A 55,851-nucleotide genomic window follows, 5' to 3' on the forward strand; every position below is an offset into this window, starting at 1 on the left:
ATGTGGCGCAGCACTTCCCACTCCCAGCAGAAGTTTTCCATGAACTGGCTGGGCAACTCGACGGCATCCCACTCTACGCCGCTGATGCCTGAGACATCGCGCTCGTTCACCTGGGTGAGCATGTGGTGCAGGCCATGGCCGGTTTCGTGGAAGAGGGTGATGACATCATCGTGTGTGAGCAGCGGCGGCTTGCCATCCACGCCGGCAGCAAAATTGCATACCAGGTGGGCAATGGGCGTCTGCAACTGCCCGTTGTCAGGCCGCAGCCAGCGGGTGCGTACATCATCCATCCATGCGCCGCCGCGTTTACCGTTGCGTGCGGGCGGGTCCAGGTAGAACTGGCCTACCAGTTCGCCATTGCGCTCGATGCGGTAGAACTGCACTGCATCGTTCCACACGGGGGCCAAGTCCTGCCTGATCTGCACGCCAAAGAGGGTCTCGACGATGCGAAACAGCCCTGCCAGCACCTTGGGGGCTGGGAAGTATTGCTTCAGCTCCTGCTCGCTGAAGGCGTAGCGTGCCTCCTTCAGATGCTCGCCGATATAGCCCCAGTCCCAGGCCTGCGGGTCAGTCAGGTCCAACTCAGTACGTGCGTAGTCGCGCAAATCCTGCACATCCTTTTCGCCAAAAGGCTTGGCCTTGCTGGCCAGTTCCTGCAAGAAGTCCAGCACCTGTTGCGATGACTTGGCCATCTTGGGCGCCACGGAGAGTTCGCCAAAATTGGCGTACCCCAGCAGGTGCGCTTCTTGCTCGCGCATTTTCAGGATGTCGACCATCAGCGGCGTGTTGTCGAGCTTGGCATCGCCAAATTCGCTGGCACGGGTGGTGTAGGCGCGGTAGAGCGTCTCGCGCAGTGCGCTGCTCTTGGCAAACTGCATCACGGGCAGGTAGCTGGGAATCTTCAGGGTCAGCTTGTAGCCGTCCTTGCCGTCGGCTTCGGCAGCCGCCCGGGCTGCAGCAATCACATCCTGGGGTACACCATCCAGTTCTTCCAGCGCCGCATAGTAGGCGAATTGGTCGGTCGCATCCATGGCGTTTTCGCTGTACTTCTGGCAGGCGAGGGCGCTCTTTTCTTGCAGTGCAGCATATTCGTCGCGCGCCTTGCCCTGCAGTTCGGCGCCACCGAGCACGAAGTTGCGCATGGCGTTGTCCCAGGCCTGCTTCTGTTCTGCATTCAAGGTGGCGGGGTTGATGGCCTTGTACTTGGCGTACAGTGCCTCGTCCGAGCCCAGCTGCGTCCAGAACGCGGTGACCTTGGGCATTTCCGCGTTGTAGGCGGCGCGCAGCTCGGGCGTGTCGGCCACCGAATTGAGGTGGCCGACCATGCCCCAGGCGCGGCCGAGCTTCTCGGTCGTCACATCCAGCACCTTGGCGATTTCACTCCATTGCGCGGGAAAATCCGGCGCCGTCACCGTCTTGAGGGCCGTTTCGCTCTCGGCCAGCAACTGGTCGATGGCGGGTGCAATGTGTTCGGGTTGTACCTGGTCAAAGCGGGGCAGACCGCTGAAGTCGAGCAAAGGATTGGTCATGGTGCTGGTTAGATGGGGCGTATTGCCCTGCAATCAATGCATTATTGGCGCAATATCTGAACTACTGCTGGCGAACGGGGCATTGCCAGCCATTTGAACATGAAAAAAGCTGCTGGCGCGCAATGGGAGCACGCCAGCAGCTATCGTTTTAATAGTTTTTGACAGGCCTGTGGCGGGCTCCCGCCCGGCCCGTACGCGGGCCTCAGGCGCGCTCGGCCGACTCCAGCGTGTTGACCATGAGCATGGTGATGGTCATCGGGCCCACACCGCCGGGTACGGGGGTGATGTAGCCCGCCACTTCCTTGACGCCGTCAAAATCCACGTCGCCACACAGCTTGCCATCGGCATCGCGGTTCATTCCCACGTCGATGACCACGGCACCGGGCTTGACCATGTCGGCCGTCAGCACGCCCACCTTGCCTACGGCGGCGACCACGATGTCCGCCTGGCGTGTCATGGCCGCGAGGTCGGCCGTGCCGCTGTGGGTGATGGTCACAGTGGCATTGGCAGCCAGCAGCATCATGGCCATGGGCTTGCCCACAATGTTGGAGCGGCCGATGACCACGGCGTGCTTGCCGCGCAAGTCCTTCATGCCGATGGATTCGAGCATCTTCATGCAGCCATAGGGCGTGCAGGCCTTGAAGCCGACTTCGCCCACCATCAGCGCGCCGGCGCTGGCCACGTGAAAGCCGTCCACATCCTTCTTGGGCGAGATGGCTTCGATCACCTTGTGGTCATCAATGTGCTTGGGCAGGGGCAACTGCACCAGGATGCCGTGGATGCTTGGGTCGTTGTTGAGCGCTTCGACGCGGGCGAGCAACTCGGCCTCGGTCATGCTGGCATCGTACTTTTCCAGTACGGAGTGAAAGCCGCATTCCTCGCAGGACTTGACCTTGTTGCGCACATAGACCTGGCTGGCCTGGTTGTCGCCCACCAGGATGACGGCAAGGCCGGGCACGATCCCCCGGGCTTTGAGCTTGTCGGCGCGTGCCTTCACATCGGCACGCAGTTGTTGGGAGAGGGCCTTGCCATCGATCAGTTGAGCGGTCATGTCTGAATCCAAAATGCCAAAAGAAAATGCGCCGTACCGCAGGCGGTACAAGCGCATATAGCTATAAAAACCGTAGTTCTTTGTCCGGGCGGGAAGGCCGCTAATTTATCACGATGCCTTGGCTGGCGCTTGCGATCCCAGTGCAATCTTGAGCAGGTCGGCCACGGTATTGGCGCCCAGCTTTTCCATGATGTTGGCGCGGTGCGCCTCAACGGTCTTGATGCTGATGCCCAGGTCGTCGGCGATCTGCTTGTTCAGGCGTCCGGCCACGATGCGCTCGAGCACCTGCGATTCGCGGCTCGTCAGCTTGGCCAGCAGGGCATCGCGGCTGGCGGCCTGCTGGTGGCCTGCGAACGAATCGCGGGCCTTGTCCAGCATGCGCTCGACCAGGGAGTCCAGGTGGGCTTCGTCAAAGGGCTTCTGGATGAAGTCCATCGCGCCCTTTTTCATCGTGTCCACGGCCATCGGCACATCGCCGTGGCCGGTGATGAAGACGACTGGCAGCGGGGATTTGTTTTCGATCAGGCGATCCTGCAGTTCCAGGCCGCTCATGCCGCCCATGCGGATATCCACGATCAGACAGGCCACTTCGCGTGGGTCGTAGCGCGCCAGAAACGACTCGGCAGAGTCAAAGCAACGTACGCGGTAGTCCTTGCCCTCCAGCAGCCATTGCAGCGAATCACGAACTGCCTCGTCGTCATCCACCACGTATACCGTGCCCTTCTTCGGGATCAAGCTCATGCACAATTCCTTCTATCAGTATTGCTGTCGCGCCGGCGATTCAGCAGATTCAGCAGCACGGGCCACCGGAATCCAGAAGCTGAACTTACAACCCGTCACCTCGTTGCCATTGTAGATGTTATCGGCCTGCATCCGGCCATGGTGCGATTCCACAATCGAACGGCAAAGATTCAGGCCAATGCCCATGCCTTCGCTCTTGGTAGAGAAGAACGCCTGGAACAATCTGTCCAGAACCTCGGGTGACAGGCCGCGCCCGGTGTCTTGAACAGAAAACTCTATCACATCCGCGTCGCCAATCTTGCGGGGCACCACCCGCAATTCCACCATGCGCTGGTGCGGCGGGCGGTCTGCATTGGCAATCGACTCGGCACCGTTCTTCATCAGATTGATCAGCACCTGTTCGATCAGGATGCTGTCCACGCGGATCTGGGGCAGCCGAGCAGCCACATGGTGCGACAGGCGCACATTGTGGCGCTTGAGTTCGATGGAGCCGAGCTCTACCGCCTCGCTGACGATTTCCGCCACATCGGCGAGTTCGTGGTTGGGCTCGCTGCGCTTGACGAACGCACGGATGCGGTGGATCACCTGTCCGGCGCGCTGCGCCTGGTGGGCCGTCTTCTCCAGCGCGCCCAGCAGCGCTTCTTCGCTCAGCGTGCCGTTCTTGATGCGCGAGACCATGCCGCTGCAGTAGTTGCTGATGGCCGACAGAGGCTGGTTCAGCTCATGCGCCACGCTGGAAGCCATCTCGCCCATGGTCACCAGGCGGCTGACGGTAGCAGCTTTCTCGGCCTGGCGAGAGGCCTGTTCCTCTGCCAGGCGGCGCTGCGTGATATCGGTGGCAATCACCATCTGGGCCAGGCGCCCATCCACCCAGTTGAGGTAGCGCGAACGCACCTCCAGCCACTTGCCCAGCTCTGGAATGTAGATTTCCGCGTTGCCCGCCACGGCGGTGGTGATCTCATCGCTGGGCAGGCCCATCAGGCCGTCTTCATCGTCCAGGCTGGTGGATGCATGGTTGTTGCTGGGCAGCACACCGGCCTGCGCCACCAGTTGCAGGTGGCCCACGGTCTGCGAGCCGAACCACTGGCGGTAGAGCTTGTTGGCAAACAGCAGCTCTGCACTGCCCAGCGGCGCAACGGAGACGGATGCATCCAGCGCTTCGAGCACGATGGTGAAGCGCTCATAGGATGCGGACAGCTGTTCGCGGATACGGTTGGGCTCGGTGATGTCGGTCATCGAGGTCATCCAGCCCGTCTGGCGGCCGTGGCCGTCGATCAGCGGAGATACATAGAGCCGCGCCTCGAACATGGAGCCGTTTTTGCGCCGCACCCGCATCTGAAAACCACCAGGAAAGACCTTGCCGCTCATCTCGTCGATCAGCATGTCGTGGTAGGTGCTCTGGTCGCCTTCGGGCCAATAGGGGTAGGGCGGCATCTTGCCCACCAGCTCGCCCTCGCTCCAGCCGGTCATCTGGCAGAACGCGGCGTTCACGTAGGTGATGCGGCCCTGCAGATCGAGGGCGCGCATGCCGGTCAGCACGCTGTTTTCCATGGCGCGGCGGAAATTGGTCTCGCCCTGCAGCGCTTCCTGCGTGCGGATGCGTTTGCGTGTGTGGCGCCAGGTGGCCAGCAGCAGCCAGGCCGTCATGAAGCTGAGCACACCCACCAGCCAGAACAGGCCGTTGCTGACCAGGCCCAGCGAGGTGTGGTAGGCCTGGGCACGCAGCTTGAGGCTGTTGCCCACCGGGGCGATGGGTATCTCGTATTCGTTGGGAACGGCGCGCCAGGGCAGCAGACGCTGGGCCGCCGCGCGCGGGGCAAGCGGGGTGCCCGCAATGGTGGTGCCGTTGCCATCCTTGAGCGTGACGGCATAGCGCGCCAGTACTTCCGTGGGCGTGGCGTAGCGCAGCAGGTTGTCGATGGAAAACTCCGCCAGCAGCACACCGCCAAAACGCCCCTTCTGGCTGACGGGCACTTCCAGCAGCAGCATGGGCGAGCTACCCTTGGTAGACAGCGGCTGCGAGTACACCGGCTGCTGCAGGTCGCGCGCCATGTCGAACAGGTCGACCAGCTCCTTCTTGCTGACGACTTCATCCACGGTCAGCAGGTCTTCCGAGGCCACGCTTGGGCCGAACTGCGTGGCGCGCACCTGGCGCTTGGCGTCCAGCCAGGTCAGGGCTTGCAGTTCGGCGTACTGGCTGATCATGGTGTCGGCGCGGTCGTTGAAGCCGTTTTTGTCAATGTCCTGGTTGCCCACGTCGCGCGCCAGGCGCATCAACTGCTCCTGCCGCTCGGACAGGCGCAGGCGGATGCGCTGCTGGGCGTATTCCACGTCTCGGCGCATGGATTCGCGCTCACGCTCGAACTCTTCGATACGCAGATACCAGAAGGCCGCAACGATGGCGATAAAAAACATCACCACCGCCACCAGCGGGGCAATCGATGCATAGCGATCCTGTCGCGCGGGCGACAAACCCTTCCACCAGGTGCGCCACATCTGGACCAGGCTGGGGCGGCTGTTTTCCGTTTCGGCGACGGAACTCTCATTCGGATTCATGGCCCAGAGTGTAGACGAGGGGGAGCCAAACCACCGTCTGAAACTGGCGTATCGTGGTACATGTGCCAGCGCAAACGCCCGTCAATTGTGCGTTTGCAGCATTTTTTCATAATATAAAAACGAAGACCGCTATTTGAAATACTCAAAAAATGTGAGAAACTCTGGCACAGTCATTCGTAGTAGTTCAGTCAATAAGGAGACGCCTAGCATGTCCGAGCCATCCGAACAAAAGCCTGTCAACGGCACCACCCGAACCGACAACCTAGAAACCCGCGAGTGGATGGATGCGCTGTCCGCAGTGATCGATCGCGAAGGCGCGGAATACGCCCACTCCCTGATTGAACAACTGCTGGAACATGCACGCCAGAACAGCGTGGATCTGCCGTTTTCTGCCAATACCGGCTACGTCAATACCATCGAGCCCGAGCAGGAAGCCCGCAGCCCCGGCAATCTCGAGATCGAACAGCGCCTGCGCGCCTACATGCGCTGGAACGCGATGGCCATGGTCGTCAAGGCCAACCGCATCCACCCGCCCGAAGGCGGCGACCTGGGCGGCCACATCGGCTCCTTCGCATCGCTGGCCAGCATGTTTGGTGCCGGCTTCAACCATTTCTGGCATGCCGAGAGCGAAAACCATGGCGGCGACTGCCTCTACATCCAGGGCCACGTCTCGCCCGGCATCTATGCCCGTGCCTATCTGGAAGGCCGCATCTCCGAAGAGCAACTGCTGAACTTCCGCCAGGAAGTGGACGGCAAGGGCCTCTCCAGTTATCCGCACCCCAAGCTGATGCCTGATTTCTGGCAGTTCCCCACTGTCTCGATGGGCCTGGGCCCGCTGATGGCGATCTACCAGGCGCGTTTCCTGAAGTACCTGCACGCCCGTGGAATTGCCAACACCGAAAACCGCAAGGTCTGGGTGTTCTGCGGCGACGGCGAGATGGACGAAGTCGAATCCCTGGGCGCAATCGGCCTGGCCGCGCGTGAAAACCTGGACAACCTCGTTTTCGTCATCAACTGCAACCTGCAGCGCCTTGACGGCCCTGTGCGCGGCAACGGCAAGATCATCCAGGAGTTGGAAGGCGAATTCCGTGGCGCCGGCTGGAACGTCGTCAAGCTGATCTGGGGCAAGGGCTGGGATACCTTGCTTGCCAAGGATCACGATGGCGCGCTGCGCAAGATCATGATGGAATGCAACGACGGCGACTACCAGGCCTTCAAGGCCAACGACGGCGCTTACGTCCGCAAGAACTTCTTTGGCCGCGATCCACGCACGCTGAAGATGGTTGAACACATGAGCGATGACGAGATCTGGAACCTGCAGCGCGGCGGCCATGACTCCCAAAAGGTCTACGCGGCCTTCCACGCGGCACAGAACCACCAGGGTCAGCCCACTGTACTGCTCGTCAAGACCGTCAAGGGCTTTGGCATGGGCAAGGTTGGCGAAGGCAAGAACAATGTCCACCAGACCAAGAAGCTGGCTGACGAGGACATCAAGGCCTTCCGCGACCGTTTCAACATCCCGATTCCGGACAGCCAGATCGCCGACCTGCCGTTCTACAAGCCGGCCGATGACACGCCGGAAATGAAGTACCTGCACGAGCGCCGCAAGGCCCTGGGCGGCTACCTGCCCCAGCGCCGCGCCAAGGCCGACGAGCAGTTCACCGTGCCTTCGCTCGACACCTTCAAGGCCGTGCTGGAGCCCACGCCGGAAGGCCGCGAAATCTCGACCACGCAGGCCTATGTGCGCTTCCTCACGCAACTGCTGCGCGACAAGGAAGTCGGCCCCCGCGTGGTGCCCATTCTGGTGGACGAGGCCCGTACCTTCGGTATGGAAGGTCTGTTCCGCCAGATCGGCATCTACAACCCGCATGGCCAGCAGTACACCCCGGTCGACAAGGACCAGGTGATGTACTACAAGGAAGACACCAAGGGCCAGATCCTGCAGGAAGGCATCAACGAAGCGGGCGGCATGTCCAGCTGGATTGCAGCAGCAACCAGCTACAGCCACAGCAACCGCATCATGATTCCGTTCTACATCTATTACTCGATGTTCGGATTCCAGCGCATTGGTGACCTGGCCTGGGCGGCAGGCGATCTGCAGGCGCGCGGCTTCCTGCTGGGCGGCACCTCGGGCCGCACCACGCTGAACGGCGAAGGCCTGCAGCACGAAGACGGCCACAGCCACATCCTGGCAGGCACCATTCCCAACTGCATCAGCTACGACCCGACCTTTGCCCACGAAGTGGCCGTGATCATGCAGGATGGCCTGCGCCGCATGGTGCAGAACCAGGAAAACGTCTTCTACTACCTGACGCTGCTGAACGAAAACTACGCCATGCCAGGCCTGACGCCCGGCACCGAGGAAAAGATCCTCAAGGGCATGTACCTGTGCAAGTCGGGTGGCAAGGGCGAGCAGCGCGTGCAGCTGCTGGGCTCGGGCACCATCCTGCGTGAATCCTTCTTCGCCCAGGAACTGCTGGCGCAGGACTGGGGCATTGCCGCCGACGTGTGGAGCTGCCCATCGTTCAACGAACTCACCCGCGACGGCCAGGATGCCGAGCGCTGGAACATGCTGCACCCGACCGAAGCGCCCAAGGTGGCTTTCGTGACGGCAGAGCTGGCCGGCAGCACCGGTCCAGTGATCGCTTCGACCGACTACATGAAGTCGTACGCCGAGCAGATCCGTCCGTTTATCCCTGCTGGCCGCAGCTTCAAGGTGCTGGGCACCGACGGCTTTGGCCGCTCGGACTTCCGTCGCAAGCTGCGCGAGCATTTCGAAATCGACCGCCACTACATCGTCGTGGCAGCCCTGAAGGCGCTGGCCGATGAAGGCAAGCTGCCTGCACAGAAGGTGGCCGATGCGATTGCCAAGTACGGCATCAACGCCGACAAGATCAACCCGCTCTACGCTTAAAGCCGCCAGGAGACAACACAATGGCATTGATTGACATTCAAGTTCCCGATATTGGTGACTTTGCAGAAGTGGGCGTGATCGAGCTGCTCGTCAAGCCCGGCGACACCGTCGCCAAGGACCAGTCGCTGATCACCGTCGAGTCCGACAAGGCGTCGATGGAGATTCCGTCCAGCCACGCAGGCGTGGTCAAGGAAATCCTCGTCAAGATCGGCGACAAGGTTGCCGAAGGCTCGGTCATCATCAAGATGGAAGCAGCGGATGGCGCTGCAGCTCCTGCGCCCGCCGCGGCCGCCCCTGCGGCAGCCGCCCAGGCTCCGGCAGCGGCACCTGCGCAGGCTGCACCGGCCCCCGCACCCGCAGCAGCACCTGCCGCTTCCGGCCCCCTCAACGTCAATGTCCCCGACATTGGCGACTTCAAGGACGTGGCCGTGATCGAGCTGCTGGTGAAGGTGGGCGACACCGTCACCAAGGAGCAATCGCTCTTCACCGTGGAATCCGACAAGGCTTCGATGGAAATCCCATCGCCCGCCGCTGGCGTGGTCAAGGAGCTCAAGGTCAAGATCGGCGACAAGGTCAATGTAGGCGATCTGGTGGCCGTTCTGGAAGGAAGCGTGGCTGCTGCGCCTGCAGCATCTGCCGCGCCTGTGCAGGCAGCTCCTCAGGCCGCCGCACCGGCGCCTGCATCTGCGGCGCCTGCCAGTGCGGCTCCCGTTGCCGCCGTGCCCGCACACAACCCCACCGTGGCGCCCACCGGCAGCCTGCCGTACGCGTCGCCATCGGTGCGCAAGTTTGCGCGCGAACTGGGGGTGCCGCTGGAGGAGGTCAAGGGTTCGGGCAACAAGGGCCGCATCACGGCGGACGACGTGCAGAACTTCACCAAGCAGGTGATGACCGGTGCCGTGCAGACCAAGGCCCAGGCCGCCAAGGCGCCTGCCGGTGGCGCTGGCGTAGGCATGGACCTGCTGCCATGGCCGAAGGTGGATTTCAGCAAGTTCGGCGCCGTGGAGCGCAAGGACTTGTCGCGCATCAAGAAAATCTCGGGCGCCAACCTGCACCGCAACTGGGTCATGATCCCGCACGTCACCAACAACGACGAAGCGGACATCACCGAACTCGAAGCCTTCCGCGTCTCCACCAACAAGGAGAACGAGAAGAGCGGCGTCAAGGTCACCATGCTGGCCTTCGTCATCAAGGCGCTGGTTGCTGCACTCAAGAAATTCCCTGAGTTCAACACCAGCCTGGACGGCGATACGCTCGTCTACAAGCAGTACTTCAACATTGGCTTTGCCGCTGACACGCCCAATGGCCTGGTCGTGCCGGTGCTCAAGGATGCCGACAAGAAGGGCATCATCCAGATCAGCGCAGAAATGGGCGAGCTGGCCAAGAAGGCGCGCGACGGCAAGCTGGGCGCGGCCGACATGCAAGGCGGCTGCATCTCCATCTCGTCGCTGGGCGGCATTGGCGGCACGCACTTCACACCTATCGTGAACGCGCCGGAAGTGGCCATCCTGGGCCTGTCCAAATCGGCCATCAAGCCGGTGTGGGACGGCAAGCAGTTCGTGCCGCGCCTGATGCTGCCACTGTCGCTGTCGTACGACCACCGCGTCATCGACGGCGCCTCTGCCGCACGCTTCAATGCCTATCTGGGCCAGGTGCTGGCGGATTACCGCCGCATCATCCTGTAATCGGAGACGCACACTATGGCAATCGTAGATATCAAAGTCCCCGACATTGGTGATTTCGCTGAAGTGGGCGTGATCGAGCTGCTGGTCAAGCCTGGCGATACCATTGCCAAGGACCAGTCGCTGATCACCGTCGAGTCCGACAAGGCTTCGATGGAAATTCCGTCGAGCCATGCTGGCGTGGTCAAGGAGCTGAAAGTCAAGATCGGCGACAAGGTCGCCGAAGGCTCGGTGATCCTGTCGCTGGAAGCAGCGGAGGGTGCCGCATCGACCCCCGCTCCCAGTGCCGCGCCAGCTACTGCACCCGCAGCATCTGCATCACAACAAGCTCCAGCGCCCGCAGCGCAAGCGCCTGCTGCTCCTGCTCCAATAGCAAGCAACTACAGCGGCCAGGTCGACGAAGACTGCGACGTGGTGGTGCTGGGCGGTGGCCCTGGCGGCTACTCTGCCGCTTTCCGAGCGGCAGACCTGGGTCTGAAGGTCGTTCTGATCGAGCGCTACAAGACGCTGGGCGGCGTATGCCTGAACGTGGGCTGCATTCCTTCCAAGGCGCTCTTGCACGTGGCAGCCGTGATGGACGAAGTCAGCCACCTCGCTGCGCTGGGCATCGACTATGGCGGCGCCCCCAAGGTCAATATCGACACCTTGCGTGGTCACAAGGAAAAAGTCATCGGCAAGCTGACCGGCGGCCTCGCAGGCATGGCCAAGATGCGCAAGGTCACCATCGTGCGCGGCTATGGCAATTTCGTGAGCGCCAACCACATCGAAGTGCAGGAAACTTCGGGCGATGCCCAGGAGAAGACCGGCGCCAAGAAGGTCGTGCAGTTCAAGAAGGCCATCATCGCAGCGGGCTCCGAGGCTGTGCATCTGCCTTTCCTGCCCAAGGACGAACGCATTGTCGACTCGACTGGCGCGCTGGCCTTGAAGAGCGTGCCCAAGCGCATGCTGATTCTGGGCGGTGGCATCATCGGCCTGGAAATGGGTACCGTCTACAGCACGCTGGGCGCACGCCTGGATGTGGTGGAAATGATGGACGGCCTGATGCAGGGCGCCGACCGCGATCTGGTCAAGGTCTGGCAGAAAATGAATGCGCCGCGCTTTGACAACATCATGGTCAACACCAAGACCGTGGGTGCCGAGGCCACGCCCGAAGGCATCAAGGTCAGCTTCGAGCCCGCCAAGGACGGCGTTACCGTGCCCGAGCCCCAGGTGTACGACCTAGTGCTGCAGGCCGTGGGCCGCACACCCAATGGCAAGAAGATCGGCGCCGAAGCCGCTGGCGTGTCCGTCACTGACCGTGGTTTCATCAATGTCGACATCCAGATGCGCACCAACGTGCCCAACATCTTCGCGATCGGCGACATCGTGGGTCAGCCCATGCTGGCACACAAGGCCGTGCATGAAGCGCACGTGGCTGCCGAAGTCATCGCCGGTGAACTGCAGGGCAACAAGGAGCTGGCCTCAGCCGCCTTCAATGCCCGCGTGATCCCGAGCGTGGCCTATACCGACCCCGAAGTGGCGTGGGTGGGTCTGACCGAGGACCAGGCCAAGGCACAGGGCATCAAGGTCAAGAAGGGCCTGTTTCCCTGGGCAGCCTCGGGCCGCGCCATTGCCAATGGCCGCGACGAAGGCTTCACCAAGCTGCTGTTTGATGATTCGCCAGAGGCCCATGGCCACGGCAGGATTCTGGGCGGTGGCATCGTCGGCACGCATGCTGGCGACATGATTGGTGAAATCGCCCTGGCCATCGAAATGGGTGCAGATACCGTGGACATCGGCAAGACCATCCATCCACACCCCACGCTGGGCGAAAGCATCGGCATGGCGGCAGAAGTGGCGCACGGCACCTGCACGGACGTTCCGCCAGCCCGCAAGTAAATCTGCGGATTTGCTTTGGTGCGAGGGCAGCCTTCGGGCTGCCTTTTTTATGGCTGTTGTGGCTGAAACTGAAGGCACGGTATAGGCAACGCTGCTAGGCAGAGAGAAATCCTGTTGCCGTAGGCCTGCAGCGCGCCTTTGTGCTGCAGGCTCGCCACTGGCAACAGTCAGGCTTTGCGTGCTTTTGATAAGAGGTTACTGAGATGCGATGAGCCGCTGCCGATCGAACGGGCCGCATGGGCGCGTTTGCTATTGTTCTCAATCAAAACCACCGGATTGTCGGACAATTACGTTCAGTTTCTTATTGAAGAGTTGCCGACGCAACCTTTGGTGCTATAGGCCCCGCATTGTTGTGCTTCTGCACTTTCCATGCATCTCAGGCTTCGTATTCGACCGCAGGTCCATTTATCTGAACGTGTTAGCACCTCTGAGGTCATGCTATTGGCTTTGATTGCTTGATAGAGGTTTTAACATGCTTCCCAAAATCCAGATCAGTTCACGCTCCCGGGTTTCTCCAGGCTCCCTCACGCTGGGAAAGGGAAGTACGTTGATCGGCCGAGGCCAAAGCTGCCGAATTGTCCTGGAAGATCCCAGCGTAAGCCGTGACCATGGTGCCTTCACCTACTACCTGGGTATTCTGACGGTGGAAGACCATGACAGCGCCAATGGCACGTTTGTGAACGGCGTGCGCGTCAAGCGGCAGGTTCTGTATGCCGGTGACCGCGTTGCAGTGGGCGAGTTCAAGATCGTTGTCACCAGCGGGTCTGAGCTTGCAGGCCGCCACGACGTCCGCTCCTCTTTGATCGCCTCCTGAGGTAACAAGTCCGCTTGGCCGGGGCAGGAAAATCACAGGCCGGAAAGTTGTTGCTGAGGCACCCATTCACGGCTCATCACTGCTGCCGTAACGCTGCGGGGGTGACCTGAGTGGTGCGCAAAGAACCCATCCGGGATACAACCAGCGTCCAACACCCAAACAACAGCATTTTGCACATGGCGGAAACACGCTGCTGGTCAATTTTCGATTGATCCATCCTCTGCGGCAGACAAAGACATGGTACAGATAGGGTGCCTGTCGTTATCTAGGAGACAGGACTCTTGGGTGCGAGTGCAGAGGATCGGCGAAGATCAGGGTCGTTTCGAGCATACCGCTGCATTTCCTCTCTCTGTTGCCCAGTCATTGGGATGCGGCCTTCCTTGCCTATTGGCCACTGGAGACACGCACCATGAAAAAGCCCACCGCCTTTACGCGCCTGCGCCCCTCTGCATCCCTGCTTGCCGTTGCCATGCTGGCGACGGGCGCCTCGCCCGCATTGGCGGCCTATCCGGACAAACCGATCAAGCTCATCGTGCCGTTTCCGCCTGGCCAGGCAACCGATATCTTCGCCCGAGCCCTCGCGGAGAAGTTGGGCCAGAAGCTCGGCCAGCCGCTGGTGGTGGAAAACAAGGCCGGTGCCGGCAGCAATATCGGTACCGAGCAGGTGGTGCGCAGTGCCCCCGATGGCTACACCCTGCTGGTGGCCGGCAGCGCCATGGCGGTGAACCAGACGCTGTACAAAAAGGTGAACTTTGACCCGCGCGTCGACCTGGTCGGCATCACGCTGGTTGCCAAGGTGCCCCTGGTCTTTCTGGCCAACCCGGCCACCGGCATCAAGACCATGAATGACCTGGTGGCCAGGGCCCGTGCCGAGCCGGGCAAGCTCAGCTACGCCAGTGCCGGCATCGGGGGTACCCAGCACCTGAGCGCAGAAATGGTGAAGGCGCGCGCCAAATTGCAGCTGGAGCACATTCCCTACAAGGGCAGTGGCCCGGCGCAGGCTGATTTTCTGGGCAACCAGGTGCCGCTGATGGTGGACTCGGTCACCGCCGCGCTTGCCAATATCCAGGCAGGCAAGGCCGTGCCACTGGGGGTGACGTCGGCAACGCGGTCAAGCCAGCTGCCGGATGTGCCTACGATCGCAGAATCCGGCCTGCCCGAGTTCAAGGGTTTTGAAGCCGTGGGCTGGCTGGGCCTGATGGCCCCCAAAAGCACGCCGCAGGCCGTTGTGGACAGGCTGAATGAGGAAACCGTGGCCATCCTGCGCAGCGCCGATATGCAGAAGTTCATCCGCGACCGAGGCTCGGAGCCTGCTCCCACCACGCCCGCAGAGATGGATCGCTTTGTGGCGAGCGAGATGGTGGAGTGGGGCCGGGCGGTCAAGCAGTCGGGGGCAACGGCAGAGTAAATTTCTGATAGTTCTCAAGGTGCCAAGCCCTGGTGCACCCAAGGCGACAGCCATGCCATGCAGCCGGGCCTAAGCTGGTCCTTTGCCATGTTCACTTCATGAGGTTTGCCATGACGCTTCCAACCCCGCCTGCCGCATCCAGCCTGGACGGCGGTTGTGCCTTTGCCGAGGGTGCCTATGTACCGCTGTCCGAAGCCAAGGTTTCGCTGTTCGATTGGGGCTTTACCCGCTCGGACGTGACCTATGACGTGGTGGGCGTGTGGCAGGGCGCTTTCTTTCGCCTGGATGCGCATATTGACCGGTTCTTTGCCAGCATGCAGGCGTTGCGCATGCAGATTCCATACGACAAGGCGCAGGTGCGCGCCATCCTGCACGGCTGCGTGCGCGCCGCCGGCCTGCAAAGCGCCTATGTGGGCATGGTGTGTACGCGCGGAGTGGCGCCCAAGGGCGTGCGCGATCCGCGTCTGGCGGAAAACCGTTTCTACGCCTACGCCTTGCCGTACGTATGGATTGCCAGCCCCGAAAAGCAGAAGCAGGGTCTGGATCTGCATATCAGCCAGCGCGTGCGCATCGCCCCCGAGTCGGTAGACCCCACGGTCAAGAACTACCACTGGCTCGATCTGGTGCAGTCGCTGTTTGATGCCTACGACGGCGGGCACGACACCAGCTGCGTGGTGGATGGTGCGGGCCACATTGCCGAAGGGCCGGGCTTCAACCTTTTCATGGTCAAGAATGGGGTCGTGAGCACTCCGGCGCGCGGCGTTCTGATGGGCATATCGCGCCAGACGGCGCTGGAGCTGTGCCAGCGCCTGGGCATTACCGCGCATGCCCAGCCGGTGACGCAGGAGGCGCTGCGCACGGCAGACGAGGTGTTCATCACCTCCACGGCTGGCGGCGTCATGCCCATCTCCAAGATCGACGGGGTGGCGCTCACCGGTTTGCCCGGCCCTGGCCCCGTCACCCAGCGGCTGCAGGATGCCTACTGGGCCATGCATGACGAGGCCGCCTACCGCGACCCCGTGGACTACAGCCGCTGAGAGCGGCCCAACTGGCCCAGGCAGCCAGCAAATGACCCGCCCGGCCAGCGCAGACATGGACGGGGCAGGGAGACTACCGGGCCAGCCTACTTGTCAAACAGGGCCTGCAGCTGGGCACGCTCCTTCTGGCCTGATTGCAGGGCCAGCATCAGCAGAATGCGCGCCTTGGGCGCCTTCAGGTCACCGGCCATGATGGCGCCTGCGTCGTACGAGGTCTTGCCGCCGCCTTCAAAGCCGTAGCTGGGCATCACGCGGCCGTTGTGCACGCGGGTGGTAACAACCACAGGCACGCCCTTGCCCATGGCGTACTTGGCGGCATTCAGCATGGGCACGTTCATGTTGCCCATGCCCAGCGCGTCGATGACGATGCCTTTGACACCCCGGTCCACGGCCTGCCGCAGCGCTTCGCCATTGGCGCCGCCATACATGGGGAAGATTTCCACCTCGGGCATGGTTTGCGCCGCAATGGCAATGTGCTGGCGGCGCACGGGGGCGTTGCCATAGACCACGCGGTCGGGGTAGACCTCGCCCAGAAAGCCGTATTCTCCGGAGCGGAAAGTCTCCACATTCGCGGTGTGCGTCTTGGTCACATACCGGGCAGCGTTGATCTGGTTGTTCATGGCCAGCATGGCGCCCTTGTTCTGCGACAGCGGATCGACCGCAATGCGCACGGCGTTGAGCAGGTTGCGCGGGCCATCAAAATCAGACACCGAAGCATTGCGCTGCGCGCCGATCAGCACGATGGGCTTGGGCGACTGCACGGTCACATCCAGCCAGAAGGCGGTCTCCTCCAGCGTGTCGGTACCGTGCGAGACGATGACGCCCGCCACCTCGGGCCTGGCAAGGGCTGTCTGCACGGCGGCCGTCAATTGCACCCAGCGTGCCGGATCCATGTAGTCGGATGGCACGTTCGAGAGGTTGTTCACCTGAATCTGTGCGTATTTGCCCACGTCGGGTACGGTGGCGAGCAGGTCGTCACCCGAAATCGCGGGAACGGGCGCGTTCTTCACCGGGTCGATCTTCATCGCAATCGTGCCGCCGGTGGCGATGAACTGCACGGTGGGCTTGTCCTGCGCAAAGGCGGGGGCGGTGAGCATCTGGCCCGCCAGCGCAGCGGCCAGCAGGGAAAAGCGGAATCGGGGCATGGGCAGTCTCCTCGTATGGTGAATCACCTGCATGCACCGCACACGGTGCGCACATTGCGTGCTTTGCGCATGGGGCCGCAGGCAGGAGCATTGTGGGTGCTGCGCGCGGTTTCGCACCGCGCATGCTGTCGCACAGGCTTAGAGCCGCTAGCAAAACCCAGCAAATCGCAGATTTGCGGTTAAGACTAGGCGCCGGGCCACGTCAGGCCGGGCCGCGTCAGGCCGCGCCGCGCTAGGCCGAGCTGCGCTAGGCGAAGCCGCAGGCAGTACAGACGTACCACAAGGCTGGGCGCCCCCGGCGAAGCAACAACGTATCAAGGGTTGTGTTGGCGGCGCTTAACCGGCCCCTACAATGCGCGGCAATGCATATACAACCATCGACACGCAGGCGCTGGCTGGCATGGAGCAGCTGCATGCTCCTGTTGCCGGCGCTGGCAGCCTGCCAGAAAGAGGGCGAGGGCGCAACGCCGCTCACTCCTGCGCAAGGCGAGGGCGCCCCGGCGCCAGACCCGGCCAGCGATCAATTTTTCACCCTGCCGCGCAAGACTGCCGACGGCAGCGAGTGGGCGCCGCCTCTGTGCCTGGGTTTGCCGGTGGTGCTGGCATTGACGGCGCAGCCTGCGCTGGCCGTGGTGCCGGACTGGGGCCTCGACATGCAGGCCAGCCAGCTGCGAGACCGCCTGTGGCTCGCGGCACTGGCTTCACTGGGTGTGGCCGATCCCCAGGCACCATCGCCAGCAGCTGCTTCTGCTGCCGCCAGACTGCAGGCGCGCGCCAAGGCAGGCGAGCCCGATTGGGCCAGGGCCGTGGCACTGGTGCTGGCCACGTGGCCTGCAAGCAAGGCAGCGACGGTAGAAAACGCCCAGGCGCTGGCAGAAGCCGCATGGGGCCTGTACGGCAATGTACTGGGCGTACCGTTTCACCGGCTCAACGTCGTGGCCGAGCAGATGCCCGCCGGCATCATCCGCCCCCTTCGCGCGGGTGAGGCACCGCTGTTTACCGAGCCGCAGCTGCGCGCACAAGGCGACAGGGCGGTGGACAGCATCACGGTGGAATACAAGGACGTCCCCATCGGTCCCTTGCTGGCCGATGTGCGGCAGCGCTTTGGCCCGCCTGTGCTGCAAGAGCCGCACACCGCGGCCCACATGCAGGACCTGCCTAATACCGTGTGGCAGCGCGGCAGCGAGGCCCTGGTACTGCTACCCCGCACCGAAACCGCGGCTGACCTGCACCTGATGGACGTGCGGCAGCTGGACGAGAGAAAGTGGTTTGACAGGCCATTTGGCGATGGCGTTGGCGATCCATCCAGGTGGGAGCAGCGCATTCGCCAACTGGCGGCCTGAGTGGTGGTGTGCGTGATTGTGTGATGAGCGGCCCGAGATTCGCTATGTATCTATCAATTTGATAGCGCTACGCATAATTCAGCAAAGCGCGGAAGACTGCTTCATCAATATTCGGCCGTTCATGCGCGTTTTGCTGCATGGATACCAGGTTTTGCTAAAATACTGTTGTTATTTACAGTATTCGTATGCAAACCATCGCCAAGCTCCGCATCCTGGCAGACGCTGCCAAGTACGACGCCAGCTGCGCATCCAGCGGCGTCAAGGGGCGCGATTCGCTCGGTGGCAAGGGCATGGGGTCGGCAGAAGGCATGGGCATCTGCCACAGCTATACGCCAGATGGCCGCTGCGTGTCGCTGCTCAAGATACTGCTCACCAACTTCTGCATCTACGACTGCCGCTACTGCATCAACCGCAAAAGCTCCAATGTGCAGCGGGCGCGGTTCACAGCGGCCGAAGTGGTGGCGCTCACCCTCGATTTCTACCGCCGCAACTGCATCGAGGGGCTGTTTCTTTCCAGCGGCATCATCCAGTCGTCCAATTACACGATGGAGCAACTGGTGGAGGTGGCACGCAGCCTGCGCGAAGACCATGATTTTCGCGGCTACATCCACCTCAAGACCATTCCCGACGCAGACCCCCAATTGCTGGCGCTCGCCGGGCGCCATGCAGACCGCCTGAGCATCAATATCGAGCTGCCTACCTCGCAAGGCCTTCAGCAACTCGCCCCCGAGAAAAGCGCATCCGGCATCGCATCGGCCATGGGCGATGTCGCCAGGCACATCGACGAGGCAAGGCAGGAGAGGCAGGCGCACGCCGCCCAAAAGCCCGTGTCGCTGCCCGGCGCGCAGCGTGCGCGCCGCGCCAGGCCTGCGCGGTATGCGCCGGGCGGGCAAAGCACGCAGATGATCGTGGGGGCAGATGGCGCAAGCGATGCCGTCATACTGCGCACCAGCAGCGCGCTCTACACCGGCCATCGGCTGCGCCGCGTGTACTACTCGGCGTTCAGCCCGATACCGGATGCGTCCGCCGACCTGCCGCTGCACGCGCCGCCCCTGATCCGCGAACACCGCCTGTACCAGGCCGACTGGCTGATGCGCTTTTATGGCTTTGCGCACGAAGAGATCATCACCCCCGGCGCCGCCGGCATGCTGGATCTGGAAATCGACCCCAAGCTGGCCTGGGCGCTGGCGCACCGCCAGCATTTCCCCGTCAACCTGAACCGCGCGCCCAAGGAGTGGCTGCTGCGCGTGCCCGGCCTGGGCGGGCGCAGCGTGGAGCGTCTGCTGGCCGCGCGGCGCGTGCGCAGCCTGCGCCTGGCCGATCTGCAGCAGCTGCATGTGGCCAGCGCCAAGGTGCTGGCCTTTGTGGAGTTGGCCGATTACCACCCGCGCCCCGGAGCGCTGGAGAGCGCCCAATTGCGCGAACAGCTGATCGCGCAGATGGCGCAGGGCACCGTGCAGCGCAGGCACAGCGGCATGCACCTGGCCGCTGCGGGCCAGATGGCGCTGTTCTGAGCATGCAAGCCGCGCCATATGGAGCAGAGAGTAGGCAGATGCTGACCGTGCTGCTGGATGCGCCCGATGATTTTGCGGGCTTTCGGCAAGCGGCGCGGGCGTTGCTGGCCCTGGGCGCTGCACCTGACGACATTCACTGGCGGTGGAACGACACGCTGGCCACCCGCGCAGCAGAAGGCGACCTGTTTGCCGACGGCGCTTCCTCTTCTGCGCAAGACCGGGTGCTGACACCCGATGCGCTGGACCGCCTGGTGCCAACCCCTGGCCGGCCCGTGCATATCCGCAAGCCGCAACTGGCCGTGCTGCGCGATGCCTGCTGCCATCGCAACCCGGGGCGGTTTGCACTGTGCTACCGCTGGCTGTGGCGCGTGCAGCGCACACCCAGGCTGGCTGGTGATGCGCTGGATGCCGACTGGCGCGGTCTGGAGCATCTGGCCCATGCCGTGGGGCGCGAAATCCACAAAATGCATGCGTTTGTACGCTTTCGGCCCACGCAGGATGCGAGCGGCGAGCCGCTGCATGTGGCCTGGTTCGAGCCGGAACACTACATCGTGCGCGCAGCCTCGGGCTTTTTCATGCGGCGCTTTACCAATATGCGCTGGGCCATTCTCACCCCCGATTGCAGCGTGCTGTGGGATCTGCACACCATGCAATGGGCGCCCGGCGCCACAGCGGCCCAGGCGCCCGGGGCCGATGCGGGCGAGGCGCTCTGGCTTGCCTACTACCAGTCCACCTTCAATCCCGCGCGCCTCAAGGAGCAGGCCATGCTGCGCGAAATGCCGCGCCGCTACTGGAAGAGCCTGCCCGAAACCCAGGCGATCAGCACCCTGGTTGCCACGGCCCGCAGCCGCACGGGGCACATGCTGGCTGCGAAGGGCGATGATGAGGGCGAAAGCGAGGCGGCAGGCGCTGGCAATTATTCCTGATTTGATAGCGGCTGGCGCTTGTCAGTTGTGCACCAGAGGCACTTTTTGTACAGAATATCGGGTCCAATCAGTGCAAGGCCACATCTTCGCGCCGCACATGGTCATTGGCCGTGCCGGTGGGGCGGCTCGACCAGTAGCCGGCCAGTAGCGAGCCCGAAATGTTGTGCCACACCGAGAAAATGGCGCCCGGCAGTGCAGCCATGGGACTGAAGAACTTGGCCCCCAGGCTGGCTGCCAGGCCGGAATTCTGCATGCCCACCTCGATGGCCAGCGTGCGGCACACCGATTTGTCAAAACCCAGCAGGCGCCCGCCCCAGTAACCGCCCAGATAACCGATCAGGTTGTGGGCAATCACCCCGGCAATCACCACGCCGCCCACGGTGGCAATGCGGTCGCGGCTGAGCGCCACCACCGTCGAGAGCACCAGCAATATGGCCACCATGGACACCAGCGGCAGCAAGCGCTCAATACGTTTAATCCGCGCGTGCCAGAAATGGTTGAGCACCAGGCCCAGGCCAATGGGCAGCAGTACGATCTGCGCAATCTCCATGAGCAGCGCGCTCACTGGCACATCGATCGATGCCGAAATATAAAGGCGCGCGAGCAGCGGCGTGGCCACAATGCCTACCAGGGTAGAAAGCGCGCTGATGGTGACCGACAGCGCCACATCGCCCTTGGAGAGAAAAATCATCACATTGGATGAAGTGCCGCTTGCCACGCTGCCCACCAGCACCATCCCGGCCGTCAGCTCTGGCGGCATCTGCAAGGCCTTGGCAATCAGCCACGCGGCCAGCGGCATGATGAGATAGTGCAGAAACAGACCTGCCGCAATCGGTGCGGGCCGCTGCAGCACGCGGGTGAAATCGCTCACCCGCAGGGTCACGCCCATGGCAAACATGATCAGCATCAACAATTGGGCGATATGGGGCTTGAAGCCCAGAAATGCCGACGGTGCGGCGTAGGCAACAACAGCTATCAAGGCTGCCCACACGGGGAAAAGACGGGTCAAAAAGGCAAGCACGAGAGTATCCAGACCAAAGGCAAAGCACCCCGCGCCGCGGCACCGCCCGGAAGGGGATGGCGCAACGCAGGGTGCGGAGATGCGGAATGTAGTGATGCGAAGGAGCAGTGCGCCGCAGTGCCTGGCCATGGGTGGCGGCCAAAGGTCGGGGCGGCAATGAACGCGGGGCTACGGTTGGTAGCGGACGGGCTCTTTCGTGCTTTTGGCCAGCTGCATCGGGGCTGCCATCATAGGGTTGCGATTGCAACCGGTTTCAGGCACGGTACGGAGGCAACACAAACTGCTCGGATATTTGCGGGGGCAACAATCTATCAAAAATGATAGCAATCTGCACATGCCGGGTATGCGCTGGCGCTCAAAAGCATATGGAGGCCAACATTTTTCCCGGTAGAAGCGATATCGGTCGCTACAGAGCTTCCGCATCACGTGCCTGACTGTCCCGGGGCGGACAACGCGGCTTCCATTGCGATGCGGGCGGTGAGGTCCAGGGCGCATGCAACCCTACAATCCCAAGCTCCGCATCTGCGGCCCATGTGCCCTGCTGCGCAAGCGGGGCGGCTGCGGATTCCAAAAAACATGGAGACACAGGAAGTCGTTATGAGTGAGCCAAGCTGGCTGCTGGATGGCATGCACAACGGGGATGTATTTTTTGCCTCGCCTGCGCAGCAATTTCGTTCAACAGGGCTCGATGGCGCGGTGAGCGCCTTCACCACCGCCTCGGCGGACGCTGTGCAGCAACTGTTTGCGCGCGCCAAGGCGCAGGGCATCGCTGAACCGCTGCTGTTTGGCCTCGTGCCTTTTGACAGCGCGCGCCCGGGCAGCTTCACCATTCCACGCTCGGTGCAGCAATCTGCGACCCCTGACCGCGCTGGCCTCGCCGCCATTGCAGGCCGCAAGGCGCGCCCGGCGGTCATCGGCCGCCAGCCGGTGCCAGCACCTGAAGCGTATGGCGACATGGTGCGCGCCGCCCTCCAACTGTATGCAGAAGGCGGTGTCAGCAAGATCGTGCTCTCGCGCGCCATGGATGTGGAACTGGACGCCCCCATCGCCTACGACACCGTGCTGGCCGATCTGCTGCGGCGCAATGCGCATGGCTACACCTTCGCCGTACCTTGTTGGGAAGAAGGTAGGCACACCGAGCCCGCTGCCATCATGCTAGGCGCGAGCCCCGAGCTGCTGGTGCGCCGCGAAGGCGCGCGCGTTTTCATCAACCCGCTGGCGGGCTCCATTCCGCGCCATGCCGACCCAGAGCAAGACCAGGCCCGAAAAGACGGTTTGGCGATCTCGGAAAAAGACCTGCGCGAGCACTCCTATGTGGTGAACGACATCGTGCGAATCCTGCGTGAGCACTGCAGCACGCTGGAGGTGCCCACTGGCCCCTCGGTAATCGGTACCGATGCACTGTGGCACCTGTCCACCTTCATCACCGGCGAGCTCAAAGACCCTGCCATGACCGCGCTCGACCTGGCTTGCCAACTGCACCCGACGCCCGCGATCTGCGGCTTTCCTACTGCACAGGCCTTTGGCCACATCCGGGCGCTGGAGCCGTTTGACCGCGAGTACTTTGCCGGCCTGGTGGGCTGGCAGCGCGAATGTGGCGATGGCGAATGGGCCTTGACCCTGCGCTGCGCGCGCTACGACGGCCATCGCACCCTGCGTCTGTATGCCGGCGCAGGCACGGTTGCCGGGTCTGACCCCGCCAGCGAAATCCGTGAAACCGAAACCAAAATGGCTACCTTCATGCGAGCAATTGCATAAGATTTTCATTTGTTGCCATCTGATCCCCGTCATTTGGCAGCCATGAAGAACGGCGTCCAGGGACGCCGTTTTTCCGTTCTTGGTGTTCTCGTACTCAGTTCTCGCTCAAACCCAGGCGCTTGATCAGCGGCCACCAGCGTTGGCGTTCGTCATCCATGTATTTGGCGAATGCTTCTTGCGAGGAAGGGGCGGCTTCCATGTTCATCCCCTTGAGGCGTGTTTTCACCTCTGGGGTTTCCAGGGCTTTCACAAGCGCTGCGTTCAACTGGGCCTTGGTGGCGGGGGCAATGCCTGCGGGGGCAAAAAAGCCGATCCAGCCCGAGCCTTCCACGCCAGGGTAGCCCAGTTCGGCCACCGTGGGCAACTCCGGCAGAAACTCCAGGCGCCTGGCCGATACGGCGGCCAGCGGCCGCAAGCGGCCGTCCTGGATCATGGGTACGACGGCAACCGGCGGCAGTGCGGCAAAGCTGGTGTCGCCGCTCAGCAGCGAGGTCACGGCGTCTGGCGACGATTTGTAGGGTACGTGCACGGCCTTGCCGCCTACGCGGTCAAGCAGCAGTTCCACCGCCAGGTGCGATACCGTGCCTGCGCCGGTGCTCGGGAAGTTGAGGCGTGCATTGGGCTTTTTGGATTCGGCCACCAGGTCTGCCAGCGATCGGATGGGCGAGTTGGCGGCCACCACCAGCACGTTGTACTGGTGCACCCCCATGGTGAGCGGCGTCAGGTCCGTTTGCGGGTTGTAAGGCAGGTTTTTGTAGATGAGGGCGTTGTTGACCATGGGGCCGGTGATGGAGACGCCAAAGGTGTAGCCATCGGGCTTGGCCTTGGCGATCACATCGGTGCCCAGGTTGCCGCTTGCTCCAGGTTTGTTCTGCACGATGATGGACTGCTTGAGCGTCTTGGCCGCCTCTTCACCCACGATGCGGGCCATGATGTCGGGGCTGGAGCCCGCGCCAAAAGGCACCACCAATGTCAGCGGCTTGGCAGGCCAGGCGTCTGCCGCATGGGTGTGGATGGCGGCGCCCAGTGTCAGTACGGCGGCCATGCCAGCCAGTAGCAGTTTTTTCATGTGTGTCCCCTGTCATCTGTTGAAGGAACGCCTGCGCCGTCTGCGGCGGCCCGATGGCTCGCGGGTGTGGCTCGGGCGTTCGGTTGTCTTCGCTATTTTTTGGCTATCTTGGGCTTCAGGCCCAGCGCATTTGGCAACTGCACGGCCATGCAGACGCATAGCTGCATGCCATTGTGCAGAAAAATAGCCGCGGGCCGGGTTGCCGGTGCAGGTGGCTGTCCTGCGCACGACAGCGTCTGTTGCCGGCCGCATTGCAAAGCGCCGCTGTCTTTGCGCAATCGCGGGCGCCAACCACAGCGCATTTCGTCGCCGACTGCTTGCAACAAGGCGTGGCAAGCAGTACCAGGGAGGTGGCCGATTGCTATTGTTTATAGAGCTGAAGGCGCCCATTGAGTGCGCGTCAGCGGCATTTTTGATATTGGGCAATTTCTGGGCCGAATGTGCAGCGCTGCTGTAAGACAAAGCCCTTTCTCGAAAGGTTTTGGGCGGGTGTTTGAATCTTGCCTCTTATTATGTAAGTGAGTTTCCGGTTTGTTTCCATTTGCGGCCTGACCGCTGTGGCAAGTGCGGCACGTCTTGTGATCTGTATTGCCATGTCAGCCGCTGTCTTGCAGGTGTTGCGTCTTCTGGCTGCTGGCCGGCCATGTCTTGCGACCGAGGTCGTTCCTTTCCGCAACACTGTCTGCACCAACCCGTCTGCGGCGCTGCCTGAAGCGGCCGCAGCATCCGATACAGGAGGGCGCCTATGGCTCCGAATTCCCTACCGATCTTGCCGTCGCCGCACATCGGCAGCTGGCTGGATGCGCACGCCGGCCCGCTGATGAGTTGGTGTGTGTTGGTGGCTGCTGCTGCCATTGCAGGCCACCTGGTGTTCCGGCTCAGCGGATTTCCGCGCATGCTGGGTTATACGGTGGTAGGGCTGCTGGCAGGTTGGCTGGGCTTTGGTGATCTGCCCTGGCCGTTGCAGGGCAACACGCAGGTGCTGCTGCAGACGGCGGTAGGCACCAGCCTGTTGATGGCTGCGTCGCAGATTTCATTGTCATGGCTGCTGCGCCAGCCCTGGCTGCTGCTGCAAAGCCTTGCCGAATCGGGCGCTGCCTTGGTTTTGGTAACAGGCGTGCTGCAGTTGCTGGGCATGGGCTGGGCCGTATCGCTGGGCGTCGGCGTGGTGGCCATGGCGGCATCGCCTGCCGTGCTGCTGCGTGTGGTGGCCGATCTGCGCGCTAGCGGCGCCGTCACCGACCGCAGCCTGTTGCTGGCCACCTTGAGCGGTGTATATGCCCTGGTCCTGGGCCTGGTGATTACCGTGGCCTGGTCGCCTGCTGCAGCAGCGGGGGCAGGGGCTGAGGACGCGCTGGCCAGCCTGGTGCTGACTGCCGCTGGCCTGGGCCAGTTGTTGCTGAGCCTGGGACTGACCGTGCTGTGGGCAGTGCTGACCACGGTGGCATTGTGGCCGGTGCTGCGCTGGCAGTCCTCGCGCAGCGATTCGACCGCGCTGTACATGCTGGCGGCGCTGGTGGCGGTGAGCCTGCTGGCCACGCGCTGGGGTGGTTCGGCCGCGCTGGGCTTTTTGGTGGCGGGTCTGTTGCTGCGCAACATGAGCCCCAAGCCGCTGGTATGGCCCAGCGCCTTCATGGCAGCCAATACCATGCTGAGCCTGCTGATGTTCGTGCTGGTTGCCAGCATGGCGGGCCAGGTGGTTCCCTCGGTAGGTCTGGTGAGCGTGATTGCAGCCGCTGCGCTGGCCCGGCTGGTGGGCAAGATGGGCGGCGTACTGCTGCTGGGCCTGGGCACAGGCCTGGGGTGGCAGCGGCAGTGGCCGGTGGCCTGTGCGCAGTCGCCAAGCTCGGGCCTCGCGCTGGTGCTGGCGTCTGCCCTGGCCATGCAGTGGGCGGTGGTGAATACGGGCGTGGCAGGGGCATTGACGGCTATTGCGCTGCCGATGGTGGTGCTGTGCGAGGTGCTGGGCGTACTGCTGGCATCGCTGGCCCTGTGGCGTTGCGGCGAGGCGCATCGCGGCATTGGCCTGTCTGCCCTGAACGCCAAGGAGAAACGCCATGACGCTTGAAGCCTTTCAACAATCCGATGCATTGACGCTGGGCGTGGAGTTGGAGCTGCAGTTGGTCAACACCAACCACTACAACTTGACGCCCTATGCGCCTGATATGCTGGCCCTGCTCAAGAATGCGCAGGTACCCGGCTCGATCGTGCCTGAGGTAACCACGAGCATGATCGAGATATCGACCGGCATCTGCCGCGATGCGCAGGACGCACTGCAGCAGCTCACGACCACACGCGACGCGCTGGTCAAGGCCGCAGACCGGCTCAATATCGCGCTGGCGGGCGGCGGCACGCATCCGTTTCAGCAGTGGCACCAGCAGCGCATTTACGACAAGCCGCGCTTCAAGGAGATCACCGCGCTCTATGGCTACCTGACCAAGCAGTTCACCATTTTTGGCCAGCATGTGCATGTGGGCTGCCCGAGCGCCGACGATGCGTTACTGATGCTGCACCGGCTGTCGCGCTACATTCCGCACTTCATTGCGCTGTCGGCATCCAGCCCCTTCGTGCAAGGGCAGGACACGGCATTCGATTCGGCGCGGCTCAATTCGGTATTTGCGTTTCCGCTGTCGGGCCGTGCACCGTTTGCGCTGCACTGGGAGGATTTTGAGCGCTACTTTGACAAGATGACGGCCACTGGCGTGATCCACAGCATGAAAGATTTCTATTGGGACATCCGCCCCAAGCCCGAGTTTGGCACGGTGGAGGTGCGGGTGTTCGATACCCCGCTGTCCATTGAGCGGGCTGCTGCGCTGGCCGCCTATGTGCAGGCGCTGGGCAGCTGGTTCCTGAGCGAGAGCCCATTCGAGCCCCAGGAAGATGATTACCTAGTCTACACCTATAACCGCTTCCAGGCATGTCGTTTCGGGCTGGAAGGCACCTATGTGGACCCTGCTACCAGCGAGCAGTTTGGCCTGCGCGAGCATATTCTGCTCACGATGCAGAAAATCCAGAGCCATGTGCCCGAGGGCAGCCGCGAGGCCCTGCAGCAGTTGCGCAAGACCGTGAACGATGGCATGAACGACGCCCGTCGCCTGCGCGATGCCTACGGCGAGGCCCAGCAACTGCCGGAGGTGGTGCGGCAGTCCACGCTGCGGTTCCGGGGAACGGAATAGGGCAGAGGCTACTCAGGCCGCAGTTACGTTGCCAAGCGCGCAGTCGCCAGAGTGCGGGATGGCCAGCAGGCGCGGGCTGCGAAGCCTTTCAGGCTGCAATGACTTTGACCGTATAGCCCTTGCCAGTGGCGATCACCTCCAGCAGGCGGTCGATATTGGGGTGGGCGCCCGGGCGGGCCTTGGCGTCTTCGGTGTGCTCGGCAAACAGCTCGAGGCCTTCTTGGGCTGCTGCGACATTGATGCCGCCATGCCTGGCCGCCAGCGCGTTATAGACGGTGACCGAACCTGCCTTGCCGGGAGCGTTGGGAATGCTGGCGACCAAGTTACCGTCTGCATCGATCAATTGAATCTCGGCAACATGGGCAATGGAAGGCAGGGTCTTGAGGTTGTCGGCAAAAGCCATGGTCGTCGTCCTTGAAGAGCAGGTTGGTATCAAATCAATAGCTATTGGCGCTTGTTGGATGGGCGCCGTGGTCACTTCAGGCATTATGCAGTAGCTGCATGCCCCAGGCGGCCAGGGCTGTCAGCAGCACCACCACAACGGGCGGCACACGCAGCCACTGCAGCAGGGCAAAGGCAATGGCGGCAATGCATGCATCGCTGGGCTGGCGAATCGCGCTGCTCCACACCGGGTGGACAAAGGCGGCAAGCAGTACGCCCACCACGGCCGCATTGATGCCCGCCAGCGCGCGCTGGGCCGCATGGCTTTCTCGCAGCCGCTGCCACCAGGGCAAGGCGCCTGCCACCAGCAAGAAGGCGGGCAGGAATATGGCAGCCAGCATCAAAGCGCCACCGGCCCAACCCGCCCACGGCGCAGGCAAAGGAAGCAATGCACCCAAGTATGCCGCGAGCGTAAACAAGGGGCCCGGTACGGCCTGCGCGGCGGCATAGCCGGTCAAGAACTGCGCATCGCTCACCCAGCCCGGGGGAACAACGCTGGCCTGCAGCAGCGGCAACACCACGTGGCCACCGCCAAACACCAGTGCCCCTGCCTGGTAGAAGGCCGCAAACGCCCGCATGGCGACGCCGGGCCACAACTGTGCAGCGACGGGCAAACACAGCAGCAGCAGGCCGCACGCGAGCAAAAGGCACAGCCCTGCCTTGCGGCCCAGCGGAAGGGACAAGACGGGGCCTGCTTGTTGCGCATTGCCGGGCGTCCGGGGCAAAAGGCGCCATCCCACCAGGGCACCAACGGCCAGCACCAGCAACTGGGGCGCCGCCCCAGGCCATGCGAGCAACACGGCTGCGCCAACCACTGCGAGGCACTTGCGCAGCCAGCCTTTGCACAAATTGCGCCACATGCCCCATACCGCATGCGCCACCACCGCGACGGCGACCAGCTTGAGGCCGTGCACGATGGCGCTGTCTGCCAGGTGCGGCCAATGGTTCAGACCGGCAGCCAGGCCCAACAAGGCGATGGCGCTGGGCATGGTAAAGCCCAGCCAGGCGGCAAGGCAGCCAAGCCACCCGGCGCGCATCAGGCCCAGGGCCATGCCGACCTGGCTGCTGGCAGGCCCAGGCAGAAACTGGCACAGCGCCACCAGATCGGCATACTGCGCATCCGAAAGCCACTGGCGCCGCTCGACCAGAGCCTGGCGAAAGTAACCCAGATGCGCTACTGGCCCGCCAAACGAGGTCAGCCCCAACTGCAGAAACACCCAGAACACCTGCCAGGCGCTATGGCGTGGCGGCCTGGTATCAAGAGGTTGGGGCGAGGATGAGGCGGCGGTCATGGCCTGCAAGCATAGCTGCTGAATGTGCTGCTGCCATGAACCGAGCCTGTTGCACGGTAGAAGTTGCCTCGCGCTTTGTGCCCTATGCGTGGTGCATTCCCATGCCCGGGCTGGATAGGGAGGTCTTTGGCTGGCGGGCGTGGAAGGCGGCGATGTGCTCCAGTCTGACGGCAATGCGCTGCCATGCGCGAAGGCAGCAAGACTCAGCTGCGGCCGTCGATCAATCCCAGGATGAAATCCCAATGGCGGGCATCCACAGGCGTGATCGACAGGCGGTTGCCCTTTTGCAGCACGCGCATGTCTTCGAGCTGCGGGTACTGGCGCAACGCTGCTACAGATATGGGGCCAACCTTGCGCAGTGCCTGCACATCCAGCGTCAACCAGCGCGGCTTGTCCGGGCTGGATTTTGCGTCGAAGTAGGGGGAGGCGGGGTCAAACTGGCTGGCGTCGGTGCGTAAATTGCCTGCAATGCGGGCAACGCCATAGATGCCGGGCTCGGCACAGCTGGAATGCCAGTACAGCACACCGTCGCCCACCTGCATGTCATCGCGCATGAAGTTACGCGCCTGGTAGTTGCGCACACCGTCCCAGGGGATGGTCTGGTGGGGCGCAGCCAGTGCATGGTCAATCGAGTACTCGTCCGGCTCATTCTTCATCAGCCAGTAGCGGGGGGTGAGAGAGTTCATGGTCATTGAGCGCTGGTTGCGGGGCCAGGGGAGTCTCTGCAAGACGGTTGGCAGTAATCGGAATGCGGTCTCGGGCGATCCGCATCCATCCCGTCTGGCGAGAGTTTTGCAGATGCCCCCTAGCGCGGATTATCTACCCAGGCCAATGGATCGGCCTCGGCCGCCAGAGGGGCTGCGGGGGCTTGAGCACCGTCTGAAGAGGATGTATTGGCTGCATGTACGCCCGCACCTGCGCCCACGGCGAGGCCTCCGGCGCCCATCCCGGCCCCACCGCCTCCACCGCTACTTCCAGCGCCACGACCGCCTCCTGCACCGCCACCGTTGCCACTGTTGCGCTTGCCCGATCCACCACCCGCCGCAATGCGCTGCGGGCCCTGTTCGGGAATATGGGTGGACTCTGCGATTGCTTCCAGGTCGAGCGCCTGCCGGATGAAGTTGCGTAGCGACACCACCAGCTCGCTTGTGCGCACGGCGCGGCCCGCCACCATGTCCTGCGCAGCGCGGGCCGCCAGTGCCACCTGCGCTTCCGTGCCCAGCAAGATGATGTCGGACAGCGCCGCCTCCACGGCATCGCGCATGCGCCTGCGGCGCTCCGTCTGGGCCTTGAACGCTTCCCAATCCTGGATGGGTGCTTCGTCAGCCTCGCTGGAGGAGCGCAGCTCCTTGAGGTGGCTCGGGTCTACCGACAGCTCACCGGTGAATGAGCTGCCCAGGGTTTTGTACGCAGCAATCAGGGTCTTGAGCCTCTCGTTGATCTGGCGATTTTCCCGCTCTCGCTTGCGCTGCATGGTCTGCATGAACACGAGGCGAATTCCCAGCATCAGCAATGTGGCAAACAAGAGCCCGAGCACGGTCGACAGCAGCGATTGCCAGGAACTGAAATCAAGAGAGTTGCGCATGGGATTGGATCTGTATCGCCGCATTGCAACACAGCACAGCGGCAATGGGCTGAAAAAGCAAAGGACAACACGGAAATGCCGCGTGGCGCGCATGCATAAAAACTGCATGCATAGTACAATATAGGGCTTTGCAAACTAATGCATTTAGGAGTGCGGCAGCTTACGGCGTAGTTCCGGTGCCTGCAGACGGGTTTTCGGCAGCGCGCCGCTCCTGCTTCGCCTGCGGCCATGAATGCTTTAGACCATGCCGCGTCCGTTGCCTGCCGCGCCGCCAACCGCCCATTGCTGTGTCGAATGGTCTGGTCTGTGGAGTGTCAGCCGGTAGGCATGCAACGGAGCAGGCGCTGTACTGCACAACTAGGACAAGGATTCATCGACTTTTATGGCTAAAGAAGAACTGATCGAGATGCAAGGCTCTGTGACCGAAGTGTTGCCCGATTCGCGCTTTCGCGTGACTCTGGACAATGGCCACGAGCTGATTGCATACACCGGTGGCAAGATGCGTAAACACCACATTCGCATTCTGGCCGGTGACAAGGTGTCGCTGGAAATGTCGCCCTACGACCTGACCAAGGGTCGTATCACGTTCCGCCATCTGCCAGGCCGCGGCCCGGCTCCTACCTCCAACCGTTAATGGAGAGCTGCAGCGCTGGAAGGACTAAGGTCTTTTTGGTCTGTAGCGCAAACCAGTGCTGCAAAGCATGCTGCAAAAATTGTGGCAAGTTTTCCCAAAAGCAGTCCAGAATCTGGTTACAATCATCACATGTCGGAGCGTAGCGCAGTCTGGTAGCGCATCTGCTTTGGGAGCAGAGGGTCGCGAGTTCGAATCCCGCCGCTCCGACCACTATTGAGCACCCGCTGCAAGCAATTGCAGCGGGTTTTTCATTTGTCAAAATATTTTGAAGATGCGCCTCGATTTGGGCTTGAGGCCGCTTTGCAGCGATTAGAATAATGGCTTGTCGGAGCGTAGCGCAGTCTGGTAGCGCATCTGCTTTGGGAGCAGAGGGTCGCGAGTTCGAATCCCGCCGCTCCGACCATCATTGAATGCCCGCTGCAAGCAATTGCAGCGGGTTTTTTCATTTGCGCAAGATTGTATTGACCCAGCAGAACTTGCACAGGCCAGGCCGCTAAAGCGAATGCCGCAGCGGGTGTTCTCATGTTTAGCGCCTGGTGCGGGCGCCCGTGGTTGTAGAAGTGAATCCAGTCCCCAATCAGGCGACTGGCATGCTGCAGCGATTCGAAGCGGTGCCGATGCACGTATCGAGACCCCAACGACCAGTTCTCCTTGATCATGTTCTTGATCGGTGACACGAAGCGATCCTGCAGCTTCGGCGCAGCCTTGACCAAGTGGTAGTACAGAGTGCGCGATGGGATCTCGAACCTTGCTGATCGAGACGGTGATGCGGTCGGCCTACAGTCCCTGGCCGATCGCCTCGCTCACTTCCCATCCGCGCCCAAGGCGCCTGCAATTTTTTTTCTGGCGCGCAACTCCAGCATCGCCTCACCATCGGCCTCGCTGCTCCTTGAGCTGGCTTTCGTTCTGCTTGCGGACGCCCTGCGGGTTGGCTTTCAGGGCGTTCTCCATCCCTTTACGGCCATCTTCCACCCAGCCTTCAATCTCCGAGGGCGGCAGGTCATAAGACCGAACGGCCTCGGCCACACCGGTCTTGCCCTGTGTGATCTCCAGCACCAGTGCCATATTGCGCTTCGCGGTCCAGCGTGTGATTTCTTCTTCCATCAAGGTACTCATGGTGTCTTCCTTTCATTGATAACACCTGAGTAGGTTTTCACTGGGTCAATACAGGACTCTGCTCGCCTTTGCTAAAACTTGGAGTACCTCGGATTTCTCTACCGAAGTGTTCACTGCGACCTTATCGTCTTTTTGATCGACCTCGGTGCCTGAACAAGCTACAAGCGCAGAACGATCTATGCAGAGAAGACCAGGTTACTGCTGTGCTGAAGAGTCTGATTCATCATTTTCTATAACAATTAAATTTATACCAATAAATATATCAGCTATCGAATGAAATTGGTTGTGCTGCACGTAGGCTAGGCGGGACACGATGCCTCGATTCAGTTCGAAAGACTGACCGTCTCCCGACGAATGATCTTGATTCCGGCTATCACTTCCCCAAAGAGTCTTCACCCATTTCCATAGCAAATTCATAACCTAATTAATAATTTATGCCATTGATATTTTGAACTCATTATTCAGATGTAGAGCTTGATTCATATCAAATTGGAGGGGGCTGGAGGCACTCAGAATTGATAGGGCACAGTGGTACTTCCAATGGAAAAAAATCTAAAAGGACTCTGATATGTTTCCAGAATTTCGTGAAGAAATCTCTCGCCTCAAGACCGATGATGCCCATTTCGCCCGCATCTTTCATCGCCACAACACCTTGGATCAAGAGATAAAAAACATCGAAGCAGGTCTTCTGCCAGTGGCCCATGGCGTCATCGAAAACTTGAAGAAAGAAAAGCTAAATCTCAAAGATGAGTTGTATGTGATCCTTCGCAAGACGCGCGAGATTTGAGCCTAGGCCGCTGGAATCATGTGCCCTTTGAATGCATCGAAGCACGTTGGCCTCAGAAAAATCTTCAACACCTCAAGCTTGCTCGCATCACCTTGCAAATAGCGTACGGGCAGTGAAGGCGACGCAACAGACTCTTCAAACAATGCCGGTAGCAACCAAAGCATAAGGCCAGTTTCCATTTTTGTTGAAACGACACCATATCTCTCGTTTATGAAATCGAGAGACAGGGCTTTTTGTTTTCTGATTCAACGCCCGGTGTGCGACGCGGACTGTTCTGCGTCTGCAAGACTTCATATCTCACAGTGGAGCAACCCTCATGTACCAAAAGATATTGCTGGCGATGGATGACAGCCATGCCTCCGAATTGGCGTTATCACAGGCAATCATTCTGGCCAAGGCTACCGGCAGCGAGGTCAAGGTTCTGTTTGTCGCAAGCGACGAGACCGGCGGTTTGATGGGGCACGCAGGTATGTCGACAGGAGTTCCCGAGCTATCGGACATTGGTCAACGCACGCTCGCAGATGCCGCCAAATTGCTTGAGTGCGCAGAAATCGTCCATGCGACGCAGTTGAGTCAGCAGCGCAGCACCCCGCCTGCTCAAATCCATGAAGTGATCGTCGCGGAGGCAGATGCATGGGCCGCGGACCTTTTGGTTCTTGGCACCCATGGCCGTCGTGGCGTAAGCCGAATGATCATGGGGAGCGTGTCGGAGGGTGTAGTCAGCAAAACCACCAAGCCTGTGCTGCTGATACGCAGCGCGCTGGAAGACTGAGTCTTCGGCATTGGTCAGAAATCAAAAAAGGGGCGACAACGGTCTCCCGCAAATACAGACTTGCCGTATCAGGCAAGGCTCAGAACAATTTTTCATTGAAGAAGGTCATCATGCAACCGACCCGACTAAGCGCACTGTTCCGATACTTTGAACAGGTTGTGCCATTTCGTATTAAGCCCGCCCTTGCCACCACTGCGGTTCTCGTCACACTGCTTCTGATTCCAACTCCAGATGGCCTTACTGCCAAGGCTTGGACACTCCTGGCAATTTTTCTAACCACTATTGTTGCCATCATTCTCAAAGTCATGCCAATCGGCGTCATGGCCATGATGGCCATGACCATTGTTGCGTTGACGCAAGTGACGTCAACCTCATCCAAAGGCGCCATCAGTGACACGCTGGCCAGCCTCTCCAACCCGCTGATCTGGCTGATCGTTGTGGCTGTCCTGATCTCGAGGGGCCTGAAGAAAACGGGGCTGGGCAACCGGATTGGGTTGCTTTTTATCTCTTTGCTCGGCCGACGAACAATTGGCATCGGATATGGCATCGCGATATGCGAACTCGTTCTGGCGCCTTTCACCCCCAGCAACACCGCGCGTGGTGGAGGGATCGTTCATCCAATCATGAAGTCGATCGCCTCTGCATTCAACTCCGACCCTGCGAGTGGCACCGAGCGCAAGATGGGCACTTACCTCTCACTGGTGAACATGCATGCCAACACAATCACCTCGGGCATGTTTCTGACGGCGACGGCACCCAATCCACTGGTGGTTGATTACCTGGCCAAGGTAACGAACCAGAGCTTTCATCTCTCCTGGACTACCTGGGCTTTGTACATGCTTGTTCCAGGCCTCGCATGCCTGCTGCTCATGCCATTGGCACTGGCCGTGATAGCACCACCCGAAGTCAAGGTGACACCGCATGCAGTCGATTACGCGAAGACTGAACTCAAGCGTATGGGCAAACTGGCAGGTAGCGAAAAGGTCATGATAGGCACCTTTGTCTTGCTGCTGCTGCTCTGGGCCAATGTGCCGGCCATGATCTTTGGCCCGGCCTTTCTGCTGGACCCAACCGTTGTGGCGTTCGTTGGTCTTTTTGTCCTGATCATCACCGGTACGATTGACTGGGATGATGTGCTTTCGGAAAAGAGCGCCTGGGACACTCTGATCTGGTTCGGCGCTCTGGTGATGATGGCCGAGCAGTTGAACAAGACGGGCGTTATCACGTGGTTCTCCAATCTGCTGCGCGATAGCCTGTTGGCCTCTGGGTTGAGCTGGCAGGCGGCAGCCTCGCTTCTGGTGCTGCTTTTCGTGTTTTCCCACTATTGCTTTGCCAGTACCACAGCACATATCAGCGCCATGATGCTGGCCTTTCTCACGGTCGGTGCAGCGCTTGTTCCTCCTGCGTATCTGGTGCCGTTCCTGCTGATGATGGTGGCAGCGTCCACCATCATGATGACGCTGACGCACTATGCGACAGGTACGTCACCCATTATTTTCGGTAGCGGCTATGTGCCGCTGGGGTTGTGGTGGCGCGTTGGCTTTTTGATGTGCATTGGCGAATTGGCGATATATGCAATCCTCGGTAATTCCTGGTGGAAACTTCTCGGACTGTGGTGAGGAGGCGGCAAACATGCAAGCCAAAAAAAGCGCACCACCAGCGCAATCCAGCCCGATCGGATTGCATTTCGATGGTCATCGCATCCAGGTGAGCAGAGGTGCTTCACTGCTTGAAGCCTGGATGGCCGCAGGGCTGCCACTCACTGAAAACGTTGGCTGTTTGGGGCAGGGCGTGTGCGGCGCATGCCGTGTACTGGTCAGCCGACCCGGCATACGGCTGGCCACCACGGCATTAGCCTGCACAACGCTTGCAGAGGATGGAATGCAGGTTGCATTTATTGACCATTTTCCGGCACGTCGCCAGCATCCATATGACCTGCACGCCATGACGGACAGTTGGGAGGCCATTCGCCAGATCAACACCGCCTTCCCGGAAGCGCAGCATTGCAGGCATTGCGGCGGCTGCGACCGGGCGTGCCCGAAAGGGGTGGAGGTGCAGCGCATGGTCAATTTGGCCTGCGCGGGCCAGGCCAGCGCTGCAGGAGCGCTGTTTGAGCAATGCGTGCTGTGCAATTTGTGCGTGGCCGCTTGTCCAGAGCATATCGATCCTGCCCATCTGGGACAGTTTGTGCGGCGGATGAACGCCGCGCTCACCCTGCGCCCGTCGGACCTGATCATGCGCGTTCATGAAATTGAAGAGGGGCTTCAACCCATACACCTCGATGCAGAGGGAGCGAATCCCCCCCTGGCGAAGGAGATTGCCTCTTGAAACAGGTTGGAATTCCCATTTTGCAGGCCCTGCAAGCCTGGCGTGCAGTTTACCCGGCCGCTCCCAAGGCCCTGAATCTGCCGGTACCGGAGTTGCTGGCGCGATACCACCCCGATCATCAGGCAGGCGCCATGGAGGCTTTGCGCGTAGGTGTCAGTGCGGGAGAGCGGTGCCCTGCGGCGTTGGCTGAATTGTTGCAGGCCGATTCATTGCTGGAGGATGTAGACATCGCAGGCGCGCCCGCTTTGGACGCCGATGTGCTGATCGTCGGCGGGGGCGGGGCAGGCTGCGTGGCGGCCTTGACCGCTGCCCGCGCAGGGGCAAGGGTGTTGCTGGCGACCAAGCTACGCATCGGCGACAGCAACACGGTGATGGCCGAGGGGGGAATCCAGGCTGCAGTCGGTGCAGAAGACAGCCTGCAGCGGCATTTTGAAGACACATTGCGTACAGGGCACTTTGCTGCCGACAAGGCATTGGTTGCCGCACTGGTCTCCGAGGGGCCGGCTGCGATTCGCTGGCTGATTCAGGAAGGCATGAGCTTTGATCTGACCAAGGACAGCGCTCATATGGGGGGAACGCTTTTGCGCAAAACCCCGGGAGGGGCCACGGCGGCACGGTTGCTCTCTTATAAAGACTTCACGGGCCTGGAATTGATGCGGACGCTTCGCGAAGCAGTGCTGCTGCAAGCAGGTATCAAGGTGCTGGATCGGCATCCGGCGCTGGAACTGCTGGCCGATGACCGTGGGCGCTGCGCAGGAGCGGTTTTGCACGATCTTGCCCGGGGCCGCCCGATATTGGCGCGCGCAAGTGCCACACTCCTGGCGACAGGCGGAGCAGGTCGACTCCATCTCGGTGGGTTTCCCACGTCCAACCATTACGGTGCGATGGCCGATGGACTGGTTATGGCCTACAGGCTCGGCGCAAAGCTGCGCGAAATGGACAGCTTTCAATACCATCCAACAGGAATTGCCTGGCCCCAGCACATGGAGGGCGCCTTGGTGAGCGAGGCGGCGCGCTCGGCGGGCGCCTATCTGGTCAATGGCCTGGGCGAGCGGTTCGTAGATGAACTGCAGCCACGCGACGTTGTCGCCTCGGCCGTTCTGCGTGAACTTGCGCAAGGACGTGGCGTTGAACGCGATGGCAAACTTGGCATTTTTCTGGATACCCCCGCGCTGGAACATAGTCACCCCGGCATTCTGAAGGATAGTCTGGTGACGCTTTCTCATCTGGCGCAGCGCTGCGGCATCGACCCCGCCCGGGAGCCGCTGCTGATTCGGCCCACGCTTCATTATCAAAACGGTGGCGTTGCAATCGACGAGGCTGGTCACACCAGCGTTCCCGGTCTGCTTTGCGCCCGAGAGATGACTGGTGGACTGCACGGTCGCAATCGGATGATGGGGAATGCACTGCTGGAGTTGGTGGTTTTTGGCAGGCGCGCCGGTGCTGCCGCCGCGGCTCAGGCGCGAACCGGGCTGCCTCGCAATATCGGGCTCTTCCACTTGGCCAACTGGCGCCGTGGTCTTATCGCACATTCACTATCGCTGGAGAAAAAAGCACCGCTTCTCTTTCCGTCTTATGGCAATTTCGATGCCACCAATTGCCTAAGGGGGACAACACAATGAAGGTGCTCACCGCAAAATCTGTACAGGTCGGATCCGATCTGGCTGCCTGGTTTGACGCTGGTGGAGGCCGGGGACTGGAGCAAGCTCTGGCTGACCCGACAGGCATCATCTCCTGTCTGGAATCTGCCGGCTTGCGCGGGCTGGGAGGGGCTGGCTTTCCAACGTGGAAAAAATGGGCCGCCGTGGCGGCTCGACCACCATGCCCTGATGGTGGTGGTAAATGGCTCGTCTGCAATGGCAATGAAGATGAGCCAGGTACATTCAAGGATCGATTTCTGCTTTCCAGTACACCGCATCAGGTGATTGAGGGCGCTTTGATTGGCGCTGTGGCTGTAAAGGCCAACCAGATCGTGCTGTACGTCAATGCGCATGAGGCGAAGATGCTGCCGACGCTTCGCGCTGCCGTAGATGCGTGGCGTGAGCATCCGATTCTGGCGCGAGTGGCCCAGGTGGTGGGCGCGTCGGTGCAGTTGCAGATCTGCCCCAGCTCCGGCCTCTACGTTGGCGGAGAGGAGACAGCAGCGGTCTCAAGCGTTATGGGGAAATTTCCCTTTCCTTCTCTCAAGCCGCCATTTCCGGCAGAAAAGGGGGTGCATGGTGCTCCCACCTTGCTGAACAATGTGGAAACTTTCGCGCATGTGACGCATATTCTTCGGCATGGCCCCTCCTGGTACCAAGCGCTTGGCGTCGGCAAGGCTGTGGGAACCAAGCTTTACTCTCTGTCCGGCGATGTTCTGCGCCCGGGTTTGCATGAATTGCCCATGGGAACGACCTTGCGCGAATTGGTTTTTGACCATGGTGGCGGCATATTGGCTGGCAAGCAGTTCAAAGCTGTTTTCACCGGAGGCCCGTCCAACACCTTGCTGACGGAGCGCGAGCTTGATGTTGCTATGGACTTTGACAGCCTGTGGGCTCGTGGATCAAGGCTGGGCACCGGGGCCATGATCGTAGTTGGCACGGGAACCAGTATTTTGCGCAAGACGGCTGAATATGTCGGCTTTTTTGCTGCGAACTCCTGCGGGCAGTGCCCGTCCTGCAAGATCGGTACCTATCAAGTCTCGCGCATCCTCGAGCGTATCGAAGCCGGTGCTGGGCGACAAACTGATCTGGCAGCACTCGAGAATCTTGCACGGTTGTTGCCTGGCTCCGGGCGATGCGGCCTTGTAGACGGTGCTGCAACGGTTCTTGGAAGCTCGCTGCGGACCTTCCGCGGCGAGTACGAAATGGCATTGCGGAACTAGATGCAGAGGAGGCGGCAAAAGCCCACTCCCTTTTGGTACTTGCCGCATCCCCATCACCCCCGCCACTGCTGCCCTGGCTGCGAAGACAGGCGCTCCTGCAGCAGGTCCACAAAGGCACGCACCTTGATCGGGCGAAAGCGCGCGGCTGGAAACACGGCATGAATACCACCGGAAGGCAGCACCCAATGCGGCAGCACGTGCATCAGGTGGCCGTCCTGCAGATCCCGCTCCACCGCATAGTCGGGCAGCACCGAAAGCCCCGCACCCTGGCGCACTGCCTCGCGTACGGCCAGCGTGGCATCCAGCGATATGGCGGATTGCATGGTCACGTTCACATTCTGGCGCATCGATTCGCCGGGAGCAAAGCTCCAGTGGAGCGGATCACGCAATGCGGTGTTGGCGATGAAGGGCAGGGTGGTGATCTGCTGTGGCTGTGCGATACCTGCCAACTGCTTGCCCCAAGCAGGTGAGGCCACCAACAACTGCCGGAAAGTGCCGACCTGCTTTGCCTGCAGCTGCAGATCGGTGAGCCAGCCCACGCGGATCGCCAGTTCCACCTGGCCGCTCACCAGATCCAGGGACTGGTCGCTGAGCGCGGCATCCACCTTGCATTGCGGATAAAGACGACAGAACTCGGTAATCACCGGCACGATGGCGGTGATGCCGTAGTCTAAAGGGGCCGTCAGGCGCAGCGTGCCCGATGGCGCCTTCGCAACCTCGGCCAGTTCGTCAAAGGCTTCGCCCGCCTCCTTGAGGATCAGCGCGCAACGCTGGTAGAAGGCACGCCCTGCATCGGTGGGTGCCACCTTGCGCGTGGTACGGGTCAGCAGGCTGGTCCTGAACTCGGCCTCCAGTCGCGCCACCTGTTGGCTGACCACGGCTTTGGTGATGCCCAGGCGCTCGGCCGCGGCCGTGAAGCTGCCGGTCTCTACGACGGCAGCAAAATACGCCAGTCGCTTGAGGTTGGCAAAGTTGCCGCCTGAGGTGTCGTCTTGATTGTGTGCTATTGGCATACAGTCTATCTATTACATCGGTATTTATTTGTCAATTCATGACCCTTACCATGGATGCATTCAACAAGACATGGAATGGGCATGAGAGATTTGTATTACATCTTCGATCCGCTGTGCGGCTGGTGTTACGGCGCCGGGCCGGCGGTCACGGCATTGGCAGCGCACGCCGACGTGCAGTTGCACCTGTTGCCCAGTGGGCTGTTCGCTGGTGAGGGCGCGCGACCCATGAATGCAGAATTTGCAGCCTATGCGTGGAGCAATGACCAGCGAATCGAGCGCCTGACCGGTCAGGTCTTCAGTGAGCGCTATCGCTCAGAAGTGCTGGCCAACCACCAGCAGATGTTCGACAGCGGCCCGGCCACCTTCGCACTCACTGCTGTGGCGCTGACCGAGCCGTCGCGGGAGGTGGAGGCGCTCAAGGCCCTGCAGCAAGCCCGCTATGTGGACGGGATGGACATCTCCGACATCGACAGCCTGCAGGCCATTCTTGGCAGGCTGCGCCTCACGGATGCTGCCGCGCGTCTGGCCCGGCCGGATGCAGCGTTGGTAGAGGCCAATAACCGGCGCCTCCACCAGGCCCGTCAGTTGATGCAACAGTTCGGCGCGCGTGGCGTGCCTACCTTTATTCTGCAGATCGACGGCCAGGCTCGGTTGCTGCCTTCCAGCGCCGCATTTTCCGATCCGCACGGCTTTCTGGAACAGGTGCTGGCCGCCTGACTTTGCATGGGAGAGACGATGACGAGCAATCTGGACATCATTCGGGCGACCTACGAAGGTTCGCCTCAGGACAACAGCAGGCATCTGCTCGCGGCTTTGGCTACGGACGTACGCTGGACCGAAGCACCTGGCTTTCCCTATGCAGGCACCTATATCGGGGCGGCACAGATCGTGGCTGGCGTCTTTCAGCGCCTGGGCAGCGAATGGGAAGGTTTTGCCGCCAAGGTTCACACCTACCTGGAAGATGGCGACAAGGTGGCTGCCTTTGGAACCTATTCGGGCACCTATCGGCAAACCGGCAAGCACATGACCGCCGCCTTTTCGCATCTCTATGAACTCAGGAATGGCCAGATCATCCGCATGGACCAGGTGGTGGACAGCCACCTCGTGCAGCAGGCCATGAAGGATTGACGCGCCATGCAGCAAGCCCTTGAACCACAGCAACTGTTGGACCTGCTGACGCAGTTGCAGGCTGGCAACTGGCAGGCTGCACACGACGGCGTGCAGCGCCACGAGGGCCTGCTTGCAGCCTGGTTGCACGGTCTCGTGCACCTGCAGGAAGGTGATCTGGAAGACGCCGAAAACTGGTATGACCGCGCGGGCAGGCGTTTTCGCCAGCGCGGAAGTTTTGACGAGGAATTGGCCCTGCTGCGGGCCGCGTTGCAAGCACAAGCAGCGCAGAGCCCCTGACGCAAGGCAACCGGCCTGCAATTTTCACCTTTGGAAGGAAAGAACATGAAACCATCGATCTACACCTTGTCGGCCATTGCCCTCGCGGCCGCTGCCATGCTGGCTGGTTGCGACAAGGCGGGCAATGCAACCGCCCCCGCAGCAGCGCCAGCGACCGCCCCGGCGGCTGCGTCACCGTCTGAGCCTGCGCAGCAGGCGGCGCTGACCACTGAAGTCTTCAACCCTGGCGAGCAGGCGATCTTTGCCGTCTCTTCGGTGCTGGTACACGGCAAGAGCGAGGTGGTGCTGATCGATGCGCAGTTCTCGGCCGAACAGGCCCGCAAGCTGGCTGACAAGGTCAAGGCCACCGGCAAGCGCCTCACCACCATCTACATCAGCCATGGTGATCCCGATTTCTATTTTGGTCTGGAGAGCCTCCACGCGGCCTTCCCCGATGCCAGGATTGTGGCCACAGCGCAAACCATTGCGCACATCGAAGCCACCAAGGACGAAAAGCTCAAGGTCTGGGGGCCGCAGTTGGGAGCGAATGCGCCCAAGCAGATCATCGTGCCCCAGCCTTTGCAGGGCGACACGCTGACGGTCGACGGGCAGGAGCTGAAGCTGATCGGGCTCGACGGGCCTACGCCAGACCGCACCGTGGTGTGGATTCCATCGATCAAGACCGTGGCGGGCGGCATTCCCGTGCTGGCTGGCGAGCATGTCTGGATGGCAGACACCCAGACTGCGCAGTCCCATGCCGATTGGCTGGCCATGCTCGAGCGCATCAAGGCCCTGGCCCCGGCAGTCGTCATTCCAGGCCATTTTGCGGGCCCAATGCCGCAGGGCATCGCAGCCGTGGACTTTACCGCCGACTACATCCGCGCCTTTGATGAAGAGGCTGCCAAGGCCAAGAACTCTGCCGAACTGATTGCGGCCATGCAAAAACGCTTCCCAGGTCTGGGCGGGCTCGAAGGTCTTGCCCTGAGCGCCAAGGTTGCCAAGGGCGAGATGAAGTGGGGCTGATGCTCTGCGCCGTTGAATGCATTCAAACAGCCCAACGGCCTCGCTTCAAGCAGCCCGGCCCATGCACTCGGCGACCCAGTCGATGAACACCCCGGTTCTTGGTGAGAAACATTGCATGTGCGGGCAGAGCATCTGCACAGACCTGTGCCATGACCTGCACCAGGGTTTTGCAGGGAGCAAAAGCAAGACGGTGTCTAGGCCGCGTTGTATCGCCGGTAGGGCCGACAATCAATGCATCCTGCCGCCAGGGTATTTTTCGAGAATGTGCAATCCACTTGAAAACACCGAAAAAACCTGGCTATAATGCTGGCTTGTCGGAGCGTAGCGCAGTCTGGTAGCGCATCTGCTTTGGGAGCAGAGGGTCGCGAGTTCGAATCCCGCCGCTCCGACCACCATTGAACACCCGCTGCAAGCAATTGCAGCGGGTTTTTCTTTGGCTGTGTGCGGCCCGCTCATGGTTAACCAGTCGCTGATCGGGTGCTGCGGGGCCGCTATAGTGCGGCATTGCCTGCCCCCCATCCATTTTCTGCATGAGCCGAGCCCCAAAAACTGCCGCAGCCTCCCCCACCTCCGGTCGCCTGGACCGGTTGGATGCATTGCGTGGCCTCGCCATGGTGTGGATGACGGCATTTCACTTCTGCTTCGACCTGAGCTATCTGGGCATCTGGGCCCAGGATTTCTACCGCGCCCCATTCTGGGTCTGGCAGCGCACCGCCATCGTGAGCCTGTTCCTGTTCTGCGCGGGCCTCGCGCAGGCCGTAGCCCTGGCGCAGGACGTACCCTGGGGGCGCTTTTTGCGCCGTTGGGGCGTGGTGGCGGCCTGCGCACTCGCAGTCAGCTTGGGCTCGTACCTGATGTTTCCGCACAGCTATATCTATTTCGGGGTACTGCACGGCATGGCCGCCATGCTGCTGATGGTGCGTGCATGGCGCGGTGCGCCTGCGTGGCTTTTGCTGGGAGTGGCTGTCATCGCCATTGCACTGCCTCTGGCCTATCGGCACATGGCAGACGGCCTGCCGCCGGAGTGGATGCAGTGGCTCAACGGCAGGGCGGGCAGCGTGCTGGGCCTTATCACCACCAAGCCACGCACCGAAGACTATGTGCCGCTGCTGCCCTGGCTGGGCATCATGCTGCTGGGTTTTGTGGCGGGCCGGCAATGGTTTGCGCAGGCAAGCGGCAGCGCGCGCGCCTGGTGGTCGCGTCCGGCCACGGCAGGTGCCATGCGCCTGCTGGCCTGGCTGGGGCGGCACAGCCTGCCTTACTACATGCTGCACCAGTTGGTGCTGCTGGGCGGCCTGACGGCGGTGATGCGGCTATTGCAGTTGCTCTAGGTGCCGTCTTTCATTGCTCTTGCGTGCCGGGGTCTTCCAGCAGGCGCGCCGCCTTGTTGGCCAGCGGTGCTTCGGCGCGGAAGTAACCCAGGACAGTGGAGGCGCTCTGGTGGCCTGTCATGGCCATCGTGTCGACCAAGGCCATGTTCTGGCGTCCTGCTTCGGTCACAAAGCCCGAGCGCAACGAATGCGCCGAGAAATTGCCCTCAATGCCTGCCAGTGCGCAGCGCTCCTTGACGATGTTGTTCACGGACAGTGGCGTCAGCGCTGTGTCGCCCACCCGTCCATTCCTGAAAATTCGCCGAAAGATGGGCCCCTCGCTGATACCTGCGGCCTGCAGCCACTGCGCCAGCGCCACGCCGGCAGGGCCTACAACAGGCTTCAAATTTTCTGGACGATCCACCCCTGATTGATTCGTCTTGGACAGGCGCAGGTCATACAGGTACTGCTGCGGCCCCATGGGCTGCAGCCACTCCATGCGCGCCTCGGCCACCTCCGAGCGACGCCGGCCGCCGCTCGCCCAGGCAAACAGCAGCAGTGCGCGGTCGCGCCGGCCTTTGAGGCTGTCGTCGCAGGTGGCCAGCAACTGCTCCAGCGGAAGCCGCGTCAGCGCGGCCTTTTTCTGCGCCAGCGCCCCTCGCCGTGCATAGGCCTTGCGCAAGTGGGAGAGGGCTTCGCGCACCTCGGCATCGCGGCACGGATTGGCGAGCGCCTTGCGGCTGTGCGCCTTGGAGAGCACTGCAATCCGGTGCACCAGCGTGGAATGCGCCAGAGCCCCCGTTTTCCCCTTGAAGCCCGCCTGCACCAGTTGCGCGTCGATGGATACGGGCAGGTCGCAGGCCAGCCCGTCTTTCGCGACGCGTTCGCCGTGGTCTGCAATGAATTGCAGCACCGCAGCAACAGGCAAGGGCAGGGCAATGGCCTGCCGGTAGCGCAGCCAGTACCACGCAGCCCAGTAGCGCAGGGCGCTTTGGTAGCTGTGCGTGGTATTGGCCGATTCGGCCTCCAGCCGCAAGGCATCCAAAGCCGTGCGAGCTGCCTGCGACAGGGCGTCGGCCTGCAGTGGCTGTACATCGGTGGTGGACAGGGTTGCCAAAAGGGGTTGCAAATCGCCACGGCGTGGATTGTTGGATTTCATATTGAATAAATATTACATATAATGTATGATGTATTACATTAGATGTCAATGAAAGTATCGATAAATACCTCTTATCGATAGTAAAACAGAAAAGCAGGTGAACCATGGAAAATTTGCGTAGCCAGCGCGCCATTCAGCGCGACGATGTCTGGGCCGCGGCCGACGCGCTGCTGCTGGAGGGCAAGCGCCCCACGATCGAGCGGGTGCGGCAAAAGATTGGTCGCGGCTCGCCCAACACCGTTAGCCCCATGCTGGAGGAGTGGTTTGCCACCTTGGGGCCGCGCATGGCGCAACTCAAGGGCAGCGGCAACGGGCTGGTCGCAGAGGAGGGCAGGGGCACATCGGCACCAGCGCCGGTTCTGCAAGCTGCGCAGGCCTTATGGGAGGCGGCGATGCGCCAGGCGGTGGATGAAGCGCAGGTGCAACTGGCGCAAGAACGCGAAGAGTTGCAGGCCGCCCGGCAGACGCTGGACGTCGAACGGAATGCGCTTGTGCAGGAGCAGGCCACCATGGCGCAGCAACGGGCATCGCTGGAGCAATCGCTGGCCGTGGCCCATGCGCAGATCAAGATGCAGGGCGCGCGCCTGGCCGAGCTGGAGCAGGGTGCCCGCCAGAAGGACCAGTTTGCGGCGCAACAACAGCAGCGCCTGCAGGCGCTGGAGCAGGAGCTGTTTGCCAGCCGCAAGGCACGCGACGAAGCAGACAGGGCCCACGCGGAACATCTGCGAGAGCAGCATGCAGCCGCCCAGGCGCAGCAGCACCGCGCACTGCAGGACATTGACCGCGCCCGGCAAGAGGCCAAGCAGTGGATGGCCGCGCAGCGGGCCGAGCAGGAAAAGCTGGCCAAGCTGGAGGTGGACTGGCACGCCGAGCGCAAGGCCTTGCAGTTGCAGGCGGCGGAGGTGGAGGCGCAATGGAGCCAGTCACAAATCCGCGCCCAGCAATTGCAGCAGGACCTGCAGGCCACGATGAGCCAGCATGCGCACCAGATTGCGCTGATGGACCAGCAGTTCCATGCACAGAAAAGCCAGTTGCAGCGGGACATCGAGCGCCTGCAGGCGGATGCGTCCAAGGGGCGCGAAGACGCGGCGGGTAGTGCACAGAACGCTGGATCTGGCACAGTGCAAGAACGTGGGCCAGGGCGCGCACACGGTTCGCGCAGCCTTGCCCAATCTGCCCGGGCAGCGCGCCTAGGCAGCAAACCCCGAGGGAGCGCATCCCGCATCAGGCGCTAAGTCGATGATGGACACACGCGCTGGCGCTACCTGTCTTTGAAGCCTGTGATCTGTTCGCAGTCACCCCTGGCCAAACTATCCGCCACAGTATTCCTGTGCCTGGGAATCCACTGAACCTGCACACGGTCGAACCCCGCCAGCAGGGCGCGCGCCTTGTCATAGATATCGGCCAGCCGCGCGATAGGCTTGGCAGGGGCGCGCGCCAGTTGTTCGGCAAGAATGCTGTTGTCGGTATAGAGCAGTACCTCACGCGCGCCCAGTTGCTGCAACCAGTGCAGCGCATGGATGGCGGCACGCGCTTCGGCTTCGTTGTTGCAACCTGTGCCGGGCAGGGCCACACTGAAACTGTGGCTTTGCCCGTCCGGTGCCACGGCAGCAACGCCAATGCGCATGCGCCCGGGATTGGGGAGGGCGCTGCCGTCGACATGGACGGTCCAGAGTGGGGATTGCATGGCTGCAGCATAGCAGTCGGCCATGCGTGACGTATGTTGCATATCCTTTCCCCAGGCCATTGCCCCATGGCGGCAACGCGGCAATACGTCACAAAAGCTTCATCGATATGCCATGCCGAGGTCACAGAACATTCAGATACTTCCTGCCGATCCATCCCATACAACGCAGGAAAGTTCGGAATGCAAAACTGGAAGAAGCTCGTGGCGGCCGCAGCCGCATTGGTGGCCGCAGGTGCGGCATATGCCCAAAAGACCGAGCTGACGGTCTATACCGCGCTGGAAATCGACCAGCTCAAGGCCTACGAAACGGCCTTCACCAAGAGCAACCCCGATATCGCCATCAAGTGGGTGCGCGATTCGACGGGTGTCATCACCGCCAAGCTGCTCGCCGAAAAGGCCAACCCCAAGGCGGACGTGATCATGGGCGTGGCTGCATCGAGCCTGGCCATTTTCGACAAGAACGACATGCTGCAAGGCTACGCGCCCAAGGGCCTGGAAGCCATTACCGCCAAGTACCGCGACAGCAAGAACCCACCGCACTGGGTTGGCATGGACGTGTTCGGCGCCACCATCTGCTTCAACACGGTCGAAGCGAAAAAGCGCAATATTCCTGTGCCCACCAGCTGGCAAGACCTGACCAAGCCCGAGTTCAAGGGACAGGTCGTAATGCCCAACCCCGCATCGAGCGGTACCGGCTACTTCGACGTGGCCGCCTGGCTGCAGCTCTTTGGTGACGACAATGGCAAGGGCGGCGGCTGGAAGTACATGGACGCACTGCACGAGAACATCGCCCAGTACACACACTCGGGCTCCAAGCCCTGCAACCTGGCAGCCCAGGGCGAGTATGTTGCCGGCATCTCGTTCGAATACCGCGGCCACGCCAACAAGGCCAAGGGCGCGCCGATCGACCTCGTCTTCCCCAAGGAAGGCCTGGGCTGGGATCTGGAAGGCATCAGCATCTACAAGGGCACCAAGCACGAGCAGGCCGCCCAGAAGCTGGTGGACTGGGCCGTGAGCAAGGATGCCATGGAACTGTATGGCAAGAACTTTGCTGTCACCGCCATGCCCGGCGTGGCGCCCAAGCTGGCCAATATTCCTGCCGACTACGAATCGCGCCTGATTCCGCTCGATTTCGGCAAGATGGCCGATAGCCGCGAACGCGTGCTGGCCGAGTGGACCAAGCGTTACGACGCCAAGAGCGAAGCCAAGAAGTGAGCGAGCGGGAAACAGCGTCCATGAATGCAGAACTGACCGGACAGAGCGCCGCCGCAACGGCTCCCCTGCCGTTGCGTGACACGTCGTACGCATTTGAGCCCCTGGGCGCGCCGGCGGCGCGCCCGCAGGATACGGGTGTTCCGTACCTTGACATTCGTCATCTGCACAAGCGCTACGGCAGCTTTACCGCGCTGCAATCGGTCAGCCTGCAGATCCAGCGCGGCGAGCTGGTGTGCTTTCTGGGGCCTTCGGGCTGCGGCAAGACCACTTTGCTGCGGGCGATTGCAGGGCTGGAAGCGCAGACCAGCGGCGAGGTGTGGCAGGACGGCAAGAACATCTCCGAGCTGCCTGCCGCTCAGCGCGACTACGGCATCGTGTTCCAGTCGTATGCGCTGTTTCCCAATCTGACCGTGGCGGACAACGTGGCCTACGGCCTGGTGAGCCAACGCCAGCCCAGAAGCCTGGTTGCACAGAAGGTGCATGCCTTGCTGGAGACGGTCGGCCTGTCGGGCAGTGGCCCCAAATACCCGGCGCAACTCTCGGGCGGACAGCAGCAGCGCGTGGCATTGGCCCGGGCGCTGGCCATGTCGCCCGGCATGCTGCTGCTGGACGAACCCCTGTCTGCGCTCGACGCCACGGTGCGCGTGCACCTGCGCAATGAAATCCGGGCGCTGCAGCAGCGCCTGTACGTGACGACCATCATGGTTACGCACGACCAGGAAGAGGCCATGGCCATTGCCGACCGGGTGGTGGTGATGAACCATGGCGTGGTGGAGCAGGTGGGCACGCCGATGGAGATCTACCAACGGCCCGCCACCCCCTTTGTGGCCGAATTCATCGGCAAGGCCAACAAACTCCAGGCCATTGCGGCCGGAGACGGCGGCATCACCCTGGGTGGGCACAAGCTGTTCTGCCCGCAGACGCCGCAGCTCGCCAAAGGCCAGGCACTCGATGTGTACCTGCGCCCTGAAGATTGCAGCGTGCACAACTGCACGGCAATGCCGCCTGCCGCCAGCGTTCCGCCCGCAACGGGCGCGCCCGTGTGGACGGGCCGTGTCGAACACATGGAATTTCTGGGCGCCACCTGCATCGTGCACGCCGAAGTGCCGCGCCTGCCCGAGCAGCGCATCCAACTGCAACTGTCGCTCGCGCAGTGGACCCAGCTCGATGTGCAGCCCGGCCGCTGGCTGCAGTTCTCGGTCAACGCCACACAGTTGAAGATTTTTGCGCAGAAATATTGATAGCTGCCAGCGCTTGATGGACGGGCGCTATCGCCCGATTTCACCAAACATTGCCCAGCGGCCATTCCAATCTGTGCCAGGGCGACCGGACAAGCGGACCATCACGCGGCAGCGGGCTTTCGGAGCTTTATGACTTCTTCCACCACCACCCTGAACAGCGGCAGGGCCCCATCGGGCTTGCGCAGCGCGGGTATTCGCACAGCCCCCGCTGATCGCATGGCGCACGCCGGGCTGCTTCTTCTCACCGCGCTGCTGGTCGTCGGGCTGCTGGCTCCGCTGGCGGCCTTGCTCAGCCACGCGTTTGCCCCCGGGCAGAACGGAGAGGGCGCGGGCTTTGCCCGGTTCATCCAGTACTTTCAGTCGCCAGCCTTGCTCCGCAGCCTGTGGAATAGCATCTGGGTGTCGCTGCTGGTGACCGTGTTCGTGGTGCCTCTGGCTTTTGGGTTTGCGTATGCCATCACGCGCTCAGGCATCCGTGGCAAGGGCGTGCTGCGCAGCATCAGCCTGCTGCCGCTGCTTGCGCCATCGCTTTTGTCGGCCATCTCGCTCATCTACTGGTTTGGCAACCAGGGAGTCTTCAAGGGCACGGTACAGGCTCTCGGCTTTGACAGCATCTACGGCGCGCCCGGCATCGTGCTCGCCCAGTGCTTTGCCACCTTTCCCCATGCCCTGATGATCATGGTGACCGCGCTGGCCGTGGGCGACCAGCGCCTCTACGAAGCCGCCACCGCCCTGGGGGCGAGCCGCACACGTCAGTTTCTCACCGTCACCCTGCCTGCCGCGCGCTATGGCGTGGTGTCGGCGGCGCTGGTGGTATTCACCCTGGTGATCACCGATTTTGGAATTCCGAAGGTGATTGGCGGCAATTTCAACATGCTGGCCACCGATGTCTTCAAGCTCGTGATCGGCCAGCAGGATTTCCAGCGCGGTGCCGTAGTCGCCTTGCTGCTGCTGCTGCCTGCCGTCATCACCTACCTGATTGACCGCCAGGTGCAGAAGAAGCAGACCTCGGTGCTGACGGCGCGCGCCGTGGTGCTGCAGCCCACCAGGCACGCGGCCACCGACCGCACCTGCGCAGTGCTCGCCTGGGGCATGGCGGCGCTGATGCTGGCCATGTTCGGCATGGCGATCTTTGCATCGCTCGTGCAGTTCTGGCCGTACCAGTTGGGCCTGACCTTGTCGCACTACACCAGCGGCCTGGTGGATGCCGGTGTCGATACCGCCATCTTCAACAGCCTCACCATGGCGGTGAGCGCCGCGATTGCTGGCCCCGTGGTCGTGTTCACCGGCGCCTACCTGCTGGAAAAGACCAAGGGCATGAACGCCGTTCGCCCAGTGCTGCGCCTTCTGGCCATGGTGCCCATGGCAGTGCCCGGGCTGGTGCTGGGCCTGGGCTATATCTTTTTCTTCAATGCGCCGGGCAATCCGCTCAATTTTCTGTACCAGACCATGCCGCTCATGGTGCTGTGCACGGTGATGCATTACTACACCACCGGCCACATGACCCTGGTGACTGCACTCAAGGCCATCGATGGCGAGTTCGAAGCCGTGAGTGCGTCGCTGAAGGTGCCTTTCTACCGCACCTTGTTCAAGGTGACCTTGCCCATGTGCCTGCCTGCGCTCCTGGAAGTGTCGCGCTACTTTTTCGTTGCGGCGATGACGACGATCTCGGCTGTCGTGTTTCTGTATTCGCCGGACACGCGCCTGGGCGCCGTCGCCATCCTGAACCTGGACGAAGCGGGCGACATGGCCGCCGCCGCCGCCATGGCCGTGATGATTGCCGCCATCAGCTGCGTGGTGACCGTGCTCTACCAGGTGGCAGGCTGGTGGCTGACGCAGAGAACCCAGGCATGGCGCAAACGCTAGTTGTCAATAAAACAGTGCGCTAGCGAAATGTGAATGCGCGTAGTGCTATCAAATTTAATAGCATGCAGCCGGTGACATGTTGGACAAAAGGGAAAACAGTGAGCAGTTTTGATGTGATCGTGGTGGGCGCGGGCATTGTGGGCCTGGCGCATGCGTATGAGGCCGCCGGCAAGGGCCTGAAGGTGTGTGTGGTGGAGCGTGACGCCGCTTGCGTGAGCGCATCCATCCGCAATTTCGGCTTTGTGACCGTGACCGGGCAGGGCGCAGGCGACACCTGGCGGCGCGCCCGCTACGCCCGCGACGTGTGGGCCGCTATCGCGCCGCAAGCGGGCATTCAGGTGGTGCACCAGGGCCTGAATGTGGTGGCCACCCGTGACAAAGCCGTGGATGTGTTGGAGGCCTTTATGGCGACCGACATGGCCCAGAGCGTGGGCTGCGAGCTGTGGAGCCCCGAGCAGGCTGCACGGCACGCGCCTGAACTGAAGCTGAGCAACGCTCGGGCTGTGCTGCACAGCCCCATCGACCTGCGCGTGGAGTCGCGCCAGGCCATTGGCCAGCTCACGCACTGGCTGGCCGAGCAGCACAAGGTCACCTTTCGCTTTGGCGAAGCAGTTCTGGAAGTGGCGACGCCCAAGGTGGTAACCGCCAAGGCAACCCTGCACGCAGAGCGCGTGGTGGTCTGCACCAATGCCGACATCCATGGCCTCTACAGCCAGCTGTTTACCAAGCACCAGGTGCGACTGTGCCAGTTGCAGATGCTGCGCGTGCGGCCGCACGCGGGCTTCAAGCTGACAGCCTCCGTCATGGGCGATTTGAGCCTGGTGCGCTACCACGGCTACAGCAAACTGCCGCAGGCCCAGGCGCTGCTGGCCGAACTGCAGCAGGAAGAGGGCGAGAGCCTCGCGCACGGCATCCATCTGATTACCGTGCAAAGCGCCGACGGCAGCCTGGTGGTCGGAGATTCGCACCACTACGGCGCGTCGGTTGCGCCTTTTGCGATGGACGAGGTGGACGAGCTGATGCTGCGCCACATGCACGAGGCGCTCCATCTGAGCGACTACCTGGTGACCGAGCGCTGGGTGGGCATTTATCCGTCCGCGCCCGACACCGATTGCTTCATCGAGGCGCCGGACGACGCCACCCGCGTTGCCGTGGTCACCAGCGGCACCGGGGCCAGCACCGGTTTTGGCGTGGCGCATGACACCTTCGAGAACTGGTAGGCCACCGTGCTTCCATGGCGCGGCCTCTGCCTTGCCCCCGCAACCTTGACACCATTGGATATCCGAAATGACGAACTTTCACCATACCGACCGCGTTCAGGCCGTCGTCTTTGACTGGGCCGGCACGATTGTCGACTTTGGCTCGCGTGCCCCCATGGGTGCCTTTGTCCAGCTGTTCAAGGACTTTGGCATCGACATCACCATCGCGCAGGCACGCGGCCCCATGGGCTCTGCCAAGTGGGACCACATCCATGCGCTGTGCAGCCTGCCGGAGGTCGCCTCCCAGTGGGAGCGCAAATATGGCAAGCCCGTGGCCATCAGCGATATCGATCACCTGTACGAAGTGTTCACCCCGATGAACGCCCGCGTGGTCGGCGATTTTGCCGATTTCATTCCCGGCGCGCTCGATGTGGTGGCCCGGCTGCGCGCCGACGGCGTCAGGATCGGCAGCACCACTGGCTACAACCGCCCGATCATGGACGTGTTGCAGCCCATTGCCGCCAAGGCAGGCTACGCGCCAGACAACATCGTCTGCGCCGGCGACCTGGCCGCGGGCCGCCCCAGCCCCTTGATGATGTACCGCTGCTTTGCCGACCTGGGCGTGTGGCCCGCATCCACCGTGGTGAAGGTGGATGATACCGGCGTCGGCATTGCCGAAGGCCTGAACGCAGGCTGCTGGACGGTGGGCGTCGCCATCAGCGGCAACGCCAACGGCCTGTCCCTGCCCGAGTGGCAGGCACTGCCACCGCCCGAGCAAGCGGCAGTGCGCGCATCCGCCACCCGGCAACTGCAGGAGGCGGGGGCACATTTTGTGATCGACAGCGTGGCAGACCTGCTGCCGGTGATTGCGCAGATCAACGAGCACCTTCAAAAACAGGAGCTGCCAGCACGCGCTGCGTAAGCACCGGAAGCCGTTTTCGTCTAAAAAAAGCCGCTGCAGATCATGTCTGCAGCGGCTTTTATGGTTAACAGATTGGTTTGGGCTTAAGGCTTAGGGCTGGACTTTGTAGGTATCACCCAGAACCACACCCTCGCGACGCGGATCAGCGCCGCCAGTCAGGCGTGCTTCGCCCGCGCTGGAGGTGGTGCGGATCACCGTGCCCACGCCGCTCGACTGTGCATTGACCGACACGGTGTGCCCCATGGCACGCAGCGCCTGCACCAGCGGATCAGCATCGCCATTGTTGGCCGCCACGATATTGGGGTGCTCGCCGCCCAGATTGGTTGTCTTGCTGTTGGCCGCGCCAAAGTTCACCAGATTGGTGGCTTGCTGGGCGTCCAGGCCCCAGTCCAGTGCGCCTACCAAGGTCTTGGTGACAAACTGGATGATGGTGCTGCCGCCAGGCGAGCCCGTGGCCATCTTGAAGGCGCCGGGCGTGCCGTCTGCATTGGCATCGAACACCAGGGTCGGCGCCATCGAGCTGCGGGGACGCTTGCCGGCTTCAAGCTTGTTGGCAATCGGCAGGCCGTCTGCCGAAGTGGGCGTGGCCGAGAAATCGGTCAACTGGTTGTTCAGCACAAAACCTTGGGTGACGTGGTAGGAGCCCATCCCGGCTTCCACTGTCGTCGTCATGCTGACGACGTTGCCCTTGGCGTCGACAATGGTCATGTGGGTGGTGCCGTTTTCAGCCACCTTGCTCACACCCAGACGGGTATTGCCGAACTGGCCTGCCGTGGCAGTGCCCATGCTCTGCTTGGTGGAGATGAGCGCTGCGCGGCTCTTGAGGTAATTCTTGTCGAGCAGGGTAGAGCCCACAGGGCCGGGCAGGGGGGTGAAGTCGGTATCGGCCACGTACACGTCGCGGTCGGCGTAGGCCAGGCGCTCGGCTTCGCTGACCAGGTGCACGCCCATGGCTGTGGGCTTGCCACCCTCCAGATCCAGAGCGGTCGGCTTGTGCGGCGCCAGATCAAAATTCTCCAGCACGCCCATGGCCTGCGCCACCGCAATGCCGCCGGACGATGGGGGTGGCATGCCGCAGATCACGTACTTGGCGCGGTAGGTTGTGCAGACCGCATCGCGCTTCTTGGCCTGGTAGCCCGCCAGATCGGCCATGGTGGTGACGCCCGGGGTGATGGGCGTGCCTGTGGTCACGTTCTGCGTCACGCCAATCTTGTTCACGATGCCTTGCGCCACGGCGCCGGTATAGAACGCATCGGCGCCACCCGTGGCAATCTTGGTCAAGGTTGCTGCGTAGGCGGGGTTGGTAAACGTCTGGCCCAGACTCTTGGTGGATCCGTCTGCATTGAAATACAGCGCAATCGCATCGGCATCGGCCTGTAGCGCCGTCTTGGCGCCCGCCAGCGCATCCGACATGCGGCCGCTGATCTTGAAGCCATTGGTGGCCAGATCGATACCGGGCTGGATCAGGTCCTTCCAGGGCTTGCTGCCGTGGTCCTTGTGTGCAAGGTCTAGCATGCGCACAGCACCTGGCGTGCCCACGGCGCGGCCACTGGCACGGGCGCTGGGCTGCGGCACAGTCTTGTCGCCGTCGCTGATGTAGCGCAGGTAATCCGGAGTGGCTGCCGCGGGCGCCGTTTCACGGCCATCATAGGCCGTCACTTTCTTGCTGGCCGCATCGTAATACAGCATGAAAGCGCCGCCACCAATGCCGCTCGATTGTGGCTCCACCAGCCCCAGCACCATCTGCACGGCAACCGCCGCATCAACCGCAGAGCCACCGGATTTGAGCACCTCGCAACCTGCCTTGGACGCCAGTGGATTGGCAGTGACCACCATGTACTTGTTGCCTTCAACCGCCTTTTTACCGGTCCGATAGCCGGAGGCAAGCTCGGGGAAGGACGGATCGCCCGGCAGACCAGAACCCACCACCACCGAGCCGTCGTTGGTCGACGCCTCACAGGCCGTGCTGACCAGCTTGTCGTCATTGCCGCCAGAGCTGCCACAGCCCGCCAGAGACAACAACACGATCGACGCCAGCGCCACAAGGCTGTAGCGTGGTGACACGGAAGACGCAGGATGGGATGGGATTTGCATTGGGTAATTTCTCCTTGGATGGGCCAGGAGGAAATTGTGGATGCAAAGCTTCTTCACGGAACACAAAATTACCCAGCGTTAACCCTGAATGGAGCGAGAATCGAAAAGAGGTGTTGATCGGGGCTCAGCGCCGGGAGGATGCGTGCCATGGGGTTGCCATCGGCTATCGTGCATTGATCTGACTTAACATAATATACATCGTATCAACTTTAGAACGAACGTACACAGGCTCGTTACGAGCCCCCCTGGGCATCCGCGCCCTCAACCTTATCTCCTATCCAGGTGATGGGTAACGAGGCAATTGACCTTGACTTGGAAAATTCGCTATGCGTCCCTGGATTGCCCAGATGTGCCGA

Annotated in this window: 45 protein-coding genes, 3 tRNA genes and 2 pseudogenes; 33 read left to right on the forward strand and 17 right to left on the reverse strand. The window is 61.8% G+C overall.

All coding sequences use genetic code 11. From position 1 onward, the window contains the following. From ACH2DG_RS16740 to ACH2DG_RS16755, 4 genes are all read right to left on the reverse strand, one after another. Positions 1–1,529 (reverse strand): M3 family metallopeptidase (locus ACH2DG_RS16740; protein WP_395027555.1); only part of this gene is annotated, 1,529 nt, incomplete at its 3' end. Positions 1,530–1,731: 202 nt separating this feature from the next. Further along, the gene (gene folD / locus ACH2DG_RS16745; protein WP_395027557.1) at positions 1,732–2,580 is read right to left on the reverse strand and encodes a bifunctional methylenetetrahydrofolate dehydrogenase/methenyltetrahydrofolate cyclohydrolase FolD; all 849 of its coding nucleotides are present in this window, start codon (positions 2,578–2,580) and stop codon (positions 1,732–1,734) included. Positions 2,581–2,688: 108 nt separating this feature from the next. Continuing rightward, the gene (locus tag ACH2DG_RS16750) at positions 2,689–3,321 is read right to left on the reverse strand and encodes a response regulator transcription factor (RefSeq protein WP_184709621.1); all 633 of its coding nucleotides are present in this window, start codon (positions 3,319–3,321) and stop codon (positions 2,689–2,691) included. 15 nt (positions 3,322–3,336) lie between these two features. Continuing rightward, positions 3,337–5,877 (reverse strand): PAS domain S-box protein, encoded by a 2,541-nt coding sequence (locus ACH2DG_RS16755; protein WP_395027559.1) that lies wholly within the window; start codon positions 5,875–5,877, stop codon positions 3,337–3,339. Positions 5,878–6,085: 208 nt separating this feature from the next. Here ACH2DG_RS16755 and aceE point away from each other — a divergent pair, with 208 nt between their 5' ends. The 6 genes from aceE to ACH2DG_RS16785 all read left to right on the forward strand — a co-directional run bounded on the left by aceE (position 6,086) and on the right by ACH2DG_RS16785 (position 15,610). After that, complete coding sequence (aceE, locus tag ACH2DG_RS16760) at positions 6,086–8,791, forward strand: pyruvate dehydrogenase (acetyl-transferring), homodimeric type (protein ID WP_395027561.1); 2,706 nt, start codon at positions 6,086–6,088, stop codon at positions 8,789–8,791. A gap of 20 nt (positions 8,792–8,811) precedes the next feature. Then, positions 8,812–10,476, forward strand: coding sequence for a dihydrolipoyllysine-residue acetyltransferase (gene aceF, locus ACH2DG_RS16765; RefSeq protein ID WP_395027562.1), 1,665 nt, complete (start codon positions 8,812–8,814; stop codon positions 10,474–10,476). 15 nt (positions 10,477–10,491) lie between these two features. Next, the gene (lpdA, locus tag ACH2DG_RS16770) at positions 10,492–12,351 is read left to right on the forward strand and encodes a dihydrolipoyl dehydrogenase (protein ID WP_395027564.1); all 1,860 of its coding nucleotides are present in this window, start codon (positions 10,492–10,494) and stop codon (positions 12,349–12,351) included. Between the two features lie 472 nt (positions 12,352–12,823). After that, positions 12,824–13,165 carry an FHA domain-containing protein gene (locus ACH2DG_RS16775; RefSeq protein WP_395027566.1) on the forward strand — a complete coding sequence of 114 codons (342 nt, stop codon included), beginning with the start codon at positions 12,824–12,826 and terminating at the stop codon, positions 13,163–13,165. 469 nt (positions 13,166–13,634) lie between these two features. Next, positions 13,635–14,573: a tripartite tricarboxylate transporter substrate binding protein gene (locus ACH2DG_RS16780; protein ID WP_395027612.1), complete on the forward strand. Its 939-nt coding sequence runs from the start codon at positions 13,635–13,637 to the stop codon at positions 14,571–14,573. A 110-nt stretch (positions 14,574–14,683) separates the two neighbouring features. Beyond that, entirely contained in the window at positions 14,684–15,610 is a 927-nt protein-coding gene (locus tag ACH2DG_RS16785) for an aminotransferase class IV (RefSeq protein WP_395027567.1), read from the forward strand. Positions 15,611–15,696: 86 nt separating this feature from the next. On the opposite strand, the gene ACH2DG_RS16790 is transcribed toward ACH2DG_RS16785, so the two are convergent. After that, complete coding sequence (locus tag ACH2DG_RS16790; protein WP_395027568.1) at positions 15,697–16,755, reverse strand: asparaginase; 1,059 nt, start codon at positions 16,753–16,755, stop codon at positions 15,697–15,699. A 413-nt stretch (positions 16,756–17,168) separates the two neighbouring features. Between ACH2DG_RS16790 and ACH2DG_RS16795 the strand changes: the two genes are divergently transcribed. The 3 genes from ACH2DG_RS16795 to ACH2DG_RS16805 all read left to right on the forward strand — a co-directional run bounded on the left by ACH2DG_RS16795 (position 17,169) and on the right by ACH2DG_RS16805 (position 20,538). After that, a complete protein-coding gene (locus ACH2DG_RS16795; protein ID WP_395027569.1) occupies positions 17,169–18,098 on the forward strand; it encodes a hypothetical protein in 930 nt (309 codons plus the stop codon). Between the two features lie 185 nt (positions 18,099–18,283). Beyond that, the gene (locus ACH2DG_RS16800) at positions 18,284–19,612 is read left to right on the forward strand and encodes a putative DNA modification/repair radical SAM protein (RefSeq protein ID WP_395027570.1); all 1,329 of its coding nucleotides are present in this window, start codon (positions 18,284–18,286) and stop codon (positions 19,610–19,612) included. Between the two features lie 38 nt (positions 19,613–19,650). Beyond that, complete coding sequence (locus ACH2DG_RS16805; RefSeq protein ID WP_395027571.1) at positions 19,651–20,538, forward strand: TIGR03915 family putative DNA repair protein; 888 nt, start codon at positions 19,651–19,653, stop codon at positions 20,536–20,538. A 67-nt stretch (positions 20,539–20,605) separates the two neighbouring features. On the opposite strand, the gene ACH2DG_RS16810 is transcribed toward ACH2DG_RS16805, so the two are convergent. Then, entirely contained in the window at positions 20,606–21,559 is a 954-nt protein-coding gene (locus tag ACH2DG_RS16810; protein ID WP_395027573.1) for a bile acid:sodium symporter family protein, read from the reverse strand. Positions 21,560–22,156: 597 nt separating this feature from the next. Here ACH2DG_RS16810 and ACH2DG_RS16815 point away from each other — a divergent pair. Further along, on the forward strand, positions 22,157–23,317 hold the full coding sequence (locus tag ACH2DG_RS16815; RefSeq protein ID WP_395027574.1) for an isochorismate synthase MenF: 1,161 nt from the start codon (positions 22,157–22,159) through the stop codon (positions 23,315–23,317). A 94-nt stretch (positions 23,318–23,411) separates the two neighbouring features. Here ACH2DG_RS16815 and ACH2DG_RS16820 read toward each other — a convergent pair whose 3' ends face one another. Then, positions 23,412–24,386, reverse strand: a complete 975-nt coding sequence (locus ACH2DG_RS16820; RefSeq protein WP_395027575.1) for a Bug family tripartite tricarboxylate transporter substrate binding protein — start codon at positions 24,384–24,386, stop codon at positions 23,412–23,414. Positions 24,387–25,131: 745 nt separating this feature from the next. Between ACH2DG_RS16820 and ACH2DG_RS16825 the strand changes: the two genes are divergently transcribed. Both ACH2DG_RS16825 and ACH2DG_RS16830 read left to right on the forward strand, forming a co-directional pair. Next, positions 25,132–26,454: a cation:proton antiporter gene (locus ACH2DG_RS16825; RefSeq protein ID WP_395027576.1), complete on the forward strand. Its 1,323-nt coding sequence runs from the start codon at positions 25,132–25,134 to the stop codon at positions 26,452–26,454. Beyond that, on the forward strand, positions 26,444–27,562 hold the full coding sequence (locus tag ACH2DG_RS16830) for a YbdK family carboxylate-amine ligase (RefSeq protein WP_224152518.1): 1,119 nt from the start codon (positions 26,444–26,446) through the stop codon (positions 27,560–27,562). Before ACH2DG_RS16825 ends, ACH2DG_RS16830 begins: the two co-directional genes overlap by 11 nt. Before the next feature lie 88 nt (positions 27,563–27,650). Here ACH2DG_RS16830 and ACH2DG_RS16835 read toward each other — a convergent pair whose 3' ends face one another. The 4 genes from ACH2DG_RS16835 to ACH2DG_RS16850 form a co-directional block, all read right to left on the reverse strand. Further along, entirely contained in the window at positions 27,651–27,965 is a 315-nt protein-coding gene (locus ACH2DG_RS16835) for a DUF2322 family protein (protein ID WP_395027578.1), read from the reverse strand. Positions 27,966–28,041: 76 nt separating this feature from the next. Next, entirely contained in the window at positions 28,042–29,295 is a 1,254-nt protein-coding gene (gene chrA / locus ACH2DG_RS16840; RefSeq protein ID WP_395027579.1) for a chromate efflux transporter, read from the reverse strand. A 203-nt stretch (positions 29,296–29,498) separates the two neighbouring features. Beyond that, positions 29,499–29,987 (reverse strand): EVE domain-containing protein, encoded by a 489-nt coding sequence (locus ACH2DG_RS16845; RefSeq protein ID WP_395027581.1) that lies wholly within the window; start codon positions 29,985–29,987, stop codon positions 29,499–29,501. A gap of 113 nt (positions 29,988–30,100) precedes the next feature. Continuing rightward, complete coding sequence (locus ACH2DG_RS16850) at positions 30,101–30,880, reverse strand: hypothetical protein (RefSeq protein ID WP_395027582.1); 780 nt, start codon at positions 30,878–30,880, stop codon at positions 30,101–30,103. Positions 30,881–31,262: 382 nt separating this feature from the next. Here ACH2DG_RS16850 and infA point away from each other — a divergent pair, with 382 nt between their 5' ends. The 3 genes from infA (at position 31,263) to ACH2DG_RS16865 (ending at position 31,917) form a co-directional block, all read left to right on the forward strand. Further along, positions 31,263–31,514, forward strand: a complete 252-nt coding sequence (infA, locus tag ACH2DG_RS16855; protein WP_395027583.1) for a translation initiation factor IF-1 — start codon at positions 31,263–31,265, stop codon at positions 31,512–31,514. A 133-nt stretch (positions 31,515–31,647) separates the two neighbouring features. After that, positions 31,648–31,724, forward strand: a tRNA-Pro gene (locus tag ACH2DG_RS16860). Positions 31,725–31,840: 116 nt separating this feature from the next. After that, positions 31,841–31,917: transfer RNA gene (locus ACH2DG_RS16865), tRNA-Pro, on the forward strand. 121 nt (positions 31,918–32,038) lie between these two features. On the opposite strand, the pseudogene ACH2DG_RS16870 reads toward ACH2DG_RS16865, so the two are convergent. Both ACH2DG_RS16870 and ACH2DG_RS16875 read right to left on the reverse strand, forming a co-directional pair. After that, positions 32,039–32,173, reverse strand: a pseudogene (locus tag ACH2DG_RS16870) (integrase core domain-containing protein); the annotation flags it as partial. A gap of 144 nt (positions 32,174–32,317) precedes the next feature. After that, positions 32,318–32,630, reverse strand: a pseudogene (locus tag ACH2DG_RS16875) (DUF1153 domain-containing protein). A gap of 568 nt (positions 32,631–33,198) precedes the next feature. Here ACH2DG_RS16875 and ACH2DG_RS16880 point away from each other — a divergent pair. The 6 genes from ACH2DG_RS16880 (at position 33,199) to ACH2DG_RS16905 (ending at position 39,380) form a co-directional block, all read left to right on the forward strand. Next, entirely contained in the window at positions 33,199–33,417 is a 219-nt protein-coding gene (locus tag ACH2DG_RS16880) for a YdcH family protein (protein ID WP_395027584.1), read from the forward strand. Positions 33,418–33,733: 316 nt separating this feature from the next. Beyond that, positions 33,734–34,189 (forward strand): universal stress protein, encoded by a 456-nt coding sequence (locus tag ACH2DG_RS16885; RefSeq protein ID WP_395027585.1) that lies wholly within the window; start codon positions 33,734–33,736, stop codon positions 34,187–34,189. A 110-nt stretch (positions 34,190–34,299) separates the two neighbouring features. Then, positions 34,300–35,808: a DASS family sodium-coupled anion symporter gene (locus tag ACH2DG_RS16890; RefSeq protein ID WP_395027586.1), complete on the forward strand. Its 1,509-nt coding sequence runs from the start codon at positions 34,300–34,302 to the stop codon at positions 35,806–35,808. 13 nt (positions 35,809–35,821) lie between these two features. Then, positions 35,822–36,517 (forward strand): 2Fe-2S iron-sulfur cluster-binding protein, encoded by a 696-nt coding sequence (locus tag ACH2DG_RS16895; protein ID WP_395027587.1) that lies wholly within the window; start codon positions 35,822–35,824, stop codon positions 36,515–36,517. Next, positions 36,514–38,139: an FAD-binding protein gene (locus tag ACH2DG_RS16900; protein ID WP_395027588.1), complete on the forward strand. Its 1,626-nt coding sequence runs from the start codon at positions 36,514–36,516 to the stop codon at positions 38,137–38,139. The genes ACH2DG_RS16895 and ACH2DG_RS16900 overlap by 4 nt, the downstream gene beginning before the upstream one ends. Further along, positions 38,136–39,380 (forward strand): NADH-quinone oxidoreductase subunit F, encoded by a 1,245-nt coding sequence (locus ACH2DG_RS16905; protein WP_395027589.1) that lies wholly within the window; start codon positions 38,136–38,138, stop codon positions 39,378–39,380. Before ACH2DG_RS16900 ends, ACH2DG_RS16905 begins: the two co-directional genes overlap by 4 nt. Before the next feature lie 53 nt (positions 39,381–39,433). On the opposite strand, the gene ACH2DG_RS16910 is transcribed toward ACH2DG_RS16905, so the two are convergent. Next, a complete protein-coding gene (locus tag ACH2DG_RS16910) occupies positions 39,434–40,393 on the reverse strand; it encodes a LysR family transcriptional regulator (RefSeq protein WP_395027590.1) in 960 nt (319 codons plus the stop codon). Between the two features lie 81 nt (positions 40,394–40,474). Here ACH2DG_RS16910 and ACH2DG_RS16915 point away from each other — a divergent pair, with 81 nt between their 5' ends. From ACH2DG_RS16915 to ACH2DG_RS16940, 6 genes are all read left to right on the forward strand, one after another. Next, positions 40,475–41,110 carry a DsbA family protein gene (locus tag ACH2DG_RS16915; RefSeq protein WP_395027591.1) on the forward strand — a complete coding sequence of 212 codons (636 nt, stop codon included), beginning with the start codon at positions 40,475–40,477 and terminating at the stop codon, positions 41,108–41,110. 18 nt (positions 41,111–41,128) lie between these two features. Beyond that, positions 41,129–41,521: a nuclear transport factor 2 family protein gene (locus ACH2DG_RS16920; RefSeq protein ID WP_395027592.1), complete on the forward strand. Its 393-nt coding sequence runs from the start codon at positions 41,129–41,131 to the stop codon at positions 41,519–41,521. A gap of 6 nt (positions 41,522–41,527) precedes the next feature. Beyond that, positions 41,528–41,800, forward strand: a complete 273-nt coding sequence (locus ACH2DG_RS16925) for a hypothetical protein (protein ID WP_395027593.1) — start codon at positions 41,528–41,530, stop codon at positions 41,798–41,800. 45 nt (positions 41,801–41,845) lie between these two features. Continuing rightward, complete coding sequence (locus tag ACH2DG_RS16930; RefSeq protein ID WP_395027595.1) at positions 41,846–42,802, forward strand: MBL fold metallo-hydrolase; 957 nt, start codon at positions 41,846–41,848, stop codon at positions 42,800–42,802. A gap of 315 nt (positions 42,803–43,117) precedes the next feature. Then, positions 43,118–43,194, forward strand: a tRNA-Pro gene (locus ACH2DG_RS16935). Positions 43,195–43,332: 138 nt separating this feature from the next. Then, positions 43,333–44,133, forward strand: coding sequence for a heparan-alpha-glucosaminide N-acetyltransferase (locus tag ACH2DG_RS16940; RefSeq protein WP_395027597.1), 801 nt, complete (start codon positions 43,333–43,335; stop codon positions 44,131–44,133). 10 nt (positions 44,134–44,143) lie between these two features. Here ACH2DG_RS16940 and ACH2DG_RS16945 read toward each other — a convergent pair whose 3' ends face one another. Continuing rightward, entirely contained in the window at positions 44,144–45,271 is a 1,128-nt protein-coding gene (locus ACH2DG_RS16945; RefSeq protein ID WP_395027598.1) for a site-specific integrase, read from the reverse strand. Positions 45,272–45,375: 104 nt separating this feature from the next. Between ACH2DG_RS16945 and ACH2DG_RS16950 the strand changes: the two genes are divergently transcribed. Continuing rightward, positions 45,376–46,506, forward strand: coding sequence for a DNA-binding protein (locus tag ACH2DG_RS16950; RefSeq protein WP_395027599.1), 1,131 nt, complete (start codon positions 45,376–45,378; stop codon positions 46,504–46,506). Between the two features lie 26 nt (positions 46,507–46,532). Here ACH2DG_RS16950 and ACH2DG_RS16955 read toward each other — a convergent pair whose 3' ends face one another. Beyond that, positions 46,533–46,958, reverse strand: a complete 426-nt coding sequence (locus tag ACH2DG_RS16955; protein ID WP_395027600.1) for a ribonuclease HI family protein — start codon at positions 46,956–46,958, stop codon at positions 46,533–46,535. Positions 46,959–47,138: 180 nt separating this feature from the next. Here ACH2DG_RS16955 and ACH2DG_RS16960 point away from each other — a divergent pair, with 180 nt between their 5' ends. The 5 genes from ACH2DG_RS16960 (at position 47,139) to phnX (ending at position 53,401) form a co-directional block, all read left to right on the forward strand. Next, positions 47,139–48,173 carry a putative 2-aminoethylphosphonate ABC transporter substrate-binding protein gene (locus ACH2DG_RS16960; RefSeq protein WP_395027602.1) on the forward strand — a complete coding sequence of 345 codons (1,035 nt, stop codon included), beginning with the start codon at positions 47,139–47,141 and terminating at the stop codon, positions 48,171–48,173. A 20-nt stretch (positions 48,174–48,193) separates the two neighbouring features. Continuing rightward, positions 48,194–49,414, forward strand: a complete 1,221-nt coding sequence (locus ACH2DG_RS16965; protein WP_395027603.1) for a putative 2-aminoethylphosphonate ABC transporter ATP-binding protein — start codon at positions 48,194–48,196, stop codon at positions 49,412–49,414. A gap of 129 nt (positions 49,415–49,543) precedes the next feature. Then, on the forward strand, positions 49,544–51,280 hold the full coding sequence (locus ACH2DG_RS16970) for a putative 2-aminoethylphosphonate ABC transporter permease subunit (protein WP_395027605.1): 1,737 nt from the start codon (positions 49,544–49,546) through the stop codon (positions 51,278–51,280). Between the two features lie 98 nt (positions 51,281–51,378). Continuing rightward, positions 51,379–52,500 carry a TIGR03364 family FAD-dependent oxidoreductase gene (locus tag ACH2DG_RS16975; protein WP_395027607.1) on the forward strand — a complete coding sequence of 374 codons (1,122 nt, stop codon included), beginning with the start codon at positions 51,379–51,381 and terminating at the stop codon, positions 52,498–52,500. 67 nt (positions 52,501–52,567) lie between these two features. Then, positions 52,568–53,401 (forward strand): phosphonoacetaldehyde hydrolase, encoded by an 834-nt coding sequence (phnX, locus tag ACH2DG_RS16980; protein WP_395027608.1) that lies wholly within the window; start codon positions 52,568–52,570, stop codon positions 53,399–53,401. Between the two features lie 90 nt (positions 53,402–53,491). On the opposite strand, the gene ggt is transcribed toward phnX, so the two are convergent. Continuing rightward, a complete protein-coding gene (gene ggt, locus ACH2DG_RS16985) occupies positions 53,492–55,495 on the reverse strand; it encodes a gamma-glutamyltransferase (RefSeq protein ID WP_395027610.1) in 2,004 nt (667 codons plus the stop codon). Positions 55,496–55,851 lie beyond the last annotated feature (356 nt).

The organism is Comamonas odontotermitis, from assembly GCF_040396735.1.
Lineage (GTDB): Bacteria > Pseudomonadota > Gammaproteobacteria > Burkholderiales > Burkholderiaceae_C > Comamonas > Comamonas odontotermitis_C.

Bases quoted from the DNA above. Each gene is read 5' to 3' on its own strand.
- ACH2DG_RS16905 (WP_395027589.1), top strand. From the start codon at position 38,136: ATGAAGGTGCTCACCGCAAAATCTGTACAGGTCGGATCCGATCTGGCT.
- ACH2DG_RS16920 (WP_395027592.1), top strand. From the start codon at position 41,129: ATGACGAGCAATCTGGACATCATTCGGGCGACCTACGAAGGTTCGCCT.
- ACH2DG_RS16965 (WP_395027603.1), top strand. From the start codon at position 48,194: ATGAATGCAGAACTGACCGGACAGAGCGCCGCCGCAACGGCTCCCCTG.
- phnX (WP_395027608.1), top strand. From the start codon at position 52,568: ATGACGAACTTTCACCATACCGACCGCGTTCAGGCCGTCGTCTTTGAC.
- ACH2DG_RS16775 (WP_395027566.1), top strand. From the start codon at position 12,824: ATGCTTCCCAAAATCCAGATCAGTTCACGCTCCCGGGTTTCTCCAGGC.
- ACH2DG_RS16820 (WP_395027575.1), bottom strand. From the start codon at position 24,386: ATGAAAAAACTGCTACTGGCTGGCATGGCCGCCGTACTGACACTGGGC.
- ACH2DG_RS16895 (WP_395027587.1), top strand. From the start codon at position 35,822: ATGCAAGCCAAAAAAAGCGCACCACCAGCGCAATCCAGCCCGATCGGA.
- ACH2DG_RS16940 (WP_395027597.1), top strand. From the start codon at position 43,333: ATGAGCCGAGCCCCAAAAACTGCCGCAGCCTCCCCCACCTCCGGTCGC.
- ggt (WP_395027610.1), bottom strand. From the start codon at position 55,495: ATGCAAATCCCATCCCATCCTGCGTCTTCCGTGTCACCACGCTACAGC.
- ACH2DG_RS16850 (WP_395027582.1), bottom strand. From the start codon at position 30,880: ATGCGCAACTCTCTTGATTTCAGTTCCTGGCAATCGCTGCTGTCGACC.
- ACH2DG_RS16805 (WP_395027571.1), top strand. From the start codon at position 19,651: ATGCTGACCGTGCTGCTGGATGCGCCCGATGATTTTGCGGGCTTTCGG.
- ACH2DG_RS16955 (WP_395027600.1), bottom strand. From the start codon at position 46,958: ATGCAATCCCCACTCTGGACCGTCCATGTCGACGGCAGCGCCCTCCCC.
- ACH2DG_RS16930 (WP_395027595.1), top strand. From the start codon at position 41,846: ATGAAACCATCGATCTACACCTTGTCGGCCATTGCCCTCGCGGCCGCT.
- ACH2DG_RS16835 (WP_395027578.1), bottom strand. From the start codon at position 27,965: ATGGCTTTTGCCGACAACCTCAAGACCCTGCCTTCCATTGCCCATGTT.
- ACH2DG_RS16815 (WP_395027574.1), top strand. From the start codon at position 22,157: ATGAGTGAGCCAAGCTGGCTGCTGGATGGCATGCACAACGGGGATGTA.
- ACH2DG_RS16830 (WP_224152518.1), top strand. From the start codon at position 26,444: ATGACGCTTGAAGCCTTTCAACAATCCGATGCATTGACGCTGGGCGTG.
- ACH2DG_RS16795 (WP_395027569.1), top strand. From the start codon at position 17,169: ATGCTCCTGTTGCCGGCGCTGGCAGCCTGCCAGAAAGAGGGCGAGGGC.
- ACH2DG_RS16785 (WP_395027567.1), top strand. From the start codon at position 14,684: ATGACGCTTCCAACCCCGCCTGCCGCATCCAGCCTGGACGGCGGTTGT.
- ACH2DG_RS16780 (WP_395027612.1), top strand. From the start codon at position 13,635: ATGCTGGCGACGGGCGCCTCGCCCGCATTGGCGGCCTATCCGGACAAA.
- folD (WP_395027557.1), bottom strand. From the start codon at position 2,580: ATGACCGCTCAACTGATCGATGGCAAGGCCCTCTCCCAACAACTGCGT.
- infA (WP_395027583.1), top strand. From the start codon at position 31,263: ATGGCTAAAGAAGAACTGATCGAGATGCAAGGCTCTGTGACCGAAGTG.
- ACH2DG_RS16910 (WP_395027590.1), bottom strand. From the start codon at position 40,393: ATGCCAATAGCACACAATCAAGACGACACCTCAGGCGGCAACTTTGCC.
- ACH2DG_RS16960 (WP_395027602.1), top strand. From the start codon at position 47,139: ATGCAAAACTGGAAGAAGCTCGTGGCGGCCGCAGCCGCATTGGTGGCC.
- aceE (WP_395027561.1), top strand. From the start codon at position 6,086: ATGTCCGAGCCATCCGAACAAAAGCCTGTCAACGGCACCACCCGAACC.
- ACH2DG_RS16790 (WP_395027568.1), bottom strand. From the start codon at position 16,755: ATGCCCCGATTCCGCTTTTCCCTGCTGGCCGCTGCGCTGGCGGGCCAG.
- chrA (WP_395027579.1), bottom strand. From the start codon at position 29,295: ATGACCGCCGCCTCATCCTCGCCCCAACCTCTTGATACCAGGCCGCCA.
- ACH2DG_RS16845 (WP_395027581.1), bottom strand. From the start codon at position 29,987: ATGACCATGAACTCTCTCACCCCCCGCTACTGGCTGATGAAGAATGAG.
- ACH2DG_RS16825 (WP_395027576.1), top strand. From the start codon at position 25,132: ATGGCTCCGAATTCCCTACCGATCTTGCCGTCGCCGCACATCGGCAGC.
- ACH2DG_RS16970 (WP_395027605.1), top strand. From the start codon at position 49,544: ATGACTTCTTCCACCACCACCCTGAACAGCGGCAGGGCCCCATCGGGC.
- ACH2DG_RS16880 (WP_395027584.1), top strand. From the start codon at position 33,199: ATGTTTCCAGAATTTCGTGAAGAAATCTCTCGCCTCAAGACCGATGAT.
- ACH2DG_RS16925 (WP_395027593.1), top strand. From the start codon at position 41,528: ATGCAGCAAGCCCTTGAACCACAGCAACTGTTGGACCTGCTGACGCAG.
- lpdA (WP_395027564.1), top strand. From the start codon at position 10,492: ATGGCAATCGTAGATATCAAAGTCCCCGACATTGGTGATTTCGCTGAA.
- ACH2DG_RS16890 (WP_395027586.1), top strand. From the start codon at position 34,300: ATGCAACCGACCCGACTAAGCGCACTGTTCCGATACTTTGAACAGGTT.
- ACH2DG_RS16800 (WP_395027570.1), top strand. From the start codon at position 18,284: ATGCAAACCATCGCCAAGCTCCGCATCCTGGCAGACGCTGCCAAGTAC.
- aceF (WP_395027562.1), top strand. From the start codon at position 8,812: ATGGCATTGATTGACATTCAAGTTCCCGATATTGGTGACTTTGCAGAA.
- ACH2DG_RS16755 (WP_395027559.1), bottom strand. From the start codon at position 5,877: ATGAATCCGAATGAGAGTTCCGTCGCCGAAACGGAAAACAGCCGCCCC.
- ACH2DG_RS16885 (WP_395027585.1), top strand. From the start codon at position 33,734: ATGTACCAAAAGATATTGCTGGCGATGGATGACAGCCATGCCTCCGAA.
- ACH2DG_RS16950 (WP_395027599.1), top strand. From the start codon at position 45,376: ATGGAAAATTTGCGTAGCCAGCGCGCCATTCAGCGCGACGATGTCTGG.
- ACH2DG_RS16915 (WP_395027591.1), top strand. From the start codon at position 40,475: ATGAGAGATTTGTATTACATCTTCGATCCGCTGTGCGGCTGGTGTTAC.
- ACH2DG_RS16945 (WP_395027598.1), bottom strand. From the start codon at position 45,271: ATGAAATCCAACAATCCACGCCGTGGCGATTTGCAACCCCTTTTGGCA.
- ACH2DG_RS16750 (WP_184709621.1), bottom strand. From the start codon at position 3,321: ATGAGCTTGATCCCGAAGAAGGGCACGGTATACGTGGTGGATGACGAC.